Raw genomic sequence first — 57,671 nt, forward strand, 5'->3', positions numbered from 1 at the left:
CATAGAACAGGCGCTTTTCTTCCGCAGGCATGGTCAGCTTGCCGTCATCGCCTTGACGGAAACGAAAGTCTCCGGCAAGACGAACCCGATCCCATTCGAGACCTTTGGCCTTGTGGACCGTGGAGATGAGGTAGTCGGCACCGTCTTCAGGTGAGACGGACGCCAGTAGCCGACGCAGATAGTCGACACCGTGCTCGTCGATGAGTTTCACCAACGGGAGCAGATCCCGGCCGGCGAAGCTCTCCGCGTAATCCTGGACGTCCTCCCAGGATTCGAAGAGGGCGAGCGAGGCTGGATACTCGATCCGCTGACCGTGCTGCAGGCGCTCGGCACCGTCGACGAAGGCTGTAAGCTCGGCGAGGTTCGCACGAACGGCGACCTTGTGCCCGCGATGTAGGCCTAGTGCCAGTTGCGCGAGAACGGTCGTGTTCTTCCTACAGAGAACCGCGTCGACCGGTAGTTCGCCCGCCACGGCATCGTTGACGATGCTCGAGGCGATCGATGGCTGACCACGCACCGGCATGCCCTCGTCCATGAGACGCAGGATGCGGCTGGCAAATGACGCGATGCGATGGCCGAACCGGAAGCTCTCGGTGAGCGCATATTCGGTGGCACGGATGTGGTCCATGGCATTGACCGCGCCGCGCCATTCGTAAATCTGCTGGTAGGGATCGCCTACGTAGACGATTTGTGCTGCCTGGTGCCGGAGCACGGATAGCATGAGACCGTCCGCGTCCTGGGCCTCGTCGAACAAGATGAAGTCGGCCGGAATCATGGGGCGGCTGCGTTCCCATAATTTCAGGTAGATGTCATGGCTGATCGACGCGGGAGATGACGGGTTGATGGACTCTGCCCAGAGGCACTCCACATACGGCAACAGTTCGGCGCGGATGGCATCGGCCGCCTCGTCGGTCACGACGGGATCAACCGGGATGTGCCAGGCTTCGGGGAGGCCTGCGCCGACCGGCAGAACCGAGCGACGCCATCACCGACCATCCGGGCGAGCTTGCTGGCACTCAACTCCAGGTCCTTGCCGATCGCCGTTGGGACGCGCAGGGCAGAGAGGCCGTAGCGCAAGGCTCGCTGGTAGGGCGGCTCAACCGGATTGCGTAATTTGCGCGTGATCTCCGGGGCGACGGCCCGGTAGGCCCACGAGTGGAAGGTCTGGCAGCGGGTGTTCGCCGGGAACTTGCGCTGCGCCTCGTTCGCGATCTCTCGGTTAAAAGCGAGATAGAGGCCGCGGGCTCGGGCGCGAGCGTCGGCCGCAAGGCACAGGGTCGATGTCTTTCCTGCGCCGGCGTAGGCCTTCACCTTCACTGGCTTGCCGGTTCGGACTGCCTCTACGACGGCGTGCTGCTCATCAGTCGGCCTCATCATGCCAGTCTCAGTCTCATCGGCGTTTGGACATGGGGGCGGGGCGCGCTTCCACAATTGCCTGATACGCAGCTCGCGCCGCGGCGCTCCTGCGCTCCCCTTCGCCGGTCACGCTTTCGACGACATAGATATAGTATGTCGGCGAGGTCGGGCCAACCCAGGCTTCCCACCGCGCGCGGATCACGGCGCGGACTGTCTCAGGTTGCGCGAAGTACATCCTGCGGCCGTGCCGCCAATGCCTGGCGTCCAATTCGCGCATGGTGCGCTCCAAACGGTCAGCCCTTCTTTGGCGGCGGGTGATCTCCTCCGTCGCATCGTGCTGCTCAGCCTGGATGTGCTCGCTAAACAGCGGATACCGCGCTTGCTCCCTCTGCAGCTTGCGCGCGAACGCAGCCTGTCGGCGCTGGTTAAAGTCGATGGGTTGGTAACGTTCGCGGCGGGTGAATCGCATAGTGTCGAAGTATTGTTGGGTAGTTCTAGCCTACCGGCCCGCCAGCGTTGTCAAGGCGGGCGCAGCTTTCCAGAGAGCATTTTGGCGCGAGATTGGGTGGCGTCAGCCTTGGAAAGCTGTATGATTTCGCGTCGCTTTTACGGTAAGCCGCTTCGATGAGAGAGGTTTCGCTCGGCCCGCGTCCCGCCTCGGAGCGGGAGATGGTCTCGCCTGGGGGCGAGTACTATCAGGCCCTGACCACGATTGATGCCTTCGCCTTCCGGCGTATGTTGGACCGCGTGTTCTGGCATCCCGAGCCGGAGGTACTGCGGTTCGAGGTGCGAGCGAACCCATCCCCTTTGGGCAGCATCTATGACGTGGTTGCCCTGGTGTCGGACACCGGGGAGGCCTGGTTCAACAGAGACCTAATTCCTGGTCGTTGGGACTATGTCGCATTCTCGGAAATTGGTTGGGGAATGGCCAAGCTGTACCGGCAAGAGGCCATCAATGCCGGCCGAATCCGCGAGGAGGATGGCTCAGCCGTCGGCGGCAGGCCGATGCCGGATTTCACGCATCTGCAGGATCCGGCTGAGCGCGAACGCTACCGTTGGGCGCTCATCAACCACCTGCGCAGGCAAGGGCGATCGGACTAGCATGGTCTTCCACCGTTGGCGGCTTTGCGGTATTCTCTCGGCAATTCTCGCGTCGTAGACGCATCGACCCCGCCATCTCCGCGATGGCTAGCATAACTGCCCGGTCCACGCCGGCAGTCTTCAACCCCTCGGGACTCACGTCCCGGATGGGCGTGTTCCCTCTCCGGAGCATTCCCATGCAATTCGTTTCCCAACAGGCATCACCGCCGTCGCGTATTGCTGCAGCCCACGCTGGCTCTTGCGATCGTGCTCGACACGCCGCCATCGAAATCACCCGCCGGTTTGTGCTGTCCAAGCTTGCCTTGGACCGCAAGCCTGTCGGTGCCGTGGTGTTGCGCAAGAGCTTCCAGGTGTCCGAAGCCGGCCGCCTGACTGCTACCAGTGTTCAGACCATGGATGCCGCGCTCAACGCGGTGATGGCCTTCGCTGAAAGCTGCGACATGGATGACCTCGCGGCTGAGCTTCTCCTGCTCAATCTGTACGGCTGCCTGGGAAGGCGGGCGGTGCCGCTGCCCGGTCTCGAGCTAGCGTTCTTTAAAGGCTGGTGCGAGTTCCGCTTCGACGCCGAGCTCGGCAACAAGCTGCTTGCGTTCGTCGAGAAGCATGGCGGCCAATTCTTGATGGACCACTACTGATTCGTCTCTTCTCTTTCCAACCGTGGGGCTTGCCCCCATGGGCCAAGCTCCCTCCACGCGGAGCCATCATGATCTTTTCCACGCGTTTCGCCGCCGGCGTTGTTGTCGCGCTGATGCTGGACCTGCTGTCGGTCCTGTACTGCCTGATGGCGACGCGGGACGACGCTGTTCTGTTGCAGCAAATGCTGTCGTGCGCGGCCATAGGCGCGCTGCTTCTGGTTGGCTGTCTGCTCCGGGCGCTAGCTACGCTGGACGCCGGCAATAGTCAGATCGGCCAGGCGTAAGGCCGGTCGTTCTCACTCTCACCCACTGGGGAACGCCCCCAGTGGGGCTTCCCGGACGTTACTACTTGGAAGCCACAATGAACCTTCTCCCCATCCGGATCGAAGTCGGACCCGTCCCTGCCGAAGAGGCGTGCGCTCAGGTTGGCGATCCCGACTATGTGGCGCGCTCGCGTAGCGAGACCGCCGTCTATATGCGCCAGCTGCAGCGGATCTTCGGCTTTCCGCCGCCAGAGCAACTGACATTTCAACGGCAGGGCTTTTCTCATGACCTTGGACGGTACTACGAGGTTGTCGCGTGCATGAGCCGTCGCGGCGAAAGTCGCTTTGACGAATCGAAGCTGCCAACGACCTGGGACCATATTGCCCGCGCGGAACTCACCTGGACTCTGCTGAGCCGGCGATACCGTGAGGAATGCTGGACTGGCATGCGCGCGCCGGATGAGGTGCCGCTCCTGTATCTCGGTGCGGTACCTGACTTTCCCGACCATCCCGTCGCCTACTGGATGGCGCTGGGCTGGACGCCAACGGCGGCAGCGCCGGCGCTTGCTTACCACTGACCCATAACACATTCTTTTGACCCGTCCGGGGGCGATTCCCGAACGGGAGCGCTTCCGGCTTTTCATTGACAAAGCCATGTACAACGCAATTGTTTCCAAGTTCGTCGAGGCCCAGAAGGTTGCCGAGGCGGCCTATCAAACTGCAGTCGACTTTGAGAGGGCGCAGCTGCCAGGGCTGGAGTCGCACCTCTACAGCGCGCAAGTTCGTAGTGGCTACTCCACGGCGCGAGAACTCTCTTCGTTTTGCGAGCACGTAGCGGGATGCATCCTGATGCGCGCTAGTAAGGAGTTCGCGCCCCAATCCACCCAAGTTAAGCAGCGCAAAGAAGGCCGCGATTGATCAACGCAAGGTCTTGACACGTGAGGAGATTTGAGCGGCCGCCGCCCTGCTTGCGCAGTTTTTTGCGCAAGCAGGGCGGCGGCCAATAGAGGATCATTTTTCGATCCTCGCTTGGCTCTCATGCCCCTGTCCGATTTGTTCGCTACGCTTACCGAATATCTGCACACCAAGGATTTTCACGATCTTGCCCGCCATCCCAAACGTCCCGCTGCCTTCACCCGCCGGCGCAAGCTTACCCTGCCGACACTGATCGCTTTCATGCTCGGCAACTTGCGCATGGGCGTACAAGCCGAACTCGATCAATTCTTCGCCGCGCTCGCCCGCCAGAACACTTTGTGCCGGTGCATCAGTGAACAAGCCTTCGCCCAGGCTCGCAGCAAACTCAGCGGCGATGTCTTTGCTCACCTCAATGACTGGCTGCTTCAGCAAGTGTCCAACCATTTGCCGCGCTGGCATGGCTTTCGGCTGGTCGCCGCGGACGCCTCACACCTGCGTTTCGCCATCCGCCACAGCCATCTCCCTCGAGCCGCCACCCGCGATCAACTCGCCTTCGGCCTGTACTTGCCCGGTGCCGAGATCACGCTCGCCGCCTCACTGCACAGCGTGCACGAGAACGAACGCCAGATCCTGTTCGAGCATCTGGATCGCCTGCAATCCGACGACTTGCTCTTGCTTGACCGCGGCTACCCCGCCCGCTGGCTGGTGGCCGTGCTCAACGAACGAAAAATCCCTTTCTGCATGCGCGCCGACGGCAGCGGCTTTACCGCCGTGCGACACTTCGTCCGCTCCGGCCGCGACGAGGCCATCGTCACGCTCCCGGCTCCAACCCGCAATGACGCGCGCGACTATGAATGTGCGGCTACCCCACAGACCGTCCGGCTGATCCGGCAGATCTCGCCAGCCGGTAAGGTGCGCGTGCTCATCACCAATCTGCTCGACATGCACCGCTATCCGGCTGCCACCTTCCGCGATCTCTATCACCAGCGCTGGCGCCTCGAGGAGGCTTTCAAACGCCTCAAACACCGTATGGCACTCGAACATCTGTCCGGTCTCTCGCAGTTGGTTGCCAGGCAGGACTTTGGCGCCAAAATCCTCTGCGACAATCTCCACGCCCTGTGCTGCCTCACCGCCGCGCAGGAACATGCCATTGACTCGGACCATCGGATCAACCGGACCTACGCCATCACTGCCCTCAAACGTGTCCTGCCTGCGGCGCTGCTCGGCCTGCGATGGGCCAAGGCTGCTCTGAATGAAACCTTGACCTTGATCGCAACACGTATCCATCGCGTGCGACCGGATCGCGCCAAGCCTCGACCGCCTCGTCATAAGCCTCATCGACATGCCGCCTATAAGGCTTGCTGAGGGAGGCTTAACTTGGGTGGATTGGTTCGCGCCCCCGGCGCTTGCCTGAAGCTTGACGCATCCGAAGAGCGTAAGCGAGCGGGCCTGGACATCGGCAACGCATTGGACCGCGGCAGCATTCCAGACCTCGATGCCTACTGGGACTCCCTTCGTCGGCAATACGACGCTGGCGGTGGCGCAATGGCAGCCTATCAGCAAGCGGCGCAGACCATGATTCGCTGCTTTGGCTTGGCGCGAAAGACGGAGGTTCAGCGCACGGCGTCAGCGGTCGTGCTTCGTAAGGGCGCCACCTCGGAGGCGGCGCCCGGTGGCCGCGGCACGCGCCGGCTTGGCTACTACAGCTACGACCACACAGCTCAGTGCCTCCAAGCACTGGCCACGTTCGCAGGGACGGTCGGCAATGATCTGCTAATCCGACAGTTGAGCGCGATCAGCGTGTATCAAATCGAGTACAACTACCGCGAGAAGAGGCAAATGTCGGGGCTTGACATCGTCTTTTTCAAGGACCAATGGGAGTTTCGTTTGTCGCACCAGCTTGCCGACGATCTGATGCTCTTCATTGGCGAGCACGGCGCGGCCTTCCTGGCCGAGCGCGATTAATCATCGCAATCCATTTACCCTCGGGGGCATCCCGATGGGGTGCTCCCATGACCCGGAGCACCACTATGTACAACATTGTTGCAAACGCATTCAAGGCGGCCCAGGAGAGCCGCCGCGAGGCCTACCAGCTTGCGCACAATATTGAGATGTCCCGGCTACCGGCCAGTGACATGGACGCGATCAAAGTGCCGTTGCCCCTGGAGCGCGAGCGCGAGTTGTTCGGCTTCTATAAGCGGCTGGTGACCAAGATGGTGGCCAAGGCATCCGAGCAGTTCGCGCCACCGGAAGCGCCCCTTGCCATCGACGAGACGCGTCTTCTGCTCGACGGCAAACACAACGTTTGGGATCTGATTGAGATGGGCCGTGAGCCCGATCTCGATGTCCTCTGGGGCCTGCTGGTGCAGGTGTATTCCCAAGAGGGGGCGAGGGTCGCCTACAAGCAGGCTGCGGCGGTGTTGGTGAACGCCTTTGGCGCTTGCGAGACGCTACCGGTGAAGTGCACCCGCGGTGTGGCGATCCTCCGTGCGGACCTGTTGTCTGAGGTGGTCGACACGGCAACGCACACGCGCCGGTTGCTGCCGGCCGCGGCTCATGAGGCAGGGCGTTTGTTCCTGTCGCTCGCAGCAGCTGCTGAGATCGGAGGGCATCAGGCGACGGCTGCCAGTCTGCGGCAGTTCCAACTGTCGCAGAGTTTCGTCACGCCGCAGCGCCGCACGTTCCCGGAGCTTGACGTTGTCCAGTTCAACACGCGCTGGAAATTCCGTCTGTCCCACTGCCTGTGGGATTCCGTCTCGGGCTTTCTGCAAGAGCATTCGCGCTCTGCCTCGGCAGTTGAGTGAGAGCCGCCATGCACAAGACATTTCGAGATAAGGACGGCAACCTCGTCGAGGTTGTATCGGTCGTGATCGCTCCGCTTGCCGGTGGCGATTCACTCGCCCTCACATGGGATGCGTTCTCAGACCAGTGTACGCCGGCGGAGGACCGCGCCTATCGGCGCGTCCAGGTGACGCTCGAAGAGCCGGCGGAGCTTTCCTTGCCGGCCTACTCGAACGGGACGCGGTGGAACAGCTGGTTGGTTCCTGAGCTTCCTTTGTCGAGTATCCGGCAGCTTGCCCAGCTGATTCCCGACGTTGTAGAGGTCGACGACGCGGGGACGGCATTCGTGCGGGATGGCGAAGATGTCATCCCCGTGGCCACGACGGAGATTGAGGTCGGCGGCGAGAGGATCCTGACGTACTGCATCGAAGGATGGTGCTGGGAACTCGCCACAACGACCTGATGACATTTTGAGAAATATCCATTTCATTTGCCCCGCCTTGTGCGGGGCTTTTTCGTTTCTGGAGTCTCTATGAATCATTGGTACGAACCTTTGCGCAGCCTTGTGAGCCTCGGCTCGCAGGCTGGCAAGATCGCAAATATGGGCGAGCTGCACGCCGCCAGGCAGCAGCATCTCTCCCAATTCTTCACCCCCGACTTGATCGCGCGCTTGATGTGGTCGGTCGTGGCCGATTGGACGCCGAATCGCAAGGTGTCGATTCTGGACAACTCGGTAGGCTCCGGCCGCCTCTTACAGTTCGCCGACCCCGCTCGACACGTGGTTTTCGGTGTTGACGTGCATGTACCAACGATCGAAGCGGTGCAGGGAACGTTCGAGGCCGCGGGTTTCGAAGGAAGCTTTCGGCACGCGGGAATGGAAGACATTCACCCAACGCGGTTCGACGTGGCCTTGATCAATCCGCCGTTCTCGATCCACCTGGAGTCTCCTCACCTGAAGCCCTTTGGGCTGACGCATTGGGGGCGGTTTGGGCCGAACACCAGTGCGGTCAGCCACGAGTATGCGCTGCAGCAGGCGCTGGATGCCGCACAGGTTGTCGTGGCCTTGCTGCCCATGAGTTTCGTCGAACGGACCCTCGAGGCCGAGCTGCATAGCTGGACAGATCCCGCAGTCGACATGCTCACGCGGCTCGTCGGTGTATTCGAGTTGCCAGCCAATGCCTTTCGGGAGGAGGGTGCGGAAGTGCGCACAGGAATTGCCGTGTTTGGGCGGTATCGCAGCCACGGCAAGAAGGTGGTCCGGGAGAAGGTCAAAACCCTGGATTCGGCTTTGCCTACCCTGGATCTAAATTGGGACGATCGCAAGTATGGTGATCCACGGCTGAATCACCAGTTGCTGGATGAGGAAGGCCCCGCCATCACAAGGGCTGTTACCTCGCAGAAACGGGTACGCATTGGCCACGACGGCAGACGGATCGTGCTGGGCTTTGACTGCGGCTTCACCGAAGCCATGGTCTTGAACCGGATCTTCGAACGGCGGATCGTAGCTCTGGACGGGCAACGCCTTCCCAAGGGCTTCCGGTACGCAGGGCAAGCCCGGCTCGATCTCGAAGCCTACATGGTGCAGGCTGACCCGATGGCTGCGTTCGATGGATTGCTGCGCTTGATTCGCAGCGCTGGCGGCGAGCCTGTCCTTGCAAAGGGCTTTTTGGCCCACTTCGGTGCCCGTTTGCGGCGCAGCCTGCGCCAGGCCACGCCATTGCGGCATATTGCCTGGATCGCGGGCTCGGCGTCTGCCGAGACACTGGAAGGGATAGCACGCAAGACCTTCTGCGTCGATCGCACTCGCTGGGGCAGCCCGGTGGTAAAGACGGGAGAAACGCTGACGTTTGCCCGTACAGACGGCGGTCGCTATACCTATGAGCGGGCGGGGCAGAGTTATACCGTGTCCCTGGACGAGCTGAACGCACTGGCACTGGTCGAGAACCAATCCGAGGGGTGGGAAGCTGTGCACGAGGGGCTTCGCACTCGGTATCCGGAGATGGCGGCCGCCCTGCACGCACGGGCCCGTGCGCTGGGCATTGATCGTTGGCTGGACTGGGAATTCCAGCAGGATGACCTGGTCGAGTTGTTGCTCAAGCCTCTGGGAACGGTCGTGGCATGGGAACAGGGTTGCGGCAAGTCCCGGCTGGCGGTGGCACTGATTCTGCTGTCGGGGGTTAGGCACGGCCTGATCGTGGTCGAATCTCGGCTCATCAGCGAACTGCAAAAGGAGTTCGCCAAGCTGGATTTGCCATGCGAGGCGGTGCACATCATCAACGGACCAGAGGACCTGGGCACGTTAAGCCGCATCAACCTGATCTCCTATGAGCGCTTGCGCATGGTGGTAGACCGACGGCAGTCTTTGCGGGCTACCTACGCGCATCGTCTACGCCGGCGGATCGGATTGCTGGTGGCGGACGAAGGCGAGCGGTTGGCCAATCCCATGAGCGACCAGAGCCGCGCCCTATGGCAACTGTCTGCCCGCCGGCGATACGTTCTCACCGGCAGCCCGATACCGAACTATCCGCGCGATGTGTTCGGCTTGATCGCGTTCACTGGTGGGGACGGTACCGCGGCGCAGCCTTACGGCTACCGGCGTGGGTATCTGCAATCCAGCTGGCTAGCGACGGTACAGCATGCGGTGCGCGGCATTGAACAGTTCCGGAACGACTTCGTCGTGCTCGAATGGGTCACCTGGCAGTTTGCGGAAAGCCTGCAGGACGGGGCGAAGCGGGAGGTGCCCAAGATCGGCAATCTGCCGCTGTATCGCCAGATGCTGGCGCCGCACGTGAAGCGCCGGCTGGTCTGCGAACCGGAAGTGGCTCGGTACATCCAGATCGACGACCCGATATCGGAGGTTGTTGAGACGGAATGGGATCCCGGCCACCTTGCGGTGTATATGAAGGCGGCCGACGAGTTCGCTGATTGGTACCGGACCGTCCGCGGGGATGGGAGGGCAAACAACCTGCTGACCATCCTGGCCAGGATTCGCGCCGTGCACTTCGCTGCCAACTATCCGCAACACGGCCTGGACGGCGTCGAGCGGCTTCATCAGTTGACCAGCAAGCAACGGGCGGTGATTGATCGCATGGAGGAAATCTCGGTAGCCCCCGTGGCAGACTAGTTGACGCCTCTAAATTCTTTTCAAGAGAAAGATAGAGGCATAGATGAAAGCAAAGTATTCTTCGGCATTCATAGAGCAGGCGCGGGTCAAGGCGTATTCCCGCGGAGAGCGGACAGTACATGCCGTGGCGGAAGATCTGAACGTCAGCTATCACACCTTAACTGGACAGTGCCAAGTTCTTCTACGCTGCCCGCTGCATGGGTGGCCAATCGTGGAGGGGACCGTCTTGGCGCCTATATTTGTCGAGGATTTTCGTGAGGCCTGGTACCGAACTGCAAGTCGCGAAAAATGTTGGCAGGCCTGAGCGCAGGGCGTTTGCCACGACCAGTTCCGATGGAGGCATCGCGACATTCATGGTGCGCAGCCAACTCCAAAATCCATGCCAAACCTTCGCTGTGTGGTTTATGGCCAGGTGCAGCAGGAGTCCCTGTGCGACGGCGCCGAGCTGCACATAGGCATGGAAGGCGCGCATCTTTCGGCGCACGCCATCGCGGTACTCTTGTGATTCTCGGTGCAGATACTGGTCGCCACTGCCGCGGCGCAGCGGCTTCATGCCGGCCATCCAAAAGTGATAGGCATATGCACCCAGCACATGCACCGCTTGACGAAACCCCAATTCGATTTTGAAACGGTAGCCGTAAAGCGACAGAATCTGCAATGGTTCAAGTGTCAAGTCGGTACAGAGCAGGAAAATTGTGCCTCGCTGGGGATGGTGAACGATCACGAAACGCACCAACCGGCCAACGGGTCGCCACATCAAATTCAGCGCGCGATACCGCAGCGTCACGTTGCTGTCGCCGTAGACTGGACTTGGTGCGCTGGTGAAGGCGCCTTCGTCGCTGGCCAGGTCCTTGAGGCGCACCTTGCTCCCATAGATGGCAGGGCGTCCCTTGCCTCGTCGCTCAGGCTGAGCAGCAGGCAGATAGGCTACCGCATTGCTTTTGGCGCGCGAAATCAGGTGATGCCCAGCTGCCAAAAGAGGGGCAATAACCTTGGCGCTGGCGTAATATGCATCGGCAACAAGCAGCACCTGGCGATCCATGTCAGTGGCCACACGCTTGAGCAATTTCACCAACTTATCAAGCAGCGTGGACGAGTCACGATTGGAGAACACCAGCCCTTCGTGAATGCGCGAGGTCAGCGGCACTGCTGCCACTTGCCCCGCTGCGGAGTGCACCAACAAAGATATCGCCTGTAGCGAATGACCCATGATGTACTCGGGCTTGGTGTTCGAAGCCGACTGCTGATGTAACAACTTCACGCCCGGCATGCGTTTGCCCTCCTTGGGTGCCTTGATGCCGTCGGCAAGCAGAACCACGCGCGAGCCGATCTCGAACGGCTGAAACAGCTTGAGGCACAGGCGCGACCAGCAAGCAGTCAGCACATCCAAGTCCAAAGCGTCGCTATGAAACAGGTGCAGAAAGCGGTGATATGCCGCATCGCCGAAGTTGAGTAGACGCACAAAGCTGGTGACCCCTGCATTGTCGCTGCGACAGCAAAGACCGACCAGAGTAAGCAGCATCCAGAGAAACGTTCGTGCACGAGAACAGGCGGGGCGAAGCTCAGCAACGGCGGCGAGCCAGTGGGACCAAAGAGTCATCAGAAAGTTTTTTGATAATTATCCGATAGCACTATAATACTATCGGTAAAATCTGAAAAACTTTTGTCACACGAAACCGTGGAAGTTCAAGTCATGAGCACTCGTCGCGAAGCAACGTTGGAAAAGCAGATAGAGAAGACCAAACAACAATTGGTCGAGATAGGCGACATGCGTCCGGGCACACTGTCAACGCAGTACAACGTATGCGGCAAAGCGGGGTGCCGTTGCAAGGCAACGCCGCCGCAAAAGCATGGTCCCTATTACCAGGTCAGCTATACGCGCAAGGGGAAGAGCGGCAGCAAATTCGTGAAGAAGGAGGATTTGCCAGAGGTGCGCCGTCAACTGAAAAACTTTGAGCGCATGAAGATCCTGTTGGATCGCTGGATCGACCTATCGATGGAGTTGTCAACTTTGCGGCTGGCCAAAACCGGGGACTGAGCTACCGGAAGAACTTGGCACTGTCCAGTACCAACGGAAGAACCTGGAAATCGCCTGGGGGCGAGTAAGGGCCAACCGGGGCAGCGGCGGTGTAGATGGAATCAGCGTGGCGGACTTCGCTGAGCAGGCGGACCAGCAACTGGACCGCCTGCAAGCGGAATTGCGCACGCGCACCTATCAACCGCAACCGGTCAGGCAGGTCTCGATCCCGAAGATGGGTAAGCCGGGAGAGTTTCGTAAACTGGGAATTCCGTCGATCTACGATCGCGTGTGCCAGCAAGCGTTGCTCAACCGGCTGGAGCCCCTCTTCGAGCCGATATTCGACGATGCCAACTTCGGCTATCGGCGAGGGCGATCGACACACGACGCTCTGCGCAAGATCTGGAAGGAGATCGAAGGCGGTAGGGAATGGATTGTAGACGCCGACCTCAAAGATTTTTTGGGTCGGTGGATCATGACAAACTACTGTCGCTCATTGCCCGACGCATTTCCGACGGTCGGGTGCTGGGGCTGATCAAGGCGATGCTCAAAGCTGGCAGCTTTGGCGAGGGCCGCCTCTTCCCGAGTGAGCGTGGAACGCCGCAAGGTGGGGTAGCATCACCTTTGCTAAGCAATATTCTCCTGACGCCGTTTGATCAGGAGATGCGACGCAGGGGCTATCAGCTTACCCGTTACGCGGATGATTGGGTAATCACCTGCTCATCCAAGGCGGAAGCGCATGCCGCGATTGCGGCGGCGACGAAGATCCTGACCGCACTGGGCGTACAACTGCATCCGCAGAAGACGCGAATCGTGCATGTTCGATTTGGATTCGAGTTTCTCGGCTACAAGATCAAGCGCGGGCGGCAGTTGTCGCTGCCCGCAGCCAAGATCCGCAGTGGCGTTCGATCGGGTGCGCTGTATGCGTATCCTCGAGAGAAATCGGTTCAGCGGCTCATGGATCAGGTGCGTCGTCTCACACAGCGGTGCGTCCCGCTTCGAACGCGGGAACTGATTGATCGTCTCAATCCCATCTTGCGGGGCTGGGGGCACTACTACAAGCGCTCTCACGTCCGAAAGCTCTTCAACCGACTCGACCGATGGATCGTGCGGCGATTATGGTCGCACCGACTAAAACGCTGGCGCAATACGGGCTGGAAAGTATTGCCCACGGCTCGGCTGTACGGGGAGTTCGGGTTGGTGAACCTTGTGCAATTGATACCTTCTATTGCTTCTCAGCATGCTGCATCTTCGTGAAAGCTGCATGCCGGAAAACGGCACGTGCAGTTTGTGCGGCGGACGGAGGCCAGCGCGCAAGCGCGCCTCCTCCGACCCAACAGCGACGAAGCCCGCGAACAAGGCCTGGAAACGGGCTGCGGAGTGGGTGGAGCCAAGGGCGGGGACCAAGGGGAACACGGGTCAGCCACACACGCGCCGGGCACAGAACCGGGCAAGCGTGTCACAGGGGTTGGAACGTGTACGGCAAGCGGCAAAGCAGCGGAAGAAGGAACGGTTTACCGCGCTTATGCACCATATCACGATCGACAGGCTTCGGGATTCGTTCTTTGCGCTTAAACGCAATGCGGCCCCCGGAGTGGACGGCGTGACGTGGCGGTACTACGAGGCGGGACTGGAAGAACATCTCCAGCGCTTGCACGCGCAAGTACAGAGCGGAGCGTATCGGGCGCTGCCCGTTCGGCGGCAGTACATACCGAAGCCGGATGGCAAGCAGCGTCCGTTGGGGATTGCGGCGCTGGAGGATAAGATTGTCCAGCGCGCGGTGGTTGACGTGCTCAACGGGATATACGAGACAGATTTCCTCGGTTTCTCGTACGGGTTCCGGCCCGGGCGTAGCCAGCACGATGCGCTGGACGCGCTGGCAACGGCGATCACCAGCACCCCGGTGAACTGGATTTTAGACGCCGACATTCGGAGCTTCTTCGACTCGGTCAGCCAGGATTGGCTGATCCGATTCATGGAGCACCGGATTGGCGATCCACGCATCATCCGCCTTGTGCGCAAGTGGCTCAAGGCGGGCGTCCTGGAGGACGGAGAATGGAGCGTCAGTGAAGAAGGCACGCCACAGGGGCTGTGATTTCGCCCCTGCTCGCGAACGTCTATCTGCACTACGTCTTCGATCTCTGGGCTAACCGGTGGCGACGGCGCGAAGCCAAGGGCAACGTCATCATCTCGCGGTACGCGGATGATGTGGTGGTCGGCTTTGAGCACGAAGCTGACGCGCGGCACTTCTGGGATGCGATGCGACTGAGGTTGGAGGAGTTCTCGCTGGTGCTTCACCCGGACAAGACGCGGCTGCTTGAGTTTGGCCGCAATGCAGCGGGCAGGCGCAAGCGGCATGGTCTTGGCCGACCGGAGACCTTCTCGTTCCTGGGCCTCGTCTATATCTGTGGCAAATCCCGTCGCGGTGCCTTCCAGCTTCAGCGGAAGACCCGTGGCGACCGCATGCAGGCGAAACTCAGGCAAATTAAGGAGGAGTTACGGCGGCGCATGCATGAACCAATACCCATCCAAGGGCACTGGCTCAGGCAAGTGGTACGCGGCTATTTTGCGTACCACGCGGTTCCTACGAACTCGCGGGCGCTCGTGGCATTTCGTTATCACGTTACCAATCTCTGGCGGCGCTCGCTGCGGCGGCGCAGCCAGAAAGATGCCATGACGTGGGCGCGGATGACCCGGCTCGCCGATGACTGGCTCCCGAGACCTCGAATTCTTCATCCGTGGCCCAGCGACAGATTCGCCGTCAAACACCCAAGGTGGGAGCCCGGTGCCTGAATTGGGCACGCCGGGATCTGTGCGGGGGTGCCCAGCAATGAGCATTCCTACCGCGATATTTTGCATCCCCCACACCCCTGCCGCCTCTACGAGGCGGTCATTGCCTGCAAGAAGAGAGGTTCACGCGTCCGGGCGGCGAGAGGTTCGCCACTTCGTGGGCCTGAAGGCCAGTCTGCCGGCGTGCTCATGCGCGATGCGGGTTCCGCTTGAGGCGGGCGTAGCGCGGATAGCGCCCGTCAAGCATTTCTTCTATCGCATGCAGGCGGTCTCCGTCCTCAGGGTCAGGGGGCACTCCAGCAGGTTTGTGTCTGCACAGAAACGCATGATTTCCGACAGCAGCGCTTCGCGCCGCGGCGGTGGGAAATGCAGGCGTCTGGCTTTGGTCCAGCAGCGATAGCCGGCATGGGTGAGGGCAAGCAGGGCGTCGGGCGTGCCATCGAGGTTGGCAGCGAGGGCCTTGGCTTCCAACTGCAGGGGGATGGTGATAGTCATTGGCTCGGCTGGAGATTCGTCAGGGCAATCCAACGGGAAGCAATGTGCGCGCGGTTTCCCGTTCCTTCCTCGACATCGGCTTCGGCGGTCAGGCCACTCGGTCCTTGGAAAAGGGCCCGGATGGTTGCCCAACGGGGCGCAATGCCAGGCAGGTGTCGGTAGGCGTGAATGACGCGCTCGCCCACCGTGAACGGCCCAGCGCGGCGGAAATAGGGCAGCCCGTTGGGAAAGTGCCCGATCTCTTCGGAGAGTTCATTGCCTAGGCCGTCCAGATACTGGCCGAGCTGGGAGCGCTGCATCCCGATGCCGCCGCTGGTTTCCATGATCGTCGGTGCGCTGCCAGCACCGACCTGACGCGCCAATCGCTCCACGGCCGCACGCATCACCCGACGGTAGTGCATGCCGCCGGCGAGAAAGACCGGGCCGACCTGGTCGGGCCACACCGCACCGGCCATCGCGGTCGACAGGTCCGAGACCATGATCTCCGCGCGATCCGCAGTCATACGGGCATCGTAGGGGGCAATCTCCGCGTCCGGCTGGATAAAGCCATGCTGTGCCGAGAGAATGATGACCTGGGGCTGCGCATCGGCTCGCACGTGCGCGCGAAACGTTTCATACATGACGCCGCGGGGGCGGGGCGGTTGAGTTTCGTGGCGGAGCAGGCCATCAGCACCAACGGGCGAGCCATTGATCGTGCGACGGATCCGCGAGCAAGCTCGTCGAAGAGGTTGAGTTGGGGGAGTGGGCCCGCATCGAAAGCACCTGGGTGATGAACGTGCATCCAATCTACCCGGGCGGGGCTGAAGTCAAGGTCGGTTCGTCGAAGCCCGTCAAATGTCGCGGCCGGCGCGTTTGGTATTGCGTGCACCGACAATCGAGGCTTCGCTGCGCGTCGCCAACTCCGGAATTGGCATCTGCATCATGTTGCGAGCAGCCTCGCGTATCGCGCTCGTGAGGCACTCACGTTTGCCAGCCAGGTCAAGACTCCCATGGTCCCGGATCAAGCGGGTCGCGTTGAAGCGCCAAGCGGGAAGCCGTGCGGTGGCTCCGGACTCGGGTGCCGCGCTGATGCCGACGGTGGCGTGGCACACATGGTCCATTCCCAGTTGAACCGTATCGTAGTGAATCACTAGGACCGTGCCGGCGGCACTAAAAAGCGCTCGAACTCGGTCGAAATCAAATCCTGCACGACGGCGCCTGGATTACCTACCGGCTCGTCGCCGTAGGCGAGGACGCCAAGAGCTAATGCAGGCGGGGCGGGGTGGCAAAGGTGAGGGCGGCGCTAATTGCGGCGATGGTGCTACGCATTTATTTCTCCTGACGGATGAAGGTCCTTCGGCTTCCAAGCCGGAACCTTGAGTGCTCAGTCTGTCAGGATGCCCTCCCACCAGCGAAGTCAAGAGGCGGCGGCAGGCGGCTTGCGGCTGCGGGCGGGTCTCTGCGCGTCGCTACCGGCGCCGTGGGCGTCCATTTCCGCATGGCCCTTGGCCTCGGCCTGCTTTGCGGCTTCGGCCAGTCTTTCCCGCAGTGCTTTCAGTTCTGCCTGAGCGCCGGCAGCAACGCCGACGGCCTCGGTCAGTCTCTCTCGCGTGGATTGGTGCGCGGCCTGCGCTTCCACCAGCTCCACGCGAACGCGCCCCTCCCGTTGCTCCGCGCTGGCCAGCCGCGCCTCGGCTTGTGCCTGGGCCGCTTCGGCGGCAGCCCTCCGTGCCTCGGCGACGGCGGCCATCTTGTCAGCTTCCGTGCGTGCCGCTTGCTCAGCAACCAGCTGGGCCCGAAGCTGTACCAATTCCTCCTCGAGGCGCGGCACCGCTTCCAGCCTGAGTTCGGCCTGAGCCAACATGCGCCGTACAACGGCGGTATCCTCGCGCTCGCGCTCGGCATCTTGGGTCAGACGCTCGATCTCGGCGGATTGACCAGCGGCTTTGCCGGCGAGCGTGTCGCGCTCGGTGGTGATCTGGAGCAATTGCTCTGACAACGCGTCTCGCTCTGCCTCCAGCGCTTCGCCGTTGGCGCTGTACACGGAAAGCTCGTGCAGCGCCTGGGCCAGCGCCGCTTCCGATTCAGAGGCAGCTTCCTCGGCGACCTTGGAAAGCTCCGCACCCAATGCCGATAGCAGGCGCGTGTTTGGTTCGCTCACCTTGCGCGGCGCTGGCTTGAGATGGCTCCGCCAAGAGGTCCAGTGTCGGTGGATCGTGTTCATGCTTCCGCTGTTACCCAGCCGTTCACGAACGGCCGTCAGCGTTGGCTTCTGGTTTTCAGCGATCAGCGCGTCGGCCGCGGCGGCGACGCTTTCGTAGGATACCCCTTGGCGAGCCATATTGCATCCTCCCGTAGCGTCGTATCGTATAGGAAATAATACGATACGATACGATACGCTATTTTTCCCAACCCGGCGCCTAAACCGGTCGGCAGGAGCTCGAACTGGGGTCGCTTCAGAATTCAAAAATTTTTGCACGGTAAGCGATCTATTCGCCCCGACACGATCTTTGGCCCCCGCTCTGAGGGCCACGGCCTTGAAAGCGCTCTGGCAACCGGCATGGTTTGGCGAACCCATGTCTGGCAAGGGTTCGCGGCGCTCCTGCATAGAGCCGGGGGATTCTTTGACCATCAGTTTCGCCCAAAAACCTCACTGTGAGGAAGTTATCGCAACAGCACGCCTTCCCAGTCGGTTTTCTGCCTGCCCGGCCGCGCTGGGCCTGGAATGCCGTTCTCCGTGTCGGGTTGGCGTTCTTTACCCTGTTGCGCCAGATCGACGAAGACCAGATGCAAGCCGCCCATCAGAATGGCTGCTGCCATTGTGGCCATCCACTCCACCGAGCCGACTATCCCCGCAAGCCGCGGGGTTGCGCCCGGATTGCAGCACGCGCCTGAGCCTATGCTGCGCCGGCTGCCGCAAACGCACGACACCGGGCTCGGTCCGGTTCCTGGGCCGGCGGGTCTCGGCTCCCCTCGCCAGCAACGCTAGCCCAGCATGGCTTCACGCTGGCTGAACTGAACGCCTGGCTCGAAGGTAAGCGTCAGCGGAACTCGTCTGGCGAGTAGCGGGCGGGGATGAGAAGGTAACAGCTTCACGGTAGCTGGGTGCGGCAACCAAGGTGTGAGGTGAACGTTATACAACCGGACTGGCAGCCGTTCCGGCCAATCCCCCTTGAATGGAGGCTTATCTGATCAGGCATCCGCCGGTTGAGTTGTAACTCCAGGGCGTGGCACACTGGCGCAGTCTCCTTCATTGCTGGACACAATAAAGGCGACATCTTCTCTCAGGGCAGTGCTTGCACGATCCCTGAGGGAAGCTCTCCGGCTTCCCTCATCGTGCTTGATCAAATCTCACAGATTCGACATCACAAACGCCGCTCATGCTCAGCTACTCACCAGGCCAAGCGCGCGGGCCAGCGCCCGGTACAGATCGACTCGACCATACTCGGTTTCGGCCAGATAGTGACCAGATAGCGATGTGGGTTGAGTGTGCGGGTGATGTGGCGTAGCGCGGGTCTTGCCCACGCCGGGCTCGCCGGTGAGCAGGCCGATGCCGGGGCTGGTCAGCAGCCACTGGAAGCGCTCGGTCAACTGGGCGAGCGCGAGCCCGGCCTTGGTGGCTCAATCGTCTTCGCAATCATCCTTGCATTCTCCGGACCGGCCGGCAGCTTCCGCAGGCGTCGTCTGACCGCGTACAGTTGTTGCCTGCACAGCCCGTGCTCGCGGGCGTACGCTGAAATCGTCTTGCCCTCTCGCTTCGCAGCTTCGATGTGCGCCATCGAATCCATGCCTGCCGTGCTGTCACTCATATAGCCATCCTCAGCTCGCTGAAAATGCTACATGCTCCGCGATTCAACGCATCTCGCGAGGGGCGTACTTGAAGGACCGAATAACAAGTATTTGCTTAGAACTAAGATGAGATCGACGTATATGCTAAACACTGTAGTAGGCGTAATTTGAATCGCAAACCGGCTTGAGTTCGCAGTGCCCGGATAAAAGCGCCAGTGTACGCGCACTGCTGCGCTGATTGAATTGAGGGTACAGCCGATATCTCCACGGATGTGGAGGAGCCGTGCTGACTGTGCCTTTATGGGCAGTGGTTAAAATTCAATCGGCGCGGACAAATGTAGGCGGATCTGTGGGCGTGAATTGCGGTCCATATCTAGGCTATGTTTCTATGTCATGAAAGGAGATTGTGATGCAAGAGCTTTCAATGGAGCAGTTGGATTCGATCGCTGGCGGCGGCTTGGCCTTTGGCGGCAGCAATTGGTACATCCTGGGAGGAGCAGGAGTTGGGGCAGTTGGTGGTGGGGTCATCGGTGGAGTGCTTGGTGGCCCGCTGGGTGCGATGAGTGGAGCAGGCAGTGGGGCTATGCTTGGCGCGCTCGTAGGAGGGCTTATTGGCGGCAGCGGCAGTTAACCACCTCGAGCAACCGGCCGGACGGCGGCCGAGGGGCGGAGGCCCCCGCCGCCGCCCCTTTTTGTGCGCTCAAATCTATACGTGCAGAACTGCCCCATATGCTCAGCCTTGCTTGAGCGCGAAGAAGCGCCGAGTCGGATAAGTGGGGCGTTGGTGCATGGATAGGCCAATGAAAGGTTGGGGTAAATATGGTAACGATCTAACAATTGGTGGTGTCCCGTTGAAGGTTTGGGATGGCTGAAGTCTGCCTAGGCTAGGCAGAATATAACTCGAGTGTCTGGTGTGGCGTTCTGTCAACGAGTACGTCGCTCACCACAACACCAACCCGAAGCCGTTCATCTGGACCAAGAGCGCTCGCGACACATCCTACAAACGGTCATTGGCGCCAACCGCCGCTTAAATGGAACACTGCACTAGCCCTACGGCTTGGGCCTGAGCGGCTGGGCAGCGCCCAGCCTCAACAGGCTCGGATTCCGCCCGCAAAGCCGCAGTGTCTGAGTGACGCCGTTAACTTGGTTGACATGTTGGGCGGGCATCGTGTCCGCATGGACGGTTGCAGGTTACGTTGTCAATTTAATCGGGCAAAGCGTGCGCACCGTCCGGGTGAAACGGCACCGGCGCAGCCTCGCACGGCATAAAATCAATGCGAATGGCGAATTCTTTCATCAGGCATATCTGCTTTGGCATGTGGATATGTTCCAGCTTCTGCGCGTTGCCCGTTACCGGCTTCTGCGAGGAGGCGCGTTCCTCTGGCATGTATCAGATTGTTCAGTCTGCTGTAGAGCAAGATTCGCGCTTGCAGCAGGCACGCAGCCAGATTGGCGCGGCCGACGCACTAATCGATGCCGCGAAGGCCAGCTATTTGCCAACGCTATCACTGCAAGCGAATGCAGATCGCAATGACCGCTGGGGGCGCGTTACGGAAATATCGCTTGGTGAAGATCGCGGTCTGACCAGCTCGCTGCAAATCCGCTGGAATCTCTTTCGCAGCGGCGCCGATCTTTCTCACGTGGCCGAAGCAAAGGAAGACTTCGAGGTCGCGCGAGCCGAATTACGTCGGACCCGCCTCGAAGTCTTGCGGGATTTGATCCTGGCGATGTTAGAGTATCGCAAGTATGCCGCGTTGATCCTCAGTGCTACCCAGTACGGTGATCAGACACGGGAATTTGCCAAACACTTGGACCGCTCCAGGCAACTCGGGCAGACCTCCGCCCTGGAAATGGAACGTGCATTGGCTCGCAATCAAGACGGGATGCAAAGTCTCCAGCGATTTCTGGCACAGCGTGATGCGGCGGCAACTGCTTTACTGAATAGGTTCGATCTCCCCATTGGAGGGATATTGCCCCCGTTGACGGCGGTGTCCGCGCTATCAGCGATACAACTGTCCGCGGGGCTCGAAGATTCAGAGATTTGCAATCCGGATCGATTGGCCGGTATGCCTGCTATTGTGCAGCGTGAAGCTGAGCTGGCAGTGAGGCAGCATCAGGTTAGCGCAGAGCGCGCACAATATGGCCCGCGGGTGGATTTGCAGCTGATGCGGAATTCCGGACGTCATGCTTATGATGGCCTGACCGGTGGATTGTCCGAAAAAGAATGGAAATAACACTGACGATTCCGCTGACTGATGGCGGGTATACCAGTGCAAAGGTGCGGAAAGCGACTGCGCTATCAGAGCAGGCTCAGGCCGCGCTTGAGACTGCACGCACTGACGCGATCGTTAATCAGCAAAAAAACTGTGCGCAGTTGCGTGCTGCCCGATTATCTGCCGCCAGTGCAGAAGACGCGTGGCACCGGATGGAAAAAGTGATGACGGGCCTCGAACGGGAACGTCAGATGGGGTTTAACAATACGTTCGACATATTGGATGCTTCACGCGACCGGTTTTCGGCAGCACGCGAGTTCATCGAGCAGACCTATGACGTCCGTCGACTGTTGATTGGCCTCCGCCTGGCCCAATCCAGTGGGAATAATGACGGGCCATACGCGGACCTGATCGGTGCGATTCTGAACGGTCTATGATGGTAAAAAGGATCCGCGGTCGTCTGTTTCGCTGGGCTGGAAAACATTTCCTTCGGCGAAGGAGCAACGTGCTTCGTTGGGCGTTCGCGCTGGCCACATGGTTACCCGATACCGCTTCGACACTACGGGTCGCAGCGCATATGCAGGACAGACTATCGTTAGGTGCGGATGATGCATTGATGCGAGCCCGCAAACATGCCGCGATGTTCCGGGTCTGCAGGCTGTTGCCCCATCTGTATGCGTCAATGCCAGATGACGCTGTTCAGCAAATTGTTGCGCGATATCAATTCGATATTCGGGGCGCACAAAGTGGCTCCGCGCCATCATGCGGAGAGCTAGTGGCGTTCATGCACACGTGGGACTACTGGTATGGTGTGATGGCGCTGATGATCCGCGCTGGCCGTGCGCGTGCAGGGTGCGTGGTGCGCTTGCAACGCGATGCAAACGACCTCGCGGTTGCGCAGCGCATGGAGCGCGCCGGATTTTCGCTTATATTCGTCGACGGTAACAGTCATTCCGCGCTTCGGCAAGTTGTACGGACGCTTCGCGGCGGCGGGATTGTGTTTCTATTTTCGGATTTTTATCCACACTCAGACCGCGCAATATCGGTTCATTGGTTTGGTCAATGTGGGCGCTTACCGTCCGGTTTGATCGACATCGCGGCATTGGCCAATGTGCCTGTATCGATTGCGGAAACACATATCGATGACGTGTACCGGGAGTGGATACAGTTGACCCCCGCATTCTCCGACGTCCCTCAGCCGTCTCAGTTGGCCATGCAACAACTGGCGACAATGTTCGAGCAACGAATCAGAACAAGCCCAGAACAGTGGCGCTGCTGGGAACATTTCGAAACATATTTTTACCGGCCGGCATCACAGATCCAGCGTGAAGTGGTCCGTCTGATGAGGAAACGCAGTGAGGAGCGGGCGTGACGATGTTCTCGCGGTTTTGTCACCGACGACAGCCGACTCAGGTTCCAGTCGACCCTAGTGGGTGGTGGGGTAGTACGGGCGTTCACTTGGCGGTTGGACGACGTGGCTTGATACTGGCCTTCTTTGGCCTGTTTCTGTGTGTAGCTGCTGTGCTTGTCTTTGGCCAATACATGCGAAAGGTGTCCATCCAGGGAGTGCTTGAGCCGCAGGGGGGACAGGTGCTTCTGATTTCTCCGGAAAACGGAACGCTGCGCCAGGTTTTCGTTCGCCCAGGAGATCAGGTTCACGCCGGCGATGTCGTAGCAGAGGTGGCGGTGTTGCGCAAGGTAGGGAGCGATGACAACGGGGGCGGGGAAACGGTAGCTCTGCGCGACAGCATCGACAGATTTCGTGCGACCCGCAACTTGACCGAACGGGACGGCCTATTGCTGGCCGCGGCAACGACCGACGAGTTGCGACGGTTAATGGACGAGGCCGCGCAGGCAAAGCAGGAACTGGATTCCGATCTTCAGGCCGAACAGGTTTTCAGCGGCGAACTGGCAACACTGAAGCTTCTGGTCGCCGAAGGGATTCGTTCGACACGGGAATTGACGGACGTCGAAATTAAGTATTTGCATATAAAGAGCGAAAGTGCGCGTGTGCGCCAGAATATTGCACGGATCGAAGGAAAAGAAGCTGATATCAAGAAGCAGCTTCAGCGTGAAAAGAGCTCGCTGAGCCGGCAGAATAACGAAACAGAGGCGCGTATCAATCAGCTGAATATCGAGCTAGATCGTGCATTAAAGAGCGAGTCGTTCCGGATCACCGCAACACACGACGGAATAATCGACTCGACCCTTAGTCAGACCGGAAAATCCATTCAGAGTGGCGAAGTTATAGCAACCATCAGTGACCCGCATGTTCCTTTGCAGGCACTAATGTTCGTTCGTCCCTCTGACATCGGTTTCGTGCGGCCCAGTGACGAAGTGTTGCTGCAAATCGACGCCTTTCCGACCCAGCAGTTTGGCAGTATAGCCGGAAAAATCATAAGTATCTCTTCTACCTCCGTGATCAACAGCCAGTTCAAGACGTTGGCCAGTCTGCGGGATGGCGAGCGTTCATATATGGCAGTGGTGGCTTTACAGACGAGCAGCGTGACAGGCTACGGCAAAGGCTGGAGACTGCAATCCGGCATGACCTGCCATGGTTACGTAGCCTTGGAGCGACAGTCATTGTTCCGTTGGCTGTTTAATCCGGTGTTTGCCGCACTTGGCCGCAACCCATATTTTTTGACCGCATAATAGATGTGACATGGTAATCTGGCGAAATCTAAGAGATGGGTTCCAATCCTTCTTCCGGAAGAGAGTGCCTGTAGTGAGGCAAATGGAATTGAGTGACTGTGGCATATCGTGCTTGTGTGCGATTGCACAATTCCATGGTGCCGGTGTCAGCTTGTCCGGATTGAAGATCCGTTATGGGACGTCGCTACAGGGTGCTACGCTCTTGCAGGTATTATGTATGGCACGCGATCTCGGCTACAACGGGAGGGGAATTTCCTTCTCAATGAGCCATGTGCAGGATATAGTGCTGCCCGCGATTCTGCACTGGAATACGAATCATCTTGTTGTTCTCGAACGCGTAACAAAATCTTTTATCGAGATCATGGACCCAGCCGTCGGGCGGCGTATCTACACCCATCATGAATTCGCGCTGTCCGCGACGGGCTATGCCCTCGAATTGTCGATCGACAAACTATTTCGTCATCAGGGTACAAGGCGATTGCTTCGCTTCTCCGATTTTATTGCTCGCAATCGCAACACGTGGTCATTCCTGCGTGCGAGCCTGCTTCTGACGTTGATTATTGAGGCGGCGGCCATTGCCAGCCCCTTCTTTGTCCAACTGGTCATCGACGAAGCTGTGACAAAGAACGATCTGGATATCCTGAACCTACTCGTTCTGGTGTTTGGCGCCATTGCCATATGGGATGTGGCGGCAAGATTTCTGCGTGGTTATCTGCATATGGATCTGGCAGCCCGTTTGCATAACGATGCAAAAATTGGGCTCGTTTCACGCTTGTTATCGTTGCCGCTTTCGTGGTTTGATGTTCGCGGCGTCAGTCAGATATATCAACGGTTGCGACAAATAGATATGCTGCAAACGTCGCTATCTGATGCGACATTTTCAGCATTACTGGATGGTGTCTTTTCCCTGGTTGCTCTGGCCATCATGTTTACCATCAGCCCGGTGCTGGCGGTACTGTCGACATTGGTTCTTGCTAGCTACATTGCAGCGCGCCAATTCATGCTGTATTCCGTTCGAAAGAGAATGGGAATCCAACTGGCCGCGGTGGCAAAGGCGGATGGCAATCTGTTGCGCTTGATTGACGATATTCAGGCGATCAAACTGACAACCGCCGAAGCGGGAAAACTGAACCGATGGGCGAACATGCAGCTGGATGCTTCCCGGGAAAGGATCTGGCTTCAGATCATCGGCTACCGATTTGCTCTGTTTAGCGAGACATTACGTCATGCCGAAAGGCTCGGCGTGATTTACCTTGGCGCGGCCTTCGCCTTGAAAGGTAATATTAGCGTTGGGATGGTGTTTGCCTATTTGATGTTTAGGGATCAATTTCTCAATAAATCCATTGGTTGCGTTCAGACTGTCTATGAACTGAAGCAATCGGAGGGAATGCTCGATGAACTACGCGATGTGATCGATGCGCCTCTAGAGGTCGCGCGGACTGGATTTTCCGCGGGGGCCGCCCGATTGATCCCGGTGGGGAACTGCGACTCGAAGATGTGTGCTTCAGGTACGCAGCTTTTGTCAAGCCAATCCTCTACGATGTAAATCTGGTTATTTCGGCTGGAGAAAAAATTGCGATCACTGGGGTATCGGGTTCTGGAAAATCCACTCTCCTTAAAATATTTACGAGCCTCTATCAGCCGACCTCTGGAGTTTTTCGAGTCGACGGTGTTGATATCAGAAGCATTTCGCTGATGGACTATCGCAGAAAGATCGCGGTGCTCGACTCAAAGCCTTCGTTTCACAACGGAAGCATCCTCGAAAACATTTTTTGAGAGTGAGGAGCACAATGCGACGTGGGCGATCGAATGCGCCCGTAACGCTGGCTTGCATGACGACATCCTGGGTCAACCGGGCGGCTACGCGACGCTTGTGAGCGCTCAGGGCAACAGCCTGTCGTCAGGACAACAGCAGCGGCTGTTGCTCGCACGGGCGCTTTATACAAGACCGCGGTTTCTTATCCTGGATGAACCTACAGCGCATCTGGACGCGCTGACAGAGCGGGCGGTCGTGGAACGTCTTCTAGAACTGGAGGCGACCGTGATCGTTGTCACGCACAACCCGACGGTACTGGCCTTGTTTCCCTCGCTGCTCAAGGTCGATCAAGGCACCGTGACTCGGCTAAGGCGTTGTTGAATAAATGTAAGCGCGAAATTTGCCTCCTTCTAGCCTACCTGACGAGATTCATCTCGCCTTTTCCCGACGCTCACCACAACCGCTCTTAACGGCAGCAGCTCTGGGTGGTTTGGTATCACCGTCTGATCGGCGAAACCGAGGGACCTACCCTCATCACGAATACAGCATGTACGACGACAAACTGTCGCCTTCCTTCTTGGCACACCGACAACTATCTTGAGTGCGCCGGGAGACCGGCAAGGAGTAAAGGGTGAAAGTCCCTAACAGCAAAGAACTAGCGAATCATGCTGGCCCCGAGTCATGCGTAGCGCACCGCGAGGTACGTTGCGAAGCGTCGACGGTGGAAGGCCCGCTAGATGATTTTCAGGGGTGCGTGCAGGCCAGCCATTGAGCCACGATCGCGCCAGGCTAAGCCTGGGAGTGGAGGAAGTCCAATGCGACGGAAACCACTCATTGGAATCCAGAGGGTTCAACTCCCCTCTCCCGGGAAAGGCTAACCACCAACCGGAAGCGAGCCTTGCATGCGAGTGCGGTAACGCATTACTTGAAGCGTAGGCAGCGGGTACTGAAGCCGTGTGATTGAGCCTCGATATCAATCAACTGCTGGTGTCTTCATTGTTCGTGGTATGGGGACTGTACCGTGCGGGCCGCAAGAGGCCAGCCGGACCGGCCGGGGTCTGAGAGCAGGGCAAAGGTGCAAGGATGGATTCCCCAGGAACCTAGGAGATCCTGCGTACGACCAGTCTAGGAAGCCGATGGTCACAGGCTATAAACGGGCCAGGCCCTGGCTGAGGTCTCCGCCGCCAGGGAGCGAACAAGGGGACGAGGACTGGAACGGTGAAGCGAATCCATAAGTGACACCGTATTCGGCGCAGGAAGTCTTAGCGCCCTCATAGATACTGATGACATCGGGGAACGCCGCTCGGGCGGACCCGGTCGAGGGAAGGGGGCGTCGTTGTTACAGAATCGTTTTTGAGAAACACGGAGGTACTTTGAAGCCTGCAAGCGTGTCAACGAAACAGGAACGAATAGCCATGCTGGCGAGGAACAATCCAGAGATGGCCCTCACCTCACTGAGCCACTATATCGACTATGAGCGGGTGAAGTACGCCTACGACCGTACGCGTAAGGATGGTGCGGTCGGGGTAGACGGTCAGACTGGGGAGGACTATGCGGCCAACCTGGAGCAGAACCTCTGTGGTCTGATCGACCGGCTCAAGTCGGGCCGATACCGCGCTCTGCCGGTTCGTCGTCAATTCATAGAAAAGGCGGACGGTGGTCTCCGCGGGCTCGGTATTCCCTAAGGTGGCGCAGCGCGCCATCGTTATGCTGCTGGAGCCGATTTACGAACAGGATTTTCAGGACTGCTCGTTCGGCTTCCGGCGGGCTCGCAGTGCGCACCGGGCACTGCGGGCTGTATGGAAGGGGATTACGCAGCGGGGTGGTCGGTGGGTGCTGGATGTCGATGTTCGGAAATATTTTGACAGCATTGACCAAGCCAAACTGAGAGAGTTCCTAGCCAGAAGAGTCACAGATGGAGTAGTACGAAGACTGATCGACAAGTGGCTGAAAGCGGGAGTGCTGGAGGATGGGCAGCTGTTTTATCCCGATGCCGGTACCCCTCAAGGCGGGGTGGTTGCCGCTTACAACGTTGCATACTTTTCACTCCGTCGTCTGAATCATTCGAGTTTTCGCTGTCAAAAGCCCCAGGCTGTGGGTCAACCCTGAACACAATGACGATTTCATCCTTGTGGATTTCGACGCGCTTGACCAGACCCAATACGATCCTGCGCTTTGTCTCAAGATCAATCGTGTCCAGTTTTTCGGTGACGGCGCCTGCAAATTCCTCGATCCGATTGATGACCAGAAACAGCTCGCTTTGCACCGCACTCGAGTTGGGCCCGCCGGGATCTGTGCGGAGTGTCCAGTAATGGGTATTCCTACCGCGATCGCGCGCCGATCCGAGCGCAGCAATCTCTCAGATTCTTTACGGCAGAAGGGACGCATCATGGCAAATGAGTGGCGGGCGCTTCGAAAAGTGCGAGCGATATTGCACTATCACCTCGCGCAACGGGAAGGCGACCAGAGTATCGAGTTGCGAAAGCGGCTCAGTTCTATTCACAAAGAAGGATTGAATAATGGCAAACGAGCAGAGACCTACGGCTCCCCCAAAGAGCGTGTCAACATCGTCTATCAATCGGATCTAGATGGCCGGTCGAACGATGTTGAATTGCCTTTCAAGCTGATGGTGTTGAGTGACTTCACGTTGCGCGAGAATCCGGAGCCCCTGGAGGATCGCAAGCCCGTAGGCGTTGATAAGACGAATTTTGACAACGTGATGAAAGCTCACGGGCTGATCATGAATTTGGATGTGCCAAATCGGCTGGCGGAGGGGGCGATGGCGCTTCCGGTGTCGCTTTCCGTGAGTACGCTCGCCGACTTCGGGCCGGATTCCATCGTGCAGCAAGTGCCAGAACTCAAACGGCTCATGGAACTGCGTGAAGCGCTGCGTGGACTGAAGGGGCCTCTCGGAAACATCCCGGAATTTCGAAGCAAACTGCAACAGGTTGTCAAAGACAACTCTGTCCGTGTCCGTCTGTTGGCGGAGCTGGGTATTGAAGAGGCGTAGGAGTAAATCATGGCAGACAACGCTAAACAGATCGACTCGGCGCAGAGCACCGGCGCGGTAGCAAATCCCTCAATTATCGACGAACTGGTAGAGGCCGCTCGCGTAAAGGCGGAGGATCCGATTTATCCCATCGCCCGGATGGGTCTTGAGGCGCTGATGACCGAAGTGATCCGGCGTCAGCAGCCAAACGAAAAAGTTACATCAGCGGTAGTGGACGCGATGATTGCCGACATCGATAGCCGCCTGTCGGCTCAGATAGATGCAATCATGCATCATGCGGATTTCCAGAAGATGGAGTCGGCGTGGCGTGGTTTGCGTTTCCTTGTTGATCGCACAAATTTCCAAGAGAACAATCGTATTTTTATCGTGGATATCGGCAAGGAAGCTTTGCTTCGTGACTTCGAGGAGATCCCAGAAGTTACCAAGTCTGGGCTGTACAAGCTCTGCTACACGTCTGAATATGGTCAATACGGTGGTCAGCCCTATGGCGCCATAATCGGAAACTATGAGTTCTCGCCGAAACCGCAGGATATGACCTTGCTGCGCAAGGTGGCCAGTGTGGCAGCGATGAGTCATGCACCTTTTATCGCTGCAGCAGCGGCCGAGTTCTTCGGTGTAGACGACTTCTCCCAGTTGCCCAATGTCAAGGATCTTGCCTCGATCTACGACATGCCGCAATTCGCAAAATGGAATGCATTTCGAGAGAGCGAGGATGCTCGCTACGTGGGTTTGACCCTCCCCCATTTTCTGTTGCGCCTACCATACGGGTCAGACACGGTACCGGCCAAGACGTTCAATTTTCAGGAAGACGTGTCGGAAGGGAAGCGCGGTTTTCTGTGGGGTAACGCCGCCTTTGCTTTTGCCACGCGGCTCACGGACAGTTTTGCCGGGCACCGCTGGTGTGCCAACGTAATTGGTCCGCAAGGCGGCGGTACGATAAGTGACTTGCCTATGTATTTTTATGAGTCAATGGGCGAAATACAGGCAAAGATACCAATTGAAATCCTCATTTCCGAGCGCAAGGAATATGAACTAGCAGAGCACGGCTTCATTGCTCTGACTATGCGAAAGAATAGCGACACAGCCGCTTTTTTCTCTGCCAATTCCATACAGAAGCCTGCATTTTTCGGCCAAAACCGTGAAGCAAAGGAGACGGAGCTAAATTTCAAGCTGGGCACTCAACTGCCTTACATTTTCATTGTTAGTCGTTTGGCCCACTACATCAAAGTGATCCAACGAGAAAACATTGGCATGTGGAAGGAAAGGGCAGACTTGGAGCGCGAACTCAACAAGTGGGTGAATCAATATGTCGTTGACATGGACGACCCATTGCCCGGTGTACGCAGCAAGCGTCCGCTGCGAGCCGGTCAAGTGGAGGTGAGCGAGGTTGAGGGGGACCCGGGCTGGTATCGAGTTGCACTAAAGGTTAAGCCCCATTTCAAGTATATGGGTGCCACTTTCGTACTCTCGCTCGTCGGCAAGTTGGACAAGGAATGAGAGCGATCGCTGATGCGCTTCCGGCAGAGGGTATGGAGTGTGTGGACTACGCACGACTCGGTGCGGCGCCGGTGGGTGAAAGCGGCGCCGGCCGCGATCCCGCCGGAACCCCCAAATTCGAGCAGTTACAGGAAGAAATTGACCGAGCCAACCACCCCGCGATTGATGGTACCACCGACTGGCAGCAGGTGATGACCCTGGCGCAGGATGTGCTTGCATGCACCGGAAAGGATGTGCGGGTTGCTTGCTATTTGGGAGTCGGTTTAGTACGGCTACATGGACTATCTGGTTTTTACGGTGCAGTGCGGCTTCTGCACGCGATGCTGATGACTTTCTGGGACGAGTGTCACCCGAACAGCCTGCGCGCCCGTCGCAACGCGTTGGCGTGGTGGCTCAAGTACTCCGCAGAGGTGCTGCGCAACCTACCGGTCAATCCGGTGCCAGTAGCAACGCTCGAATCGCTACAGAACGGCTTGGCGGGGTTCGACCGGCTGCTACGGGAGAAAGATCCAGATGGTTTGTTTATTGGCGAGTTGACACGAACGCTTGATCGCTTCCCTCCGGAATTGTCTGAAGCAGAAGACCCGTACGATAAGTCGCCGGCGGCTGTGCTGCCTCCATCGGACCCGATCGGAGACTGGCTAGCCCGCTTCGACGCGATCGACCACGACGGCGCCTTGGACCACCTGGCCAATGCACTCAAACGGGTCAGCGCGATTCTACATCGCGCCGACCCCACCAATCACTTGGCCTACCGGCTACGACGGGTTGGCGCATGGCTGACTGTGAGGGAATGCCCAGCTGCGCAGAACGGATGCACGATGTTGGCCGCGCCGCCATCGTCTGTTGTCGCGACTCTACAGGAACTGATGAAACGGCACGCGTGGAGCGAACTAGCTACTGCGGCGGAAGAGTTGGTGAATGAGCATACGCTGTGGCTCGACCTGCACCGCATTGCGTGTGAGGCGCTTGAGATCTTGGGCCCAGACTACGAGCGGGCGGCCACCGAGATCCGCTCGGAGATTGGCCTGCTGCTGCTGCGGTTGCCCGGTGTGGAGAAGCTTGCCTTCTCCGATGGTATGCCGTTCGCCGATGCGGCGACGCATGCTTGGCTCGACCGATTGCGGGCGAAATCGGCCCAACGGGAGATCACAGTAACGCAGGCTGCCGACCTCTTGGACGCGGCGCTGGAGCGGGCGCGACCTTTGATGCGTGGAGGCAAGCTGGCCGCAGCCCTCGATGAGCTGGAGAGCGCTGGAACGGGCGTTGCAGGCAGGGATGCCTATCTGTTCAGGGTGGCGTTGGCAGAGCTCCTGCTGGAATGCGGTGGCGCCCAAGGACGTCACCTGTCACCGTTCTTCGCCGGGCTATTGCCGGAAGTCGACCAACACGGCCTTGAGCGATGGGAACCAGGGCTGGCTGTAAGAGGCTTGATCGCGGGCTATCAGGGACTGGGCGTCTGCGGCTGGACAGGAGGGGATACGCCCAGCAGTGAGGCGTTGTTGCGACGTATTGCGGCCCTCTCACCACGCGCCGCTCTCCTTGGAGGTCTGGGGTCCTAGACTAGACGGCATGGGCTTAGTGTGAGCTCCCTATTTTTGCTGGGGTTTGTGGCCTCAGGGATGAGAACAAAATTATGTTGCTAGTTGATATTAAGTCATTGGTTGCGCGCCTCAACTCGTACTGTAAAAACGCACTGGAGAACGCTGCTGGGCTATGCCTGGAGCGAGGACACTGGGAAATCACGGTGGAGCATTTTGCTTACTCGCTGCTTCAGGAGTCTCGGAGTGAGATGAACCTGCTACTCCCCCGCGTGGGCCTCGATGTCAGTGGACTTCTGGGCGCGCTATCCGTGGACATCGGCAAGATCGAGAGCCAACGGACTGCCAGTCTGGGCTTCTCGCCGCTGATCTTCGATCTGCTTCAGGATGCATGGTTAATCGCTTCGGTGGAACTCGGACGTCACGCCATTCACTCGGGTGCCATCTTGCTGGCATTGGCCCAACGGGGACGCAATTTCGCACAAGGGGAGTGGCCAGACCGCCTCCGGCTGCTTGGGCGAGATCATACTGCGGCTTCTCTGCGGGAAGTGTCAGGCCAGTCTTGCGAGGCCGAAGCGATGCCCTCGCCCGGCGGGAGGGGCGTGCTACCCACCGTGGCGGAGCAAGAGGGGGCTCGGCCTTGGCGCGCTACTGCATCAATTTCACTGAGCGGGCTATTGCCGGCGCCATCGATCCGGTGATCGGCCGCGACCGCGAGATTCGCCAGGTAATCGAGATCCTGTCCCGGCGGCGCAAGAACAACCCTATCGTGGTAGGCGAGCCCGGAGTGGGTAAGACGGCGGTGGTGGAAGGGCTGGCGCTGAGGATTTCGGCTGGCGACGTCCCTCCGCCTCTACGTGGCGCTGTTCTGCTTGGTCTGGACGTGGGCGCTCTGGAGGCCGGAGCGGGAGTCCGCGGTGAATTTGAGAATCGGTTGCGTCAGGTTGTGCGCGAGATTGAAGCGCTAACTGAGCCGGCTGTGCTGTTCATCGACGAGGCCCATGTCATTGTACGGCCACCGTCGGCGGGGGGCAATGATTTTGCAAACCTGCTCAAGCCCGCGTTGGCCAACGGCACACTTCGAGCAGTCGCAGCAACTACTTGGTCCGAATACAAGAAGTATTTCGAGAAAGACTTGGCGCTCGCCCGGCGCTTCCAAGTCGTTGCGGTGGGAGAACCCAGCATTGCCCAAGCGAAGGTGATCCTGCGTGGTCTGCGCGAGCGCTATGAGGCGGACCACGGGGTGTTTGTGTCGGACGCAGGGTTGGAGGCAGCCGTGGATCTGGCCGATCGCTATATCCACGGCCGCCAATTGCCGGATAAAGCCTTGGATTTGTTCGACACCGCGTGCGCGCAGGTGGCAATCGGCCTATCCTCCACGCCGGAAGAAATCGAGACGGTTGAGAACCAGATCGAGGCATTGGAAGTTCAGCGGCAGGGCTTAGAACGAGAGTTGCGTCATGGCCGTAGGACAGAGAACGAACTCGCATCGATGGACAATGCGCTCACCGACTGGCGCGCCCAGAGAGAGGAACTCATCGGCCGATGGCGGAAGGAGGAGGAAATCGTACGAGAAGTGATCGAGCTACGTACCAAATTGGCGTCCGCCCCCCCCGAAGTGTTGGCAGAGATTGGTATGCAACTCGTAGCGGCCGAGGTACGGTTGGCAGACATCCAGGGCGACGCACCGATGGTATGTTCTGAGGTTGGGCCTGATGTGGTGGCCAAGGTCGTGTCTCGCTGGACCGGAATTCCCTTGGGCAAGGTACTGCGAGACCAGACAGAGTCAATCCTGGCATTAGCGGACAGCTTGCGACGACGGGTGAGGGGCCAGGACCATGCTCTGACGCTCGTTGCAGAAACTGTGCGGAGCGCAGCTGCCGGACTGAAGGATCCCCGCCAACCACGAGGCGTGTTCCTTTTGGTCGGACCTTCAGGCACGGGCAAGACAGAGACTGCTCTAGCTCTAGCCGATGTCCTGTTCGGCGACGAACGCTCGGCAATCATCCTCAACATGACCGAGTATCGCGAAGCCCACAGCGTTAGCCGGCTGATCGGGTCGCCTCCTGGCTATGTTGGCTATGGCGAAGGCGGCGTGCTAACGGAAGCGGTACGGCAACGTCCCTATTCTGTCATCCTGCTTGACGAGGTCGAGAAGGCGCACCTGGACGTCATGAATCTCTTTTATCAGGTGTTCGACAAGGGCATGCTGTCCGATGGCGAGGGCAAGCTGATTGATTTTTCCCAGACTGTGATCCTGATGACATCCAATCTGGCATCGGAGGCAATTGCCGATGGGATGGCGTCTCGGGGAGAAACTATGGCCTCCTTGGAAGATCGCATTCGCCCTTTACTCAACGCACATTTCAAGCCGGCACTGCTGGCGCGAATGACAGTAATCCCGTACCTGGCATTGTCACCGGAGGTAGTGCGGGAGGTCATCGAGATGAAATTAGCGCGGCTTGCCGACCGGATGCGATGCAATCACGGTATGGAAATGCGCTACTCCACGGAGGTGATTGAGACGATCGCTAGTCGTTGCAGTGCAAATGAGGCCGGAGCGCGTTACGCCGATATGCTCATTCGCACTGAGGTCGTCTCACTTCTGTCCGAGGGGATCCTGCAGCGCTTGGTGGATCAGACGGCTCTGCCCGCTGCGGTTACTTTGGAAGTGGATGAGACGGACGGTTTCTCCTGCCGCTTCGAAGGATGAGTGCCATGGAAACCACTAAGCCCTTGCTGTGGTACGAAGGCCTGTTTTTGGCGCAACAGCATCTGCAATGGACTGACGCGTACCACACTTCACGGCTGCAGGCGGCGCTGCGCGCAGGGCCCCACAGCTGGGGTGTGCGGAAGCTGCAACTGTCCGAGGCGGCCCTGAGAAACTTGACTTTCCACGTGGAGGCTGCGCAGTTGGTGTTCCGCGACGGCACGCAGGCCGACCATCCTGGTAACGCAGTAGTGCTGCCGCGCTCGTTCAAGAACGTTTGGCGGCCGGGTGACAAGCCGCTGCGAGTGTTTGCGGGGGTGCGCCGGTTGCAGAGAGCGGGAGGGAATGTGGTGCAGGCGGAAGGGACCACGCCTCCTGCGAGTGTCGACGCTCGCTACGTAGTGCTGGGGGAAGAAGCACTGCCAGATCTCCAGGGAAATAGTGCCGTGGTGACGGCACGCTGTCTCACCTTAGTGGTGCAACTGTTCTGGGAAAGCGAGTTGGGAAGCGTACCAGAGTACGAATGCATTCCTCTGGCGGAGGTGGATGGAGTTGGCGGCGTCCCCGCGCTTGTGCCTGGCTATGTTCCACCTTCCATGGAGTTAGCGGCCGCGCCACAGCTGGTGCGGACGCTAGGGTGGTTGCACGACGATCTGGCCGGCCGCGTACGCAGCATGGATGGCTTTCGCAATCCACGTCACCTTCACGCGCTGGAATCGGAGCGCGGCATGCTGATTGGCATGTTGGCCTATTTGGTGCTAAACCGGGCCTTGCCAGGTTTGCGACACTTACGGGAAGAGGGCCATCTGCATCCCCTGCACGCCTACGCTTTTCTGCGCCAGTTGGCGGGGAGTTGCGCACATTGTCCGCTAGTGCTGATGCCGGCAGTTTTGAGGACGAGGTGCTCGCGGCAGCCTACGACCATCAGGCTATCGGCCCCCGCTTCGCGGCGCTTGCGAGCCTCATAGTTACCCTGCTTGATGAGATTTCGCTGGGTGCAAATCGGATTGCTCGGTTCGAGGGGGACGGCAAACTTTTCCGCGCGCAGCTGCCGCCGGATTTCTTCGGTCCAGGTCGACGCTACTACTTGGTTGTGCGTACCGACGGCGACAGCCCGCTTGTGGCAGAGCGCTTCCTTGCGGGGGCAAAGCTCGCGGTGCCGACGCGTGTGGCCGTGCTGGCGGCCCAAGCGCTGCCAGGTGTGCCTCTTGCATGGTTTCCCGAGCCGCCGCACGGGGCGTCGCGCCACGGAAATCCGATCTATTTTGGGGTGGATAGACAGGCGGCAGAATGGCTGTCAATCGAGGAGGGGCGGATGGCTGCGCTATTTCTTGCCGATGCGACGCCTTGTTCAGCCTTCGAGCTCATCTCTCTTGGAGAAGGACATGCGTCTATCCAACTGTTTCCTTGATGTCTTCTCCTTTGCTGAAGCCGGCGCTCGCCTCCGTGAGTCCAATGCTAGCCACTATAGAGAGGAGGTTACAAAGCGACTTGCAGCAGCATTGGGTTACTGTCATGCATCGGAACTGGAGATCGCTCGCTTCGAGCGTGCGAAGTTTGCCGTCATAGCCTGGGTGGATGAAATGGCCGCGACTGCAACTTGGGGGCAAGATGGCAGTTGGATGGCGAACAGTCTGCAAATGGAGCACTTCCGTACGGCCACAGCCGGAGTGGAGTTCTATGCAAGGCTGGAAGAGTTGGCACCAAGCGAGAATGACATCCGTGAGGTCTACTGCCTGTGCCTAGGCCTCGGTTTTCTGGGTCAATTCTACGCTGCCGCTGATCAGACGGTGCGGGATCAATGCCTTATGCGCCATTTGGACATTCTTCTGCGGCAAGGTGGTCACGCGAATATCCTGGATGAGACGGTGGCCCTCCTCAGGTATGCCGACACGGCGCACATTCGGCCTCCCGCAGTTGAGCGTCGGACAACACTGGCACAGCGGCTTGCGTTGATGGTCGTGCCCATTGCCTTCGCCGGCGCCGTATATCTTGCCCTATCGTTTGCGTTGCATGGGACTTCGAACGAAGTCGGAAAACTGATATCTCAGCGGAGATAGGCGTGTGATGCTGAAAAAATTGATCAACATTCTGCTGGCTGTCGGCCTGTTTTTACTAGTGGTCGTAGTTTGCGTTGCTATTGCTCTTTACTTCGAATGGCCTTGGTGGTCCCTCGTTGGCCTCTTGGCCGTCGGATGGATGGCGGTCCTGACATTTCGTTTCCTACGGCAACGGTTGGTCGTGTGGAGACTGCGCCGTGGCAAAAAGATTGCAAGAGCGAGGCTGCGGCAGGGTGTGGCAGACGTGATTCAGCGCAGGCGATGGCGACATTGGCTGCGACGGCTGGATGGCCCGTCAAAAGCTTGGTGGAGAGGGGAGCCACCGAAATCCGCGCCATGGTTCTTGATGGTCGGACCAGCCGGAGCAGGAAAGACTGCCTTACTGGAATCTGTGCGTGCAACCCGCATTCTGCATGGCTTTGCGCCCGAAAACTACGGGACGCTGCGACTTGAGTGGTGGCGCTGCGAGGGCGCAGTAGTAGTGGTGGCATCGGGCAGCAATGGCGGCGCCTTGCCTACCGGCGTCGAAGTGACGCACCTCGCGCGACTGCTGACGATGAGACGGGTGCGGCCGGCACTGGACGGGGCTCTTCTTCTACTGGACGGCGACGAAATGATGCCGCCCGAAATGCGGGCGGCGGCGCCAGTTTCTCCTGACGGGCCAGCGACGCTCGATTTGTTTCACCGACTCGGGGTTGCAGTTTCCGTGCGTTTTCCGGTGTACGTCGTGGCTCCGAAAGCGGACGCCATCCTAGGTTTCACTGAATGGTCAAGCGCCCTGCCGTCTGCCTTACGTGAACAGGCCCTTGGCTGGTTGATGGATAGTGGAGCCGGAAGGCTTGGAGAGGAAGCCGTAGGGCAATTGACGGAGCGGGTCCGCGCCTCGACGCTGGCACTGCTTCGGAAGCACGGACGAATTAGCTCAGAGCAAATTGCGTTCGAGCGCGCACTAGCTGCTACCGCCACGCGGCTGCTCGAGAGAACGGAGTCATTCGTTATGCGAGAGCTTGCTGCGGATGAAGCGGGCGGGTTCCTGCGAGGCGTCTTTCTTTACAGTTGCATGCCGAAGGGGAAAGGAGCGTTCTCAGCCGAATTGATGCGCCAGACAGTACTAAGGGATATCAGTTTAGCGCGCTCCATTCCATCAGCCTCCTTCTTGGGGCGGCATGCCGATCGTCTGAGCTTCATGGTTTGGTGTGCGAGTTGGGGTTTGGCCTCGGTATTGATGATAGCAGCCTTCCTGTCCGCCTTTAGTACTCTCGAGACTCTGCGTGATCGCTTGCCGATCGGGGTCAAGTCGGGTAACGGTCCGGTCCCTGATCTGGCCGAACTGTCGCGCTATGGAAACGTGCTTCAGTTCATTCGTGCGGGAGGCATTGGGCGCGGAGGTGTGAACTTGATATTCAGTGGTCGGATCGGCGACGTGGAGCGGCGTATCGAGCAGGATTTCACCCTGCGATTCCGCCAGTTTCTGTATCACCATATAGACAGCGAGTTGGAGCGGCAGTTGTCGCGCAATGCGTCGGATGCCCAGATCAGTAACCATGTTGAGTTTATTGTGCGGCGCATCGCTATACTCGATGCGCGCATCGAAGGCCGAGCAGGAAGTATCGTGACCTTGCCGGCCCTGGGCGTGAAGTCCGTGGTTCAATTGCTGGCAGTCCAGAGTGCCACTGCCATCCCACCGGAATATGCTGTGGCATTCGACGAGATGTACCGCCACTACGTGGTAGCTGAAACAGACGTGCAGTTGTTGCGACGAGAACGAGACCTATTGCGGCGCTGGCTGGTGACCTTCGCACTCAGACCGGACAATCTCCGATCGGTAGTTGCGTGGGCCAACGACCAATTGCAAATTGCCCCCATATATTTGAGACAATTCTGGGGGAGGGGAGATGCACGATCTGCTTGTCGAGCCTGCGTTCACGAAGCAGGGCTCTCGGCTCATAGCGGAACTGATGAACGACGTTGAACGAGCACTGCCCGAAACGCAGCGAGGGCGCTTTCTCGAGGTACGCGATGAGTTTGATCGATGGTATCTGCGCGAGCGGTTAGGGGCATGGTATGTCGCCATGAGCCAGTTTAAAAAGGGCGCTGTGACACTCAAGTCATTCGGCGACTGGCAGTTGGCACTGAGTAGACTGCCAACACCGGATGGCCCCCATTTCGCGTTCCTCCGATTGATCGAGGAGGAACTGTCGGACTACAAGGAGGATAGCCGCTATGTTCCGGCGCCCGCATGGTTGATGTTGGTACGCACTTTGAACGGCGTGCTCGTCTCTGCGGGCGGCGGAGAGGTTGACGGTTCGAATCTGGTTCACTTCGGGAGACACCTATTGACGGCAACGGCCGCCTCGGGAACCAGAGGGGCTGTTGCCACGATGCGCGGACAGCGTGCTGCGGTCGAACAAGCCCAGCGTTTTTTGAAGAGCATGGCCGACGTGTGGGGTGAAGTGTCTTCCGGGCCAGCACAAGGGTATCGTGTTGCGGCGGACCTAGCGCTCCAAGGCCGCGACCCTGGCATAAAGAACGGCCAATTGCAGGAGGCCCTTAGGTCTCTCGCTGCGCTTCGCAGCCTGCTCGGCGGCGGAAAGGGCCGAGAGGCGACTGCCGTGTGGCAACTTATGGAGGGGACGGTCGACCTCATCCTTCATTACGCCGTACGAGAGGCCGAGTGTGAATTACAGAGACAGTGGCAGGAGCGGATTGTGGCCGCCATTCAGGACTCCAAAGGACATCGCGGTTTGCTTGAGATTCTCAATGGAGACGGTGGCAATGGCGCTCTTCCAAAGTTCATAAAGGAGGTGGCGGAGCCCTTCGTGAGTCGGCAGGAGGGAAGCGGCTACACGGGGGTGTACGTACGTGGCCTCACTCCCCAGTTGAGCAAAGAGTTCTTTGTCCTCCTGAACACGACTGCTGGAGTGCGCAAGGCGAAACAAGATACCCTCGACGAGGAGATCCGTACGCGTTGGGACGAACTGCAACAACGAATCGAAAATGACTCTGTCGCTAGCCAGTTCGACGAACTGCAGAAGGCAGTGGCATCAATCCGCAAAGAGCAGAACCACTTGAGCATCGAAGCCCTGCCAATCGAGGTTAACCCTGGTGCCACGGTCTTGCCCTACTCCGTTTCGCTTAACTTTCAATGCGCCAACGGTCCCCTAGCTTTGAACAATCTAAACCATCGGCCTAAGCTGGACTTTTCCTGGCAATTCGGCTCCTGCTCGGATGCGCGTATAGAGATCCGGATCGGGGGGTGTCCTTGATACACGAATATAAAGACGGTGAGGCGGGTGTCTTAGGCTTTCTGCGTGAGTTTCGCAACGGCGAGAGAATCTTTCGGGCAGAGGAATTTCCCTCCCAATTGCCAGTGCTGCAGCATTGGGGCGTTAAGGATTTTGCAATACGCTATCGGCTAGGAGGAATTGAGCATGTGCTGGAACGGGCCGATGCGCTGGCTCGTCTCGAGGAAAAAGCGCAAACTCTCCGAGATCTGAAGTCCAGGCAGGAAGCTATGGGACGGGAGCGCCAGATTCACCAATTGCAAGTCATGAAGCAGGCTGTGACTGGTGAAAACGAGCCAGCTCTGATCGTCCCCGGCGCCATAGGACAATGTTGGCACCAGCTTTAGCAGATTGCTGAAATACCTGTGTGCGGTAGCTGACCGAAGCGTTGATGTGAAATAGCCTAGACTAAATCTGACGGTGCTGTGCAGCAGAAACCACAAGAGTTCGCCATGACTAGGGAACAGAAAATCCTCCGCGCCAAGGTCGGCATGCTGGAGCTGGCCCGGCAACTTTGCAGCGTGCGCCAGGCCCGCCGCGTCATGGGCTATTCGCGCGACGGCTTCTACCGCTTCAAGGAATCTGTACGAGCGCGGCGGCGAAGCCGCTTTACAGGAGATCTCCACCGCCGGCCGCTGCTCAAGAACCGCGTGGATCCCCAAGTGGAAGGCGCCGTGGTGGGGCCTCGCGCTGGAGCTGCCTGCCTATGGCCAGATCGGCATTGTACGGCGGGGAATTCGAATCCGAGTGTCCCGCCGACTGCGGCACCCAGGATACCTTCTATATCGGCACCCTGCGTGGGCCCGAGTCTACCTACGGACGTTCGTCGACACCTATTCCAAGGTGGCGTTTGCCAAGCTCTACAATCGCAAGGCTTCGCTGCCGCCAGCTGCCCTGCTCAACGATCGTGTCGTGCCGTTTTTTGACAGCTACGGCATTCCGCTGTCGCGCGTGCTGACCGACCGCGGCACCGAATATTGCGGCAATCCTGAGCATCGCGAATACGAGCTTTATCTGGCTGTGGAGAACGTCGACCGCACCCGTACCCGAGCCAAATTGCCGCAGACCAACGGCATCGTCGTGCGGCTGCACAAGACCATGCTCAATGAGTTCTATCGCATGGTCTTCCACAAGAAAGGCTACGACTCAATAGGCGCATTGCAGGTCGATCTCGATGCCTGGCTTGACCAATACAACAACCAGCGCGGAACATCAAGGACGATGGCACTACGGCAAAACACCTATGCGCGCGTTCCTCAGCTCGCTTGACCTTGCCAAGGAAAACCGCATAACCGCACGACTACACAGTAGGGTGGCGGGATGTAGTGATTTGCTCAGAATGTATGTGAATAAAGTTTGTACTATAAATTCAGGATCGCATGGTTTCATATATGTTACCGTTTCGGCCAGAATCGTAGAAGAGGAATCGCGATAAGTCAGCCTGTTGTGAAGGTGGACATTAAAATGAATGTCGGACATACGGGCTTTGATTCTACGAGGCTTACCGTTTTAAGGGATGAGCATGCGGGATGGTAGAACGTTATTCGAATGGCTGGCGCAGCGCGATGATGACAAAGGTGCTTGTATCCGAACGAGGTCTGTTGTTACCCACATTGGTTATCTGCTGAACACGCGTGGGGGCAATGCTGGCATCGCGGATGATTATGGAGTGCCGGATTTTTCGAATCAGGTTGGCGCTCTCGAGAGTGGGGTGCCGGCTGAAATTGAGCTTGCTATCGAGAATGTGTTGGCTCGATACGAGCCGCGGCTTTGGCGGCCAAGAGTGCGGTTGGTCGGAGGCGAGCGTCTAGAGCTACGTTTCGAGATAAGTGGGGCCTTGTGCGAGGAGGGCACCACCGAATCGAGCGTGCGTTGTGAAGTCCGTATAGTCGCCAGCGGAAAAGTGGAGATGCTTCCGTTGAAAATGCAGTGATCAATCAAAGACTAGGAAGGAGGTGTGTAGGCGTCAAGGCTGGGGCAATGATGGTGGTGGCGAACCGTACGCCGGAGATGGTCTATATTTAATTTAACAATCGGAGAGAATTATGGGATTACCTGTATACGTGGAGATTGAAACGGCAGAAGGAAAGAAAATTGCTGGCGAATGTACCGAGGCAGAGCACAAGGACTGGATTTTTGGATTCGGCTTCAGCTCCGGTGTTTCCATTCCGACGGATCCGAATTCTGGCAAGGTGACTGGTTCGCGCGTCCATATGCCGTTCGAGTTTGCCAAGCCCGTTGATAAGTCCAGTCCTATCTTGTTTCAGGCGATGTGCAAGGGCGGCCTCCTGAAGAAGGTCGTTGTAGATCTTATGCAAAAGGACCAGAGTGGGAACGAAGTCAATTTCTATCGGTACACCTTCTCGGAAGCCCAGATCGTGGCAATGACGGCTGAGAGTCCAGACATTCGCGATGTCGGGCAGCAGTTTGTAGCTTGTCATGAGAAAGTGAGAATCCGCTACCGTAAGGTGCAGGTTGAGCATCGACTGGCCAACACCATGGCTGTAGACGAGTTCATGACCTGAGCATTGCGTTTGTGCGCGGGTCCCTAAGGGACCCGCGAGCGATTGATCATTTTGTGATAGTAGGCAAAGGAAACCGAACGTGGTGATACAGGGTGGCGGGCGCTTCTCCATCGACATCGAAGGTACAGAAGACTGCGCTTTTGAAGTGGTGGAGGTGACGGGTAGCGAGGCGCTGGGCGAGTGCTTCCGGTTTTGCGTGGATATGATGAGCTTCGCGCCCGACGTGTCAGGTCACGCCTTGCTCGGCAAGCCTGCCGTACTGTGGCTCCATCCTGCCTCTGCCGAGGGTGCGGCAGTGCCCCGCCGGGGCATGGTCGAGAGCTTCATCCAGTCTGGGCGTGGGCACGGTGGTCGCTGCTTCTATCGTGTCGTGCTAGTGCCGCGTATATTGCGCCTGCACCGCATCCGCAAATCGGAGGTTTACGTGAAGCCGGAGGCCATGGTTGGCATCAAGACCGTGTGCGATGTGATCGATGTGGTGTTAGGCCAGGGAGGGCTAGTCAAGGATGTCGACTATTGCATCGCGTTTGATCCAGAGAACTACCCGCTTCGTGCGTTTACGCTCCAGTACGAGGAAAGCAATCTTGACTTCCTTTCGCGTCTTCTTGAACGTGAGGGAATCTACTCTTATTTCGAACATGACGGAGTTAGAGAGCGTCTTATTTTAGTCGACGATCACGCCAGCCACCCGCGCCGCGCGAATACGATCCGATATTGCCCGACTGAAAAGATGGTGACGCCATTGGATGACATGGTCTTCGAGCTGGAGACTAATTGGTCTGAAACCGTCACTTCTGTGAGATTGCGCGAGTTTAACTATCGGCAAGCCGAAGAGGTGGCCGAGGCGAGTGCCGAACTGATGAACTGCGGTGACGGCGAGAATGTTCTGTTTGGGGAGAGCCTGCGGACCGAGATGGACGAAAGCGGGGTGTTGCTTGAGCGTCGGGCGCGCATCCGTGGCGAAGAACTGTGGTGCGCAGGCCATCGAGCTCGAGGGAAGAGCTACGTCACGGGACTCAGCCCGGGTGAGGTAATCACTTTGGTTGACCATTTCAACGCGGCGGTCAATGGTCAATACGTAGTAGCACGTGTGGAGCATAGAGGCACTCAGACGGCGATGTTCTCCAGTTCGGCCGACGATCAAGGACGCGAGGGTGCTGAGCGTACGGAGTACTGGAATACCTTGGACCTTGTTCCGCTGTCACGCCAGTTCCGCCCTGCGCGAAAGACGCCGTTGCCGAGTGTAGCCGGTGTCATCAGTGCAGAGATAGATAGTGCAGGCGAAGGTGTTATTGCCCACTTGGATAAGTACGGACGCTACAAGATCCGATTTCACTTGGATAGTGCGGGAAAAGACAAAAACGCGGGCAAAGCATCCGCTTGGGTGCGAATGGCTGTTCCGTTTGCCGGAGAGGGGGTGGGTCTGCATTTTCCCCTCTGCAAGGGGACCGAAGTAGTGGTCGGATTCGAACAGGGTGCTCCCGATCGGCCGGTTATCCTTGGCGCCGTCTACAATTCCAAGCATCCGAATGTCGTCCTCAGCGGAAATGGGGATGAACTGATTTTGCACACGGGGAAAGGTGGAACCATTGGTTTCAATTATGTAAGCGGTGTTGTCTGCTTTCGCGGACCGGACGGCTCCTGTTGGACGATAGCTGCTTGAATGCGGGGGATAGACCATGATTAATGCTTCCGATGTTCCCGGCAGCCGCGCGCAGAGTGCCTCGGCGACTCCTGAGCCAGGAGGTCAAGGTCGCGCCGAAAATTCACAAAAAGATAAGTCCAGTGAGGATTTCGCACGGGCAGCTAGTTCGCTCCAAGAGGCACTAAAGGGTGGGGCAGGGCACGGCGCTGGTCTGGTGGATTTGCTGCAGGGTTTGCAAAGCTTGCTCGAGGCGCTTCCTGGTGTACCGCAAGAGGCAAGTGAGGGTTTAGCTGAAGCGTTTGGCTATTCTGCGCCATCCGCGAGGTCGCCTTCGGTCCCATCGGAGACGCCTTCCGTTCCCTTGGTGAATTCGTCGCGCGTTCACAGTGTTGCGCCAGAGAACCTCTATGAGTCGAACGTTGTGAGCAGTGCGCGGCATCGCGGGCCGTCAGCCATAATCGGTGGCCACGCAAAGAGCAACGTTGGGCCAGGAATGCTGACGCATGACGCAGTCAGCAAATTGTATCAACTTGCTTTTGGAAAATCAAAGAGCAACGCGGAACAGGCGACGCAGGGTAGTTCTTGGATTGGAGAGACTCCTGCGGAACATTTCGCAATCGTGGCCAAGAATGGCACGCTAGGTGGCGGTGGGTCTCTCGAGGGGTCAGTGAAAGAAAGTATTGTTGAAACTACATATAAAAATGATACATTGTTTCAATATTTTGGTGATTCATTGCGCGTCCAGGGTGTGGTGCCTGGAGGGAAATCTTATCAGCCACACGGTAGACAGCCGCATGTCTTTAATATTTACTATTGCGATCAGGTAGGTTTTGAGTACAACGCGAATAAATTTAGCTACATTCAGCGAATCGAACAAGACAGGGAATACCGGATGTTGGCGCCGAACCACGTAATGGTTTATGGAGGGGGAGAATTCACCGGGAAGCTCCTCCTCGCAATCCGGCGGATCTGGTGATAAGACATCTGGTGATAAGACAGGAGACACCGCGCCCTCGGACGGATCTGGCGGAGGTGACGGGGCTGCCGACCTAGCGAAAGGTTCACGCGGCATTCATCGTTGAGTGGCTTGTAAGCGTTGTCATATGTGTGCCAGAGAGATGAGTCAGAGATGACGCGACAGATCAGTTTTGCGGAAACGGAGAGCCACGGCAGGAAGCGCGTGACTCGTCGCCAGCGCTTCCTGGGCGAGATAGAAAGCGTGGTGCCGTGGCAGCGGCTGTCGGCAGCGATTGAGCCGCACTATCCCAAGGGACGGCGAGGCCGGCCGCCGATCGGACTGGTACGGATACTGCGAAGTTACTTCCTCCAGCAGTGGTATGGACTGTCCGACGAGGCACTGGAAGATGCGCTGTACGACCGCAAGGCGATGCGCACGTTTGCGGGGATAGACCTGGCGGTCGAAGCGGTGCCGGAGGCAACAGCCCTGCTGAAGTTCCGCAAGTTGCTGGTCGCGCATGATCTGACGCGAAAGCTGTTCGATGAGATCGGCGTCATGCAGTGCGAGCGAGGGTTGTTGATGAAGGAAGGCACTATTTGGGATGCCACCATCATCGCAGCGCCACCGTCGACCAAGAACGCGGAGAAGGGCCGCGACCCGGAGATGCACCAGACCAAAAAGGAAATGAGTGGAACTTTGGCATGAAGGCCTTTATCGGCGTAGGCCCGGCTTCGGGGCTGATGCACAGCGTGCTGGGCACGGCGCACGTGTCTGACGTTTCGCAGGCCCATGCCTTGTTGTATGGCGACGAAGACGATGCGTTTGGCGATACGGGCTACGTCGGTGTTTTCAAACGCGACGAGATGCGAGGCAAGAGTGTGAAGTGGTACGTGGCGCTCAACCGCGGCAAGCATCAAGTCGTGCACGACGGCGCCCTGAAGGACTTGATGACGCAGGTCGAGCGCGCCAAGGCCAGGATTCGCGCCCGCGTCGAGCATCCCTTCCATGTCATCAAGAATCTAAATGGTCATCGCAAGGTTCGCTACAGGGGCTTGGACAAGATTTCGGCGCAGTTGTTCGGCCTGTTCGGCTTAGCCAATCTGGTGTTCGCGAAAAGGCCGTTGTTGGCGTCTGCGGGGTGTAATCCGTCATCCGTCCTGAGCGCGCCAAGCGCCAGGAAATGGGCCAAATACCGGATGTTCCGCCAGAAATCGCCCTAAAACTGCATTCCATTCTCGCATCGTGGAAAACGGATGCAAGGTGAGCCGCAAGGTCCGGTGCACGTGCCTTTGTTCAGTTATTTCCTAGTCTGCCGGTGTTAGAAAGTAAATGGACGGCATATGTTCCGCCGGTGTAGGCGCTCTACGATTTAGGAGACGTAAATGACGAAGACAGTCGACGAAGTGATGGCGGAAATCAAGAAGGGTGACAAATTTTCTGTTGGATACAACTTCAAAGAAGCGCGCTGGGTGTATAACGTTGATCGTCTCGATCGGGAATACAGAGGTAGTGAAATCCACACAAACTTCAAGGGGAAGACTTTTACCTCGCGCGCTGCGGCTCACTTTGAGTCCGCTGCGAGTAGCCGCTTACACGCTCAGTTGGGCGCTGATGTCGGAATTTTTGGCGGAATTGTTAAGAGGGTCTTTTTGGCCGCCGTGTTGAGGGTTACGGCATCCGGTGAATTAAACATCCGTGCAGGCTACCAAAAAATATAAACTACGGCAGGCTGACAATGGAAAGGTATGGCGCTGTCACGACGACGAATAATGGCGCTGTCACGACGACGAATAATGGCGCTGTCACGACGACGAATAATGGCGCTGTCACGACGACGTCTCGTGGTTTAACATCAATTGATTATTTTGGCTGTACCAATATTAGGTACGAAGGTGAAAGCACTATCGATTACGCATCCGTTTTTTTATCTATCGATCGGTCGTGCAAACATTTCATAATATACAAGTTCAATATTTTAAGAATAACTGCTTGAGAATTCAGCAAGTAAATGGCACAGAGTTCGTTAAATTCGATGCGGGCGAGGCCTGTAAGTATACCGATAAGTCTGGAAGGATATATTACCTTGGCTGACCCTGATGCTAGGGTGTCGGAATGGGACGAGGCTACAATCAACTGGGCGTTGGAGAGTGCATCGGATTCATCGCCAACTAGACGAGGAGTACTGTTGCCGGAGAGCTGAGGCGTGCGCTATCGGCAATCTCGCGTAAGGCTCGCCCGATCTGGTGGCCAGTGTCTATACGATGCACGAACGCGGGGAAACTGGCATGTCGAGGACGACGACGTGGAATGCGTAAGCTTGCGGCTAGGACAGTCCGCTCCGACTGGTACAAGCGCGGCTGCGCGTGGATTACACGGCAGCAGATTGAGGGCACGCTGAAGCGCATATTTACCCACCAGAGGAGCCCATGTGTCGCTCGAGACGATCTATGGGTGTAGGGGACGATCGTCGAGGGATGTTGCGGGATATGCATGCGATTCAGAAGTGACTGGAAGAGGTGTTCGATCGTTTGGTGCCGGGCACTAGGCGCCCTCATCGAGGGCGCGGGCAATTGCATTGCGATAGCGACCTTGGTGGAATGCAAGACGCGGTTCGTGGTGCTGGTCAAGATGAATGGTTGCGGGGCGGATGCGGCGTTGGGTGTCTTGAGGGCAAAGTTTCGCCGCGTGCCACTGCCTACGACCAAGACTAGGAGTTGGTACACCAAACGGAATTGACGAGGGGTGAGCATCGATGCGTTCTTTGGCAACCACATAGTCCGTGGCAACGTGCGAGCAACGAGAGCATGAACGAGCTGATGCGCGAGTATCTAAGAGAGAAAACCTTTTGGTTTTCTCGCAGGGCTACTTTCGGCGGGTTGCCGAAGCCATGAATTGCCGCCCGGGCGATACTCGATTTCGCCACGCCGGCAGATGCTATGGCAGAAGAGATCAACGGGTTACGAACCGCTGTTGCATCTCATACTTGAAACCGTCATTAAGGGATAGCCGATGATTTTCTTTTTAAAGAAATTGATTCGATTGTTGGCGGTAATCGGCATTGTCGGCTGCAGCAGCTTGCCAATCCCGGGGATGGTCGAGCCGGCCGTGCCACCTCCCGACTGGAGCTATGCGCGAGAGGCGGTTGGCGTGAACATTGAGGCATCATCGCGCTTGAATGAGGTTGGGGCGCATCCTCATACGCTGACCGTCGTGATTTTCCAGGTCGGCTCCGCTGGCGCCTTTTCCGGACTGTTTGTGACGCCCGATGGCGCTGCCCACCTGCTCGAAACGGGGCAGGCCGGGCTCGGGGTGCTAGCTGCGGACCGTATCCCGGTCGAACCTGGTACGAGGACGCGTATTGTCCTCGATCGGACGGAAGGGGCGAAATACATCGGAGTGCTGGCTGGGTATTTTGGCATGTCACCAGAATCGGCGCGCCTATTTCAAATCCCTTTGTGGGTGCACACCGAGGGTTTGATTCAGCGCACCACGCGATCGGGCCCCGAGGCTGTGAGCTTGCGCATTGTGCTGGGACGCACTGGTATCGAGGGCGCCACCCTTGCAAAGCGGGAGACGGACCATTGGCCCGACGGCCGCAGCGTCCTGAGTGCGAGTGAGGGTCTGCGCCCAGCGGGGTTGGCGGGGGAGGGAGAACGCTTTCTACTGCAGCGACTCGGGCACCTGCACACTCGGCGGCCGATCCACTGCTCGATCTGCCCATTGTGAGCGAACCTGTGAAGCTTGTGCCTTTCACCAGCGAGGATATCGTGCCATGAGTGGGTCAGTTCTTCTCCTAAGTCCGGAAGTCCTCGCGATGGTGCCCCCGGGGGTTCTTGTGGTCCTTGACCCGACCACGGGGCTGACCTACCCGGGAGCCAACGTGGGTAGCTGCGGGTCGGGGATACCGACGTGGTTCAGGACCTTCATACGTGGTTATCCTGTCGGCAGGCAACTTACCGTGGTTTCTGCCATGACAAATCCTATGACTCCTCCCCACGTCGCTGCCGCTACTGGCATGCCGACGGGAGGACCCGCGCTGGTCAGCACCGGCAGCGAAACAGTGTTTTTTGGCGGGTTAGGGGCGGCTCGTCAGGGACTAGATACAACGGCGCATGAGGGCCTTCCGGGTATGCCCGTTGGAGCAGCAGCAGGCATCGCGAGCGGCCCTCCGAACAGAGTTTTCATATTCCGGTAATGAATATACCAAGGATGGTGTTTCAGGCATGGTGAAACGTCAGTTTTTTAGCGACTATTTCGAGCGGGAACTCGCGCGTCTGCGGGAACTGGGGAGTGAGTTCGCAAGTCAGCATCCCGGCATCGCACCGGTGCTTGCGGGGCCCAGTACGGATCCTGACGTGGAGCGGCTGCTGGAAGGTGTCGCATTCCTGACCGCCGGGGTACGCCAGAAGCTCGATGACGAATTCCCAGAGTTCCTGCATCAATGGGCTCAGCTGATCGCGCCTCATCACGTGCAACCAGTGCCCTGTGCAACGGTGGTGGCGTTTGCTCCGGTCGAACGTCTGTCCGAATCGGTGCACGTCGCTTCCGGTACGGTGCTGGCGTCGCGGCCGGTAGAAGGAACACCCTGTCGCTTTAGCACCACAGCTCATCTTGACGTCCATCCGCTAACGATGAAAGCGGTGCGTTTGGAGGAGACCCCGGCGGGGATGGAACTGGTGCTTTCGCTGGACTGCGATGCCCTTGTGCCGAATGCGGGGCATCAGGACAAGGTGCGCCTATTCCTGGGCGGCGATTTTGCCGAAGCGGTGAGCTGGTTTGCTGCACTTTTCTTCCGAACACTCGACGTTCGCGTAGGCACGCCGGACAGTGGCTACATCTCCCTGGGGAAAGCAGCGCTGCGATGGCCTGCCTTTGCGGGAGAGGAAGCATTTCTGCCCTATCCGTCCCAGAGCTATCCGGGATTCCGGCTGCTGCATGAGTATTTCGCTTTGCCTGAGCGCTTTCTGTTCTGTGAGGTTGTAGGGCTTTCCGCATGGCGACCTGCTCGTCGGCACGAACGGGGCTTCGAATTGCGCTTCGCTTTTGGGGCGACCCCTGAAATCCTCCCGGCGCCAGCAGTGCACAATTTTGTCCTGCATGCAGTACCGGTCATCAATCTGTTTTCCGCAGACGCTACGCCCTTGAGCCTGGACCACCGCCAGCACGAATACCGGGTGGTGCCGTCAGGCTCGCCGCGCGGCCATAGGGAAGTGTTCTCGGTAGACGGGGTCGTTGGTCGAGGGCCGGAGCGTGGTGAGCGGGTTTATGCGCCTGTGGATGTGCTTGGTCGGGAGGAGGATCACGGGCGCCCTCTTTACCAAGTGTCATATCGGCCCGCTATCGATGGCCTGGGTCGCGAAGCCTACCTGTCGGTTCTTTACGGCAGCAGGGCTGTGCCGGACCGAGAGGTCATGTCCGTCCGCCTTACCTGTTGCAACCGGACGTTGCCGGAAGCCCTGCAGGTGAACGAGCCGCTGCGGGCTGGGGCCGGTGCTCCCGAGCAACTGGCCGCATCCAATATCGTTCCCGTTACGGGCTATTTGCCGGCGTCGGCATCAATTGAGCTGCTAACCAAGGTCATAGCCCATCAGACGCTGACGCATTTCCCGCTAGACAGCGCGGCCAATTTCCGATCTCTACTGGAACTGTATGTGTGTTCCGGGCCGCGGGAATGGCGCAGTCATCGCGCGAACCGAGCACGCATCGCGGGCATCGAGGGCATGGAGACGCGGGAGGAGGTGAGAGTCGCTGCGGGAGCTGTGCGTCGCGGACGCCACATTTTGTTGCGCTGCAATGGCGAGCGCTTTATCAACCGCGGCGATCTGCTCCTATTCGGCTGCGTGCTGGAAGCCTTTCTTGGCCGCTATGTGGGGCCTGGTGGCTTTGTGGCGATAAGCCTGCAGAACACGTATTCCGGGGAAAACTTCGAATGGCTACCACGGGTCAGTTGACAGCGCCCATTGCGGCCATTGCGGCTTTTCTCGGAAGCGACGGCCGTGGCCTGTCTTTCTTTCAGGCAGTGCGCCTTTTGCGTGCTTGCTGCGGAGCAGACATGGGTATGCCGATGCGATCAGGTTGCCCGCGTATCGAGGTGCGGCCGGATTTGTCCTTGAGCTTCCCGGCGCGCGATGTGCTGGCGGTAGAGTCTTTGGCAGATGGCTCGGGGTTCCGGTTGACGGTGAGTTTCATGGGCTTGTATGGCGTTGCCAGTCCGCTGCCCCTGTTTTATACCGAGCGCCTTATCGACCTGGAGCGCAACGATCATTCGGCCGCGCGGGGCTTCGTGGACGTCCTTCATCAGATGCTCTACCCCTTGCTTTTTAGCGCCTGGGCCCGTTGTCGCCCTTGGCTGGAGGCGTTGGAGGGCAGCGATCAGGGGACGCTGGCGCGGATGCGAGCATTGGTTGGTATGTGGGACGCTGAGCTCGGACGGCAGGCCCCTGAGGGCCTGCCCATCCTGCGTTACGCAGGGCTCTTGTCCTTGGCTTCCCGCCCCCTATTGGGTCTTGAAACACTGCTTCGTGATTTGCTTGGGGATCGCGCCCGAGCAGTGCGAGTGGGGCAGGCTTGGGGCAAGCATGCCATTCCCCGGGCGCAGCAGCTTAGGCTGGGGGAGGGGGACGAGCCCGGCTTGGATGCGACATGCTGCTAGGCCGCCACGGACCAGGCGGAACGGCGGAAGTGTCAGTTCTTATCGAGAGTGTGGTCGCAGATCAGTTTCTGGCCTTGCTTCCCGATGGGGAGTGGCATGCCCGCGTGGTGTTCGTCTTGCGGCTTTACCTGGGTATGCGTTTGCCGTGGTATGTCGAGGTGGCTTGTCGTTCGGGTGACCAGGGGCGCCTTTGTCTAGGAGGAAAGGCTTGGTGCCGTCTGGGCTGGGACGCGTGGCTGAGTAACTCGGCGGGAGGCGAGCGGTGTGTTCGCGTTGCAGCGTCGAATTGACGAAGGGATAATTGTGCAAATCCGCAAAGAATTCACTCATGTACTGATTCCGGGCTGCTACCAGTGGCGCGGGCTATATCGCCTCGCGGTGGGGGTCGGTTTTTTCTTTGCTTTCGACGATCCCGAAACGCCGTTGCAAGAGACTGACCTCTGGAATCTGGCGCACGCGCAATTGGGGGCGAAGCAACCGCTTGACCTTGGGCGCCCCAAGGGCAGACCGGAAATTCTGGTGGGTGGCGCTTGCCATGCCCCTGAAGGCACGCAGGTGTCTCTGCTGCATGTGAGTGTGCAGCTGGGAGGCTTGAACAAGCGTCTCGACGTATTCGGCGACCGCCACTGGCTGCGCCGGGGCGGGACCGAGCTACCCTCGGATCCCAAGCCGTTTGCTGAGATGCCGGTCGCACTCTCCCGTGCCTTCGGCGGAGACGGGTACGGGCCGAACCCAGAAGGGAAGGGTTATCTGAACAATCCAGGAGAGGCGGTCCGGGTTCGCCTTTCCCTCCCGAACGTTGAGTATCCTCGACGCCGGGTTGCTTCCCCGCAGGATCGGCCCCCACCGGCCAGCATGGTAGGTGGCGTCGCCCTGGCTCCGGATAGGATGCGCTGGGCCGGCGCTTGCGACGCCACCTGGGCTCGGGACCACGCGCCAGCCTATCCGGACGATCTTGACCTGCGGTTGTTCAATCTAGCGCCCGAGGACCAGTGGCTCGACAGATGGTTTTCCGGTGGCGAGTCGGTAGTCGTCGAGAACATGCATCCGCGCCATCGGCGTCAGGATATACGTCTGCCAACACGGCGTCCGCGAGTTTTTGTTGAGCGCAAAGCTGATGGCGATGGGCGCTTCGCCGAGGTGGCGTTGCATGCGGAAACGCTGTGGCTTTTTCCTGGCGAGGAGCGCGGGTTGCTGCTGTGGCGGGGCGAGCTGAACGTTTCCGACGAAGAGGCCGATGATGTGGCGCGTTTGTTCGTGGTCGATGAGCCGCCCGGTGCGCCGGCCCTGCCCATGAGCCACTACCGTGAGCGTTGGCGTTGTGACGAGCACTTTGCCATGCCGGCGGCGATACGGGAGTTAACCGAAAAAGGGAAGCGGGCCTTGGCAGAGTCCGAACAGAAACGGCAGCGGACCGAAGAGGAATTCGGCCGCTCCCACCCCCATTTGGCCAAGGAACTTGCCGAGGCGAAAGCGATGACACGTCCGCGTCCGCGTCCGCATTCCGGGGAGGGGAAGCATCGTGGGATTCCCGACCGGGCCGAAGTACTTGCCCGAGCTACTCAGGGGCTGCCATTTAAGGGTTTGTTGCTGATTGACTTGGACCTATGCGGAGAGAAGCTGACTGGGGTGGATTTTTCCGGGGCATTGTTTTTGCGCTGCCTCATGATGGAAGCGAACCTGCAAGGAGCCAATCTAAGCGAAGCGGCATTCACTGAGTGCGATCTAGCCGGTGCAGATCTCTCGCTGGTCCGAATGGAAAACACGCGCTTCAGCGAATCAAATATGAGAAAAGCGCTGCTGCGACAGGCAACAGGCAGTGCGCTGTTTGCCGAGTGCGACTGCAGTGGCACCGATTGGCGTGGCGCTTCTGTTGAAGTTACCGTGTCCAAGGGCAGCATGGCTGGCGCAACATTCGCGCAGGTGAGGGGGCTTGGTCTGATCTGCACAGGGAGCAAGGTGGATGGTGCGGATTTCACCGAGGCGCGGTTGTCGCGTGCACTATTCTCTGATAGCACTCTCTCGGGCGCGAAATTCGAGGCTGCGTCCTTGCTCCGCTCGATGTTCTCCAGAGTACAGGCGGCGGAAGTGGATTTCACCACCGCCGACCTTTCGAGCAGCTGCGGCCAAGACAGCGATTTCCACGGGAGTCGTTTTTCTGGTGCCAAATTGCAGAACGGCTCATTCCGGGAATGCTCCTTCGATGACACGGAGTGGGAAAGGGCTGATCTATGCGAGCGCTTGATGGAGCGTTGCAGCCTGAGAAGAGCGAACCTGTACCATGTAAGTGCACGCGCCGCCAAGTTCTCGCGCTGTGACTTCGAGGACGCTTGCCTCGTGGGCGCTAACCTGATGGAAGGAACTTTGCGCCATTCCCGCCTGGCTGGAGTGGACTTGCGAGGTGCCAACTTGTTTCGTGTGGATGCCTCTTGTGTAGAGGCTGCGGGCTTGCGATTGGACGATGCTCTTGTCGATGAGTTTCGCTTGCGCGAAAGGCAGGGGCGATGAACACTTGGACCCGCTCCCGGGTGGAAACGGCCTTGCGCGACAGCGCACAAATCAATGAAGCCGACTGGTCGGGCCTCGATCTCGCGGGCGTGAACCTCGAGAGGAAGGCATTGGTCAAAGTCAATCTGAAGGGGACATGTCTTTCGGGCGCGAACTGCACTGAACTCGCTCTGACCAATTGTGACCTTTCCGAGGCGCTGCTGAGCGAGACTTGTTTGGTGCAAGCGAAGGTTATCAATTCGAGGTTGCGGGGTGCAATTCTACATGGCTGTGATGCTGGTGATAGCCTCTTTTTTGACTGTGATTTTACCGAGGGGCGGCTTGCCCGGGCGAAGCTCCGATCCACCACATTCTCGCGCTGCGCACTGCCGGGCGAGGTTCTGGCTGACGTGGCGCTATGCCGTCAGGCCGCGTTCGATAAGTGCGTACTGGCTGGAACCTCCTTGCGCGGGCGGTTAGAGAAAACCCTTTTTCTGAATGCGATCTGTCAGGAGCTGATCTCACCGGCTGTAACCTGGCAGATTGTTTATTTAGCGCGTGCACGATGCCCGATGCAGTATGGCGCCATGTGGTGGCCGATGGGTTGACGTTCAACAGCATGGATCTGCGTGGGGTGGATTTTTCGGAGATGACCGTACGCCGTATGCTCGCAACCGCTGCTGATCTCAGAGGTGCACGGTTGGCTGGCGCCGACCTTACGGAGTACAAGTTCGTCGAGTGCCAATTGGGCGGAGCTGACCTGCGAGGCGCCAGTCTCGTGCGTGCGCTTTTTGCAGACTCAGATTTGTCGGCAGTGCAATTCGAGGGCGCCGACGCTCGTGAGGTCTTGTTTATCCGATCGTGCCTCGCGAACGCTGACCTGTCACGAACCGACTGCCGTCGTGCATATTTCAACCATGCAGACTGTGTCGGTGTCTGTTTTCGCGGGGCGAATCTCTCCTATGCGGACTTGAGTTATGCCGACGCGAGGGGCAGCGACTTCGCCGGGGCAAGTTTGCTGGGAACCATGCTGCACGGCATGGAGGGAAAGGAAACAGCACTTAGCCGTGGGCAGCGGGCCGAGGCGGGTGCGGCGGATGAAGCGAGGGAGCGTGCCGAGCGCTGGGTTCCGCCATACTAATCACTTTGAGAGGATAGACGATGGGGGCGAAAGCGGCAGCAAATCAAGCATCCGATGTGTGGACGTTGGGTGTAGGAAAGATCATTGCAGGCGTGGATGGAGGCCTCGCAGTTACGGGTACGTTCGGCCGCGCAACGGCAAGGCTGGCGGCCAGCTGTCTCGTTGCTCCGGAGCCGGGCGACGACGTCCTTTGCGTAGTGGGAATTACACAGTGCTACGTGTTGGCCGTGCTAGTGCGGCGGGGACAATCGCCGATGCGACTCGTACTGGAGGGCGGAGCGTTGTTCCAGGCACGCGGCGGTTCGCTCACGCTGGAAGGGGATAAGGAGATCAGGCTTGAGACTGCTGGCAATCTACAAATGAAAGCCGATCAGGTGTTATGTAAGGCTGCGATCGGCCACTTCCTGTTTGGTTCAGCAGAACTGACAGGCCACACGTTGCGTCTTGCGACGCATCTGCTGGCCACTACGGCCGACACGATCTGGCAGACAGCCGGGGAGCTGATGCAAAAGGTGCGCTCGTACACGCGCCATACCGAGAACGTGGAGGTGGTGCATGCGGGCGAACTGCACCAGATGGTCGACGCCACCGCCACCTTGCGGGCAGAGCAGGTGGTGATCCTGGCCGATGGTCTAGTACGCGTGGACGGAGATCGCATCCATATCGCATAGCCGGAGCTTGTCATTTTTGGGCTCTGTCGGGTAGCTGGGCGCGGTTACCCGCGTCCAGCCCCCTCAGAACCGTGCATGGGTCTTTCGATCCACACGACTCAAGCCTCTGCAAAGGCATCTTTCGACACCCGGTTTCACAACTGTATTTTCGGCAGACTAATTATTTCTACGGCAATTGAGATGGTGCATCTGAAGGTTGCCTGCTGCATCCGACCCGCCCTGGGCTCTTTTCACAATGTGACGAACATCCCAAGGGGTGCCCTTTGTGATTGGTTCCTGGCAGGTCGAACACATGCCATCCTGCCTTCGCCAGACACGGTAAAACTTCGCACGGCCTTTTGGCGAGTTCTGCATTTTCCCGCCCCATCGGGACTCGAAGTAATGCTCCCATTCTGGGTCGTGCGGATTGGCGTTGGCTCTGATCTTGATATGCCGCTGGATTGGCGTATCCGATTCTTGTAGCAGGGTGAGCTCTCGTTGCGTTCCATCCTCTTGTTTTTCTGTGGCGGCAAATACCCAGTTCCGAGCGCCCCGGGTCTTGAAGTATTTCTCTTTGACCCAGCGGGCTCCCTTGTTCGGATGCCTTCTTACCGCCCATCGCCATAGCATCGACCAGACATCGGCATCAACCCGAGCGAAGGTTTCCTTGGCGACTACATGGCTGTGGTAATTCGCCCATCCACGTAATACCGGATTGAGCAGCCTTATCAGGTTTGCCTGTTTAGCCGTCTTGTTGGCCTTGATGACTTCACGGATTTTGTCAAGATGCGCTTTGACGTTCGCTTTGGACGGCTTTATGAGCAGCTTGCCGTTGTACTTGCGAATGTTCCACCCGAGGAAGTCAAATCCCTCCCTGATATGCGTTATTTTGGTCTTCTCTGGCGATAGGACTAACCCCATGCGGTTTTACACATCTTTGACACTCCCAAGCGACTGAAGCGCCTACGAAAAACGTTTACTTTCAACGACTTGAAGCGGCACTTGTAAACTCTCTAAGTCTCGCGTTTACTGTCGCATTTTGGGTGACGCGTTGACGATTGAATCGACACACTGGGCAGCGACTGAGTTTGCCCACCTGGATCTCGGTGATGCGCGCCTCGACAAGCGAGCGAGGATGTTGATGGAGCGATTTGCGGCCGATCCGATGGCCAGCGTACCGAAGGCGTGCCACGGCTGGAGCGAGACCATGGGAGCGTATCGCTTCTTTGGCAACGACAGCGTTGACTGGCGCGATATTCTGACGCCGCACTGGCAGCAGACTCAGCAGAGAATGGGGGCTGAACCAGTCGTGCTGTGCTTGCAGGATACAACGGAACTTGATTTTAACGGTCAAGGGGCGACCGGACTGGGGCCGCTTAGCTATGAGGCGCAGCGGTGTTACGTCTCGCGCTATTTGAGGGCCGACATCCCGGGCTAATCGAGGTGAAACGACAGTGTTTGTCTCGCGCTGCGATGGGAATGAACATGACCACGCAGAGCGCGAGATGAAGTGGTCGGTAGGCTTCAGGAATGCGGGGGTGAAGCGACGCCGGTAGGTATGTCGGCCGCGATGGTGATGATGGGACAGCGGGCCTGAAGCGGGGGGAACGGCGATGACATGCAAACGGGGGCCTTGCGGCCCCCG

53 protein-coding genes and 8 pseudogenes are annotated in these 57,671 nt (G+C 58.6%); 50 read left to right on the plus strand and 11 right to left on the minus strand.

The window, feature by feature from the left end; genetic code table 11:
• From OMK73_RS36995 to OMK73_RS37005, 3 genes are all read right to left on the minus strand, one after another.
• On the minus strand, window positions 1-916 hold a 916-nt coding region (locus OMK73_RS36995; RefSeq protein WP_267606664.1), incomplete at its 3' end, for a UvrD-helicase domain-containing protein.
• Window positions 913-1,317 carry a hypothetical protein gene (locus OMK73_RS37000; protein WP_267606665.1) on the minus strand — a complete coding sequence of 135 codons (405 nt, stop codon included), beginning with the start codon at window positions 1,315-1,317 and terminating at the stop codon, window positions 913-915. The genes OMK73_RS36995 and OMK73_RS37000, both read right to left, overlap by 4 nt.
• 73 nt (window positions 1,318-1,390) lie before the next feature.
• Complete coding sequence (locus OMK73_RS37005) at window positions 1,391-1,825, minus strand: hypothetical protein (RefSeq protein ID WP_267606666.1); 435 nt, start codon at window positions 1,823-1,825, stop codon at window positions 1,391-1,393.
• A 200-nt stretch (window positions 1,826-2,025) separates the two neighbouring features.
• Here OMK73_RS37005 and OMK73_RS37010 point away from each other — a divergent pair, with 200 nt between their 5' ends.
• The 10 genes from OMK73_RS37010 (at window position 2,026) to OMK73_RS37055 (ending at window position 10,175) form a co-directional block, all read left to right on the plus strand.
• Entirely contained in the window at window positions 2,026-2,457 is a 432-nt protein-coding gene (locus OMK73_RS37010) for a hypothetical protein (protein ID WP_267606667.1), read from the plus strand.
• 176 nt (window positions 2,458-2,633) lie between these two features.
• A complete protein-coding gene (locus OMK73_RS37015; RefSeq protein WP_267606668.1) occupies window positions 2,634-3,092 on the plus strand; it encodes a hypothetical protein in 459 nt (152 codons plus the stop codon).
• Between the two features lie 68 nt (window positions 3,093-3,160).
• The gene (locus OMK73_RS37020; protein WP_267606669.1) at window positions 3,161-3,376 is read left to right on the plus strand and encodes a hypothetical protein; all 216 of its coding nucleotides are present in this window, start codon (window positions 3,161-3,163) and stop codon (window positions 3,374-3,376) included.
• Between the two features lie 65 nt (window positions 3,377-3,441).
• Window positions 3,442-3,933, plus strand: a complete 492-nt coding sequence (locus OMK73_RS37025) for a hypothetical protein (protein WP_267606670.1) — start codon at window positions 3,442-3,444, stop codon at window positions 3,931-3,933.
• Window positions 3,934-4,009: 76 nt separating this feature from the next.
• The gene (locus tag OMK73_RS37030; protein ID WP_267606671.1) at window positions 4,010-4,273 is read left to right on the plus strand and encodes a hypothetical protein; all 264 of its coding nucleotides are present in this window, start codon (window positions 4,010-4,012) and stop codon (window positions 4,271-4,273) included.
• A gap of 120 nt (window positions 4,274-4,393) precedes the next feature.
• Window positions 4,394-5,635, plus strand: coding sequence for an IS4 family transposase (locus tag OMK73_RS37035; protein WP_267606672.1), 1,242 nt, complete (start codon window positions 4,394-4,396; stop codon window positions 5,633-5,635).
• Between the two features lie 12 nt (window positions 5,636-5,647).
• Window positions 5,648-6,235, plus strand: coding sequence for a hypothetical protein (locus OMK73_RS37040; RefSeq protein ID WP_267606673.1), 588 nt, complete (start codon window positions 5,648-5,650; stop codon window positions 6,233-6,235).
• 65 nt (window positions 6,236-6,300) lie between these two features.
• Window positions 6,301-7,074 (plus strand): hypothetical protein, encoded by a 774-nt coding sequence (locus tag OMK73_RS37045; RefSeq protein WP_267606674.1) that lies wholly within the window; start codon window positions 6,301-6,303, stop codon window positions 7,072-7,074.
• Window positions 7,075-7,082: 8 nt separating this feature from the next.
• Window positions 7,083-7,514, plus strand: coding sequence for a hypothetical protein (locus tag OMK73_RS37050; RefSeq protein ID WP_267606675.1), 432 nt, complete (start codon window positions 7,083-7,085; stop codon window positions 7,512-7,514).
• 138 nt (window positions 7,515-7,652) lie between these two features.
• Window positions 7,653-10,175, plus strand: a complete 2,523-nt coding sequence (locus tag OMK73_RS37055; RefSeq protein WP_267606676.1) for an SNF2-related protein — start codon at window positions 7,653-7,655, stop codon at window positions 10,173-10,175.
• A 181-nt stretch (window positions 10,176-10,356) separates the two neighbouring features.
• Here the strand turns inward: OMK73_RS37055 and OMK73_RS37060 are convergent, their stop codons facing one another.
• Window positions 10,357-11,775 (minus strand): transposase, encoded by a 1,419-nt coding sequence (locus tag OMK73_RS37060; protein ID WP_267606677.1) that lies wholly within the window; start codon window positions 11,773-11,775, stop codon window positions 10,357-10,359.
• A gap of 93 nt (window positions 11,776-11,868) precedes the next feature.
• Between OMK73_RS37060 and OMK73_RS37065 the strand changes: the two genes are divergently transcribed.
• The 4 genes and pseudogenes from OMK73_RS37065 to ltrA all read left to right on the plus strand — a co-directional run bounded on the left by OMK73_RS37065 (window position 11,869) and on the right by ltrA (window position 14,985).
• A complete protein-coding gene (locus OMK73_RS37065) occupies window positions 11,869-12,213 on the plus strand; it encodes a DUF6788 family protein (RefSeq protein ID WP_267606678.1) in 345 nt (114 codons plus the stop codon).
• A 214-nt stretch (window positions 12,214-12,427) separates the two neighbouring features.
• Window positions 12,428-12,987, plus strand: a pseudogene (locus OMK73_RS37070) (reverse transcriptase domain-containing protein); the annotation flags it as partial.
• Between the two features lie 162 nt (window positions 12,988-13,149).
• Window positions 13,150-13,449 carry a group II intron maturase-specific domain-containing protein gene (locus OMK73_RS37075; RefSeq protein ID WP_267606808.1) on the plus strand — a complete coding sequence of 100 codons (300 nt, stop codon included), beginning with the start codon at window positions 13,150-13,152 and terminating at the stop codon, window positions 13,447-13,449.
• 7 nt (window positions 13,450-13,456) lie between these two features.
• A pseudogene (ltrA, locus tag OMK73_RS37080) lies at window positions 13,457-14,985 on the plus strand (group II intron reverse transcriptase/maturase).
• Window positions 14,986-15,234: 249 nt separating this feature from the next.
• Here the strand turns inward: ltrA and OMK73_RS37085 are convergent.
• From OMK73_RS37085 to OMK73_RS37110, 6 genes are all read right to left on the minus strand, one after another.
• On the minus strand, window positions 15,235-15,477 hold the full coding sequence (locus tag OMK73_RS37085; protein ID WP_267606679.1) for a hypothetical protein: 243 nt from the start codon (window positions 15,475-15,477) through the stop codon (window positions 15,235-15,237).
• A complete protein-coding gene (locus OMK73_RS37090) occupies window positions 15,474-16,097 on the minus strand; it encodes a DUF6884 domain-containing protein (protein WP_267606680.1) in 624 nt (207 codons plus the stop codon). Before OMK73_RS37090 ends, OMK73_RS37085 begins: the two co-directional genes overlap by 4 nt.
• Window positions 16,098-16,873: 776 nt before the next feature.
• Window positions 16,874-18,088, minus strand: a complete 1,215-nt coding sequence (locus OMK73_RS37095; protein ID WP_267606681.1) for a DNA-binding protein — start codon at window positions 18,086-18,088, stop codon at window positions 16,874-16,876.
• A gap of 32 nt (window positions 18,089-18,120) precedes the next feature.
• Entirely contained in the window at window positions 18,121-18,276 is a 156-nt protein-coding gene (locus OMK73_RS37100; RefSeq protein ID WP_267606682.1) for a hypothetical protein, read from the minus strand.
• Between the two features lie 564 nt (window positions 18,277-18,840).
• Window positions 18,841-19,047 carry a hypothetical protein gene (locus OMK73_RS37105; protein ID WP_267606683.1) on the minus strand — a complete coding sequence of 69 codons (207 nt, stop codon included), beginning with the start codon at window positions 19,045-19,047 and terminating at the stop codon, window positions 18,841-18,843.
• Between the two features lie 1,402 nt (window positions 19,048-20,449).
• Window positions 20,450-20,632 carry a hypothetical protein gene (locus OMK73_RS37110; RefSeq protein WP_267606684.1) on the minus strand — a complete coding sequence of 61 codons (183 nt, stop codon included), beginning with the start codon at window positions 20,630-20,632 and terminating at the stop codon, window positions 20,450-20,452.
• On the opposite strand from OMK73_RS37110, the gene OMK73_RS37115 reads away from it, so the two are divergent.
• The 35 genes and pseudogenes from OMK73_RS37115 (at window position 20,631) to OMK73_RS37270 (ending at window position 56,047) form a co-directional block, all read left to right on the plus strand.
• Window positions 20,631-21,479 (plus strand): TolC family protein, encoded by an 849-nt coding sequence (locus OMK73_RS37115; RefSeq protein WP_267606685.1) that lies wholly within the window; start codon window positions 20,631-20,633, stop codon window positions 21,477-21,479. The genes OMK73_RS37110 and OMK73_RS37115 overlap by 2 nt on opposite strands.
• Window positions 21,470-21,895, plus strand: coding sequence for a TolC family protein (locus tag OMK73_RS37120; RefSeq protein ID WP_267606686.1), 426 nt, complete (start codon window positions 21,470-21,472; stop codon window positions 21,893-21,895). Before OMK73_RS37115 ends, OMK73_RS37120 begins: the two co-directional genes overlap by 10 nt.
• A 68-nt stretch (window positions 21,896-21,963) precedes the next feature.
• Entirely contained in the window at window positions 21,964-22,830 is an 867-nt protein-coding gene (locus OMK73_RS37125; protein WP_267606687.1) for a hypothetical protein, read from the plus strand.
• A 107-nt stretch (window positions 22,831-22,937) separates the two neighbouring features.
• Window positions 22,938-24,110, plus strand: coding sequence for an HlyD family secretion protein (locus tag OMK73_RS37130; RefSeq protein WP_267606688.1), 1,173 nt, complete (start codon window positions 22,938-22,940; stop codon window positions 24,108-24,110).
• 10 nt (window positions 24,111-24,120) lie between these two features.
• Complete coding sequence (locus OMK73_RS37135) at window positions 24,121-25,656, plus strand: cysteine peptidase family C39 domain-containing protein (RefSeq protein WP_267606689.1); 1,536 nt, start codon at window positions 24,121-24,123, stop codon at window positions 25,654-25,656.
• The gene (locus OMK73_RS39520; RefSeq protein WP_420715701.1) at window positions 25,608-25,886 is read left to right on the plus strand and encodes an ATP-binding cassette domain-containing protein; all 279 of its coding nucleotides are present in this window, start codon (window positions 25,608-25,610) and stop codon (window positions 25,884-25,886) included. The genes OMK73_RS37135 and OMK73_RS39520 overlap by 49 nt, the downstream gene beginning before the upstream one ends.
• 28 nt (window positions 25,887-25,914) lie before the next feature.
• Window positions 25,915-26,247 (plus strand): ATP-binding cassette domain-containing protein, encoded by a 333-nt coding sequence (locus OMK73_RS37140; RefSeq protein ID WP_267606809.1) that lies wholly within the window; start codon window positions 25,915-25,917, stop codon window positions 26,245-26,247.
• A gap of 1,034 nt (window positions 26,248-27,281) precedes the next feature.
• On the plus strand, window positions 27,282-27,551 hold the full coding sequence (locus tag OMK73_RS37145) for a hypothetical protein (protein WP_267606690.1): 270 nt from the start codon (window positions 27,282-27,284) through the stop codon (window positions 27,549-27,551).
• Between the two features lies 1 nt (window position 27,552).
• Window positions 27,553-27,975 carry a reverse transcriptase domain-containing protein gene (locus tag OMK73_RS37150; RefSeq protein WP_267606691.1) on the plus strand — a complete coding sequence of 141 codons (423 nt, stop codon included), beginning with the start codon at window positions 27,553-27,555 and terminating at the stop codon, window positions 27,973-27,975.
• Window positions 27,976-27,997: 22 nt separating this feature from the next.
• Window positions 27,998-28,876 (plus strand): type VI secretion system contractile sheath small subunit, encoded by an 879-nt coding sequence (gene tssB / locus OMK73_RS38575; RefSeq protein WP_324291838.1) that lies wholly within the window; start codon window positions 27,998-28,000, stop codon window positions 28,874-28,876.
• Between the two features lie 9 nt (window positions 28,877-28,885).
• Window positions 28,886-30,373 (plus strand): type VI secretion system contractile sheath large subunit, encoded by a 1,488-nt coding sequence (tssC, locus tag OMK73_RS37160; RefSeq protein ID WP_267606692.1) that lies wholly within the window; start codon window positions 28,886-28,888, stop codon window positions 30,371-30,373.
• Window positions 30,370-31,935, plus strand: a complete 1,566-nt coding sequence (tssA, locus tag OMK73_RS37165; RefSeq protein ID WP_267606693.1) for a type VI secretion system protein TssA — start codon at window positions 30,370-30,372, stop codon at window positions 31,933-31,935. Before tssC ends, tssA begins: the two co-directional genes overlap by 4 nt.
• A 619-nt stretch (window positions 31,936-32,554) precedes the next feature.
• Window positions 32,555-34,627, plus strand: a complete 2,073-nt coding sequence (gene tssH / locus OMK73_RS37175; RefSeq protein ID WP_267606695.1) for a type VI secretion system ATPase TssH — start codon at window positions 32,555-32,557, stop codon at window positions 34,625-34,627.
• A gap of 5 nt (window positions 34,628-34,632) precedes the next feature.
• A pseudogene (gene tssK, locus OMK73_RS37180) lies at window positions 34,633-36,035 on the plus strand (type VI secretion system baseplate subunit TssK).
• Window positions 36,010-36,684 carry a DotU family type IV/VI secretion system protein gene (locus OMK73_RS37185; RefSeq protein WP_267606696.1) on the plus strand — a complete coding sequence of 225 codons (675 nt, stop codon included), beginning with the start codon at window positions 36,010-36,012 and terminating at the stop codon, window positions 36,682-36,684. Before tssK ends, OMK73_RS37185 begins: the two are co-directional and overlap by 26 nt.
• A gap of 7 nt (window positions 36,685-36,691) precedes the next feature.
• The gene (locus OMK73_RS37190) at window positions 36,692-38,656 is read left to right on the plus strand and encodes a type VI secretion protein IcmF/TssM N-terminal domain-containing protein (protein WP_267606811.1); all 1,965 of its coding nucleotides are present in this window, start codon (window positions 36,692-36,694) and stop codon (window positions 38,654-38,656) included.
• Window positions 38,643-39,950, plus strand: coding sequence for a hypothetical protein (locus OMK73_RS37195; RefSeq protein ID WP_267606697.1), 1,308 nt, complete (start codon window positions 38,643-38,645; stop codon window positions 39,948-39,950). Before OMK73_RS37190 ends, OMK73_RS37195 begins: the two co-directional genes overlap by 14 nt.
• Window positions 39,941-40,315, plus strand: coding sequence for a hypothetical protein (locus OMK73_RS37200; RefSeq protein ID WP_267606698.1), 375 nt, complete (start codon window positions 39,941-39,943; stop codon window positions 40,313-40,315). Before OMK73_RS37195 ends, OMK73_RS37200 begins: the two co-directional genes overlap by 10 nt.
• Window positions 40,316-40,510: 195 nt before the next feature.
• Window positions 40,511-40,576: pseudogene (locus tag OMK73_RS39525) on the plus strand (hypothetical protein); the annotation flags it as partial.
• Between the two features lie 122 nt (window positions 40,577-40,698).
• Window positions 40,699-41,259, plus strand: a pseudogene (locus OMK73_RS37205) (integrase core domain-containing protein); the annotation flags it as partial.
• Window positions 41,260-41,484: 225 nt separating this feature from the next.
• On the plus strand, window positions 41,485-41,901 hold the full coding sequence (gene tssE / locus OMK73_RS37210) for a type VI secretion system baseplate subunit TssE (protein WP_267606699.1): 417 nt from the start codon (window positions 41,485-41,487) through the stop codon (window positions 41,899-41,901).
• 112 nt (window positions 41,902-42,013) lie between these two features.
• Complete coding sequence (gene tssD, locus OMK73_RS37215; protein WP_267606700.1) at window positions 42,014-42,493, plus strand: type VI secretion system tube protein TssD; 480 nt, start codon at window positions 42,014-42,016, stop codon at window positions 42,491-42,493.
• A gap of 79 nt (window positions 42,494-42,572) precedes the next feature.
• A complete protein-coding gene (locus OMK73_RS37220) occupies window positions 42,573-44,156 on the plus strand; it encodes a type VI secretion system Vgr family protein (RefSeq protein WP_267606701.1) in 1,584 nt (527 codons plus the stop codon).
• Window positions 44,157-44,172: 16 nt separating this feature from the next.
• A complete protein-coding gene (locus OMK73_RS37225; RefSeq protein ID WP_267606702.1) occupies window positions 44,173-45,114 on the plus strand; it encodes a hypothetical protein in 942 nt (313 codons plus the stop codon).
• A gap of 153 nt (window positions 45,115-45,267) precedes the next feature.
• Window positions 45,268-46,247 (plus strand): annotated as a pseudogene (locus OMK73_RS37230) (IS5 family transposase); the annotation flags it as partial.
• Window positions 46,248-46,478: 231 nt separating this feature from the next.
• The gene (locus tag OMK73_RS37235; protein ID WP_267606703.1) at window positions 46,479-46,814 is read left to right on the plus strand and encodes a hypothetical protein; all 336 of its coding nucleotides are present in this window, start codon (window positions 46,479-46,481) and stop codon (window positions 46,812-46,814) included.
• Between the two features lie 394 nt (window positions 46,815-47,208).
• Window positions 47,209-48,083: pseudogene (locus tag OMK73_RS38580) on the plus strand (transposase).
• A 22-nt stretch (window positions 48,084-48,105) separates the two neighbouring features.
• Window positions 48,106-48,822, plus strand: a complete 717-nt coding sequence (locus tag OMK73_RS37240) for a type VI secretion lipoprotein TssJ (protein ID WP_267606704.1) — start codon at window positions 48,106-48,108, stop codon at window positions 48,820-48,822.
• A 410-nt stretch (window positions 48,823-49,232) separates the two neighbouring features.
• Window positions 49,233-51,047: a type VI secretion system baseplate subunit TssF gene (gene tssF, locus OMK73_RS37245; RefSeq protein ID WP_267606705.1), complete on the plus strand. Its 1,815-nt coding sequence runs from the start codon at window positions 49,233-49,235 to the stop codon at window positions 51,045-51,047.
• Window positions 51,026-51,748 carry a type VI secretion system baseplate subunit TssG gene (locus OMK73_RS37250; RefSeq protein WP_267606706.1) on the plus strand — a complete coding sequence of 241 codons (723 nt, stop codon included), beginning with the start codon at window positions 51,026-51,028 and terminating at the stop codon, window positions 51,746-51,748. Before tssF ends, OMK73_RS37250 begins: the two co-directional genes overlap by 22 nt.
• Complete coding sequence (locus tag OMK73_RS39530; protein WP_420715703.1) at window positions 51,739-52,038, plus strand: type VI secretion system baseplate subunit TssG; 300 nt, start codon at window positions 51,739-51,741, stop codon at window positions 52,036-52,038. The genes OMK73_RS37250 and OMK73_RS39530 overlap by 10 nt, the downstream gene beginning before the upstream one ends.
• Window positions 52,013-54,256, plus strand: coding sequence for a DUF2169 family type VI secretion system accessory protein (locus tag OMK73_RS37255; protein ID WP_267606707.1), 2,244 nt, complete (start codon window positions 52,013-52,015; stop codon window positions 54,254-54,256). Before OMK73_RS39530 ends, OMK73_RS37255 begins: the two co-directional genes overlap by 26 nt.
• Entirely contained in the window at window positions 54,253-54,843 is a 591-nt protein-coding gene (locus tag OMK73_RS37260; protein ID WP_267606708.1) for a pentapeptide repeat-containing protein, read from the plus strand. Before OMK73_RS37255 ends, OMK73_RS37260 begins: the two co-directional genes overlap by 4 nt.
• Window positions 54,741-55,376: a pentapeptide repeat-containing protein gene (locus OMK73_RS37265; protein WP_420715709.1), complete on the plus strand. Its 636-nt coding sequence runs from the start codon at window positions 54,741-54,743 to the stop codon at window positions 55,374-55,376. The genes OMK73_RS37260 and OMK73_RS37265 overlap by 103 nt, the downstream gene beginning before the upstream one ends.
• A gap of 20 nt (window positions 55,377-55,396) precedes the next feature.
• The gene (locus OMK73_RS37270) at window positions 55,397-56,047 is read left to right on the plus strand and encodes a DUF3540 domain-containing protein (RefSeq protein ID WP_267606709.1); all 651 of its coding nucleotides are present in this window, start codon (window positions 55,397-55,399) and stop codon (window positions 56,045-56,047) included.
• A gap of 156 nt (window positions 56,048-56,203) precedes the next feature.
• Here the strand turns inward: OMK73_RS37270 and OMK73_RS37275 are convergent, their stop codons facing one another.
• Window positions 56,204-56,947 carry a group II intron reverse transcriptase gene (locus OMK73_RS37275; RefSeq protein WP_267606710.1) on the minus strand — a complete coding sequence of 248 codons (744 nt, stop codon included), beginning with the start codon at window positions 56,945-56,947 and terminating at the stop codon, window positions 56,204-56,206.
• Window positions 56,948-57,083: 136 nt separating this feature from the next.
• On the opposite strand from OMK73_RS37275, the pseudogene OMK73_RS37280 reads away from it, so the two are divergent.
• Window positions 57,084-57,422: pseudogene (locus OMK73_RS37280) on the plus strand (IS4 family transposase DNA-binding protein); the annotation flags it as partial.
• Between the last annotated feature and the right edge of the window lie 249 nt (window positions 57,423-57,671).

Source organism: Cupriavidus sp. D39 (assembly GCF_026627925.1).
GTDB classification, from domain to species: domain Bacteria; phylum Pseudomonadota; class Gammaproteobacteria; order Burkholderiales; family Burkholderiaceae; genus Cupriavidus; species Cupriavidus ulmosensis.

Coding starts and splice junctions, on each gene's coding strand:
- OMK73_RS37005 (WP_267606666.1), bottom strand. CDS start 1,825: ATGCGATTCACCCGCCGCGAACGTTACCAACCCATCGACTTTAACCAG.
- OMK73_RS37010 (WP_267606667.1), top strand. CDS start 2,026: ATGGTCTCGCCTGGGGGCGAGTACTATCAGGCCCTGACCACGATTGAT.
- OMK73_RS37015 (WP_267606668.1), top strand. CDS start 2,634: ATGCAATTCGTTTCCCAACAGGCATCACCGCCGTCGCGTATTGCTGCA.
- OMK73_RS37020 (WP_267606669.1), top strand. CDS start 3,161: ATGATCTTTTCCACGCGTTTCGCCGCCGGCGTTGTTGTCGCGCTGATG.
- OMK73_RS37030 (WP_267606671.1), top strand. CDS start 4,010: ATGTACAACGCAATTGTTTCCAAGTTCGTCGAGGCCCAGAAGGTTGCC.
- OMK73_RS37035 (WP_267606672.1), top strand. CDS start 4,394: ATGCCCCTGTCCGATTTGTTCGCTACGCTTACCGAATATCTGCACACC.
- OMK73_RS37045 (WP_267606674.1), top strand. CDS start 6,301: ATGTACAACATTGTTGCAAACGCATTCAAGGCGGCCCAGGAGAGCCGC.
- OMK73_RS37050 (WP_267606675.1), top strand. CDS start 7,083: ATGCACAAGACATTTCGAGATAAGGACGGCAACCTCGTCGAGGTTGTA.
- OMK73_RS37055 (WP_267606676.1), top strand. CDS start 7,653: ATGGGCGAGCTGCACGCCGCCAGGCAGCAGCATCTCTCCCAATTCTTC.
- OMK73_RS37060 (WP_267606677.1), bottom strand. CDS start 11,775: ATGACTCTTTGGTCCCACTGGCTCGCCGCCGTTGCTGAGCTTCGCCCC.
- OMK73_RS37065 (WP_267606678.1), top strand. CDS start 11,869: ATGAGCACTCGTCGCGAAGCAACGTTGGAAAAGCAGATAGAGAAGACC.
- OMK73_RS37075 (WP_267606808.1), top strand. CDS start 13,150: ATGGATCAGGTGCGTCGTCTCACACAGCGGTGCGTCCCGCTTCGAACG.
- OMK73_RS37085 (WP_267606679.1), bottom strand. CDS start 15,477: ATGACTATCACCATCCCCCTGCAGTTGGAAGCCAAGGCCCTCGCTGCC.
- OMK73_RS37090 (WP_267606680.1), bottom strand. CDS start 16,097: ATGTATGAAACGTTTCGCGCGCACGTGCGAGCCGATGCGCAGCCCCAG.
- OMK73_RS37095 (WP_267606681.1), bottom strand. CDS start 18,088: ATGGTCAAAGAATCCCCCGGCTCTATGCAGGAGCGCCGCGAACCCTTG.
- OMK73_RS37100 (WP_267606682.1), bottom strand. CDS start 18,276: ATGGCAGCAGCCATTCTGATGGGCGGCTTGCATCTGGTCTTCGTCGAT.
- OMK73_RS37115 (WP_267606685.1), top strand. CDS start 20,631: ATGTATCAGATTGTTCAGTCTGCTGTAGAGCAAGATTCGCGCTTGCAG.
- OMK73_RS37110 (WP_267606684.1), bottom strand. CDS start 20,632: ATGCCAGAGGAACGCGCCTCCTCGCAGAAGCCGGTAACGGGCAACGCG.
- OMK73_RS37120 (WP_267606686.1), top strand. CDS start 21,470: ATGGAAATAACACTGACGATTCCGCTGACTGATGGCGGGTATACCAGT.
- OMK73_RS37135 (WP_267606689.1), top strand. CDS start 24,121: ATGGTAATCTGGCGAAATCTAAGAGATGGGTTCCAATCCTTCTTCCGG.
- OMK73_RS37145 (WP_267606690.1), top strand. CDS start 27,282: ATGCTGGCGAGGAACAATCCAGAGATGGCCCTCACCTCACTGAGCCAC.
- tssC (WP_267606692.1), top strand. CDS start 28,886: ATGGCAGACAACGCTAAACAGATCGACTCGGCGCAGAGCACCGGCGCG.
- tssA (WP_267606693.1), top strand. CDS start 30,370: ATGAGAGCGATCGCTGATGCGCTTCCGGCAGAGGGTATGGAGTGTGTG.
- OMK73_RS37185 (WP_267606696.1), top strand. CDS start 36,010: ATGCGTCTATCCAACTGTTTCCTTGATGTCTTCTCCTTTGCTGAAGCC.
- OMK73_RS37190 (WP_267606811.1), top strand. CDS start 36,692: ATGCTGAAAAAATTGATCAACATTCTGCTGGCTGTCGGCCTGTTTTTA.
- OMK73_RS37195 (WP_267606697.1), top strand. CDS start 38,643: ATGAACGACGTTGAACGAGCACTGCCCGAAACGCAGCGAGGGCGCTTT.
- tssE (WP_267606699.1), top strand. CDS start 41,485: ATGAGCATGCGGGATGGTAGAACGTTATTCGAATGGCTGGCGCAGCGC.
- tssD (WP_267606700.1), top strand. CDS start 42,014: ATGGGATTACCTGTATACGTGGAGATTGAAACGGCAGAAGGAAAGAAA.
- OMK73_RS37225 (WP_267606702.1), top strand. CDS start 44,173: ATGATTAATGCTTCCGATGTTCCCGGCAGCCGCGCGCAGAGTGCCTCG.
- OMK73_RS37235 (WP_267606703.1), top strand. CDS start 46,479: ATGACGAAGACAGTCGACGAAGTGATGGCGGAAATCAAGAAGGGTGAC.
- OMK73_RS37240 (WP_267606704.1), top strand. CDS start 48,106: ATGATTTTCTTTTTAAAGAAATTGATTCGATTGTTGGCGGTAATCGGC.
- OMK73_RS37250 (WP_267606706.1), top strand. CDS start 51,026: ATGGCTACCACGGGTCAGTTGACAGCGCCCATTGCGGCCATTGCGGCT.
- OMK73_RS39530 (WP_420715703.1), top strand. CDS start 51,739: ATGCTGCTAGGCCGCCACGGACCAGGCGGAACGGCGGAAGTGTCAGTT.
- OMK73_RS37260 (WP_267606708.1), top strand. CDS start 54,253: ATGAACACTTGGACCCGCTCCCGGGTGGAAACGGCCTTGCGCGACAGC.
- OMK73_RS37270 (WP_267606709.1), top strand. CDS start 55,397: ATGGGGGCGAAAGCGGCAGCAAATCAAGCATCCGATGTGTGGACGTTG.
- OMK73_RS37275 (WP_267606710.1), bottom strand. CDS start 56,947: ATGGGGTTAGTCCTATCGCCAGAGAAGACCAAAATAACGCATATCAGG.